This is a genomic window from Saccharibacillus endophyticus (assembly GCF_013185185.1).
In the GTDB taxonomy this organism is placed as follows: domain Bacteria; phylum Bacillota; class Bacilli; order Paenibacillales; family Paenibacillaceae; genus Saccharibacillus; species Saccharibacillus endophyticus.
Genome location: NZ_JAAZWE010000009.1, coordinates 1 through 57,671 on the forward strand (window position 1 = coordinate 1; position 57,671 = coordinate 57,671).

Annotated in this window: 38 protein-coding genes (1 of these 38 running past the window's edge); 5 read left to right on the forward strand and 33 right to left on the reverse strand. The window is 50.2% G+C overall.

Annotated elements, in window-relative coordinates; all coding sequences use genetic code 11:
- Positions 1–561: 561 nt before the first annotated feature.
- The 8 genes from ligA to galU form a co-directional block, all read right to left on the reverse strand.
- Entirely contained in the window at positions 562–2,574 is a 2,013-nt protein-coding gene (gene ligA / locus HRQ63_RS23690) for an NAD-dependent DNA ligase LigA (protein ID WP_172247627.1), read from the reverse strand.
- 46 nt (positions 2,575–2,620) lie between these two features.
- Entirely contained in the window at positions 2,621–4,987 is a 2,367-nt protein-coding gene (gene pcrA / locus HRQ63_RS23695) for a DNA helicase PcrA (protein WP_188525560.1), read from the reverse strand.
- 516 nt (positions 4,988–5,503) lie between these two features.
- The gene (gene pcrB, locus HRQ63_RS23700) at positions 5,504–6,199 is read right to left on the reverse strand and encodes a heptaprenylglyceryl phosphate synthase (RefSeq protein WP_172247628.1); all 696 of its coding nucleotides are present in this window, start codon (positions 6,197–6,199) and stop codon (positions 5,504–5,506) included.
- 697 nt (positions 6,200–6,896) lie between these two features.
- The gene (locus HRQ63_RS23705) at positions 6,897–8,162 is read right to left on the reverse strand and encodes an ArnT family glycosyltransferase (protein WP_172247629.1); all 1,266 of its coding nucleotides are present in this window, start codon (positions 8,160–8,162) and stop codon (positions 6,897–6,899) included.
- Position 8,163: 1 nt separating this feature from the next.
- The gene (locus tag HRQ63_RS23710) at positions 8,164–8,640 is read right to left on the reverse strand and encodes a GtrA family protein (protein WP_172247630.1); all 477 of its coding nucleotides are present in this window, start codon (positions 8,638–8,640) and stop codon (positions 8,164–8,166) included.
- A complete protein-coding gene (locus HRQ63_RS23715; protein ID WP_172247631.1) occupies positions 8,624–9,016 on the reverse strand; it encodes a DUF2304 domain-containing protein in 393 nt (130 codons plus the stop codon). The genes HRQ63_RS23710 and HRQ63_RS23715 overlap by 17 nt, the downstream gene beginning before the upstream one ends.
- Entirely contained in the window at positions 9,013–9,729 is a 717-nt protein-coding gene (locus HRQ63_RS23720) for a glycosyltransferase family 2 protein (RefSeq protein ID WP_172247632.1), read from the reverse strand. Before HRQ63_RS23720 ends, HRQ63_RS23715 begins: the two co-directional genes overlap by 4 nt.
- Before the next feature lie 84 nt (positions 9,730–9,813).
- Entirely contained in the window at positions 9,814–10,710 is an 897-nt protein-coding gene (gene galU / locus HRQ63_RS23725) for a UTP--glucose-1-phosphate uridylyltransferase GalU (protein WP_172247633.1), read from the reverse strand.
- A gap of 284 nt (positions 10,711–10,994) precedes the next feature.
- Here galU and mraY point away from each other — a divergent pair, with 284 nt between their 5' ends.
- Positions 10,995–11,948 (forward strand): phospho-N-acetylmuramoyl-pentapeptide-transferase, encoded by a 954-nt coding sequence (mraY, locus tag HRQ63_RS23730; RefSeq protein WP_172247634.1) that lies wholly within the window; start codon positions 10,995–10,997, stop codon positions 11,946–11,948.
- A 267-nt stretch (positions 11,949–12,215) separates the two neighbouring features.
- Here mraY and HRQ63_RS23735 read toward each other — a convergent pair whose 3' ends face one another.
- The 9 genes from HRQ63_RS23735 to HRQ63_RS23775 all read right to left on the reverse strand — a co-directional run bounded on the left by HRQ63_RS23735 (position 12,216) and on the right by HRQ63_RS23775 (position 24,196).
- Positions 12,216–13,622, reverse strand: a complete 1,407-nt coding sequence (locus HRQ63_RS23735) for an undecaprenyl-phosphate glucose phosphotransferase (protein WP_172247635.1) — start codon at positions 13,620–13,622, stop codon at positions 12,216–12,218.
- The gene (locus tag HRQ63_RS23740) at positions 13,595–14,548 is read right to left on the reverse strand and encodes a glycosyltransferase family 2 protein (protein ID WP_172247636.1); all 954 of its coding nucleotides are present in this window, start codon (positions 14,546–14,548) and stop codon (positions 13,595–13,597) included. The genes HRQ63_RS23735 and HRQ63_RS23740 overlap by 28 nt, the downstream gene beginning before the upstream one ends.
- Positions 14,549–14,728: 180 nt before the next feature.
- Positions 14,729–17,677, reverse strand: coding sequence for an S-layer homology domain-containing protein (locus tag HRQ63_RS23745; protein WP_172247637.1), 2,949 nt, complete (start codon positions 17,675–17,677; stop codon positions 14,729–14,731).
- A 204-nt stretch (positions 17,678–17,881) separates the two neighbouring features.
- Positions 17,882–18,808 carry a glycosyltransferase family 2 protein gene (locus HRQ63_RS23750; protein ID WP_172247638.1) on the reverse strand — a complete coding sequence of 309 codons (927 nt, stop codon included), beginning with the start codon at positions 18,806–18,808 and terminating at the stop codon, positions 17,882–17,884.
- Between the two features lie 9 nt (positions 18,809–18,817).
- Entirely contained in the window at positions 18,818–19,663 is an 846-nt protein-coding gene (rfbD, locus tag HRQ63_RS23755) for a dTDP-4-dehydrorhamnose reductase (RefSeq protein ID WP_172247639.1), read from the reverse strand.
- A complete protein-coding gene (rfbB, locus tag HRQ63_RS23760; protein WP_172247640.1) occupies positions 19,663–20,682 on the reverse strand; it encodes a dTDP-glucose 4,6-dehydratase in 1,020 nt (339 codons plus the stop codon). The genes rfbD and rfbB overlap by 1 nt, the downstream gene beginning before the upstream one ends.
- A 55-nt stretch (positions 20,683–20,737) precedes the next feature.
- Complete coding sequence (gene rfbC, locus HRQ63_RS23765) at positions 20,738–21,286, reverse strand: dTDP-4-dehydrorhamnose 3,5-epimerase (RefSeq protein ID WP_172247641.1); 549 nt, start codon at positions 21,284–21,286, stop codon at positions 20,738–20,740.
- An 18-nt stretch (positions 21,287–21,304) separates the two neighbouring features.
- On the reverse strand, positions 21,305–22,048 hold the full coding sequence (locus tag HRQ63_RS23770) for a sugar phosphate nucleotidyltransferase (RefSeq protein ID WP_172247642.1): 744 nt from the start codon (positions 22,046–22,048) through the stop codon (positions 21,305–21,307).
- A gap of 24 nt (positions 22,049–22,072) precedes the next feature.
- On the reverse strand, positions 22,073–24,196 hold the full coding sequence (locus tag HRQ63_RS23775) for an LTA synthase family protein (RefSeq protein WP_172247643.1): 2,124 nt from the start codon (positions 24,194–24,196) through the stop codon (positions 22,073–22,075).
- Positions 24,197–24,434: 238 nt separating this feature from the next.
- On the opposite strand from HRQ63_RS23775, the gene HRQ63_RS23780 reads away from it, so the two are divergent.
- Complete coding sequence (locus tag HRQ63_RS23780; protein WP_172247644.1) at positions 24,435–27,665, forward strand: glycosyltransferase; 3,231 nt, start codon at positions 24,435–24,437, stop codon at positions 27,663–27,665.
- A gap of 218 nt (positions 27,666–27,883) precedes the next feature.
- On the opposite strand, the gene HRQ63_RS23785 is transcribed toward HRQ63_RS23780, so the two are convergent.
- Genes HRQ63_RS23785 through HRQ63_RS23800 form a run of 4 tightly spaced genes read right to left on the reverse strand, consistent with a single transcriptional unit; the run spans position 27,884 to position 31,543 of the window.
- On the reverse strand, positions 27,884–28,984 hold the full coding sequence (locus HRQ63_RS23785; protein ID WP_172247645.1) for a glycosyltransferase: 1,101 nt from the start codon (positions 28,982–28,984) through the stop codon (positions 27,884–27,886).
- Positions 28,985–29,038: 54 nt separating this feature from the next.
- Positions 29,039–29,767 carry an ABC transporter ATP-binding protein gene (locus HRQ63_RS23790; RefSeq protein WP_229714339.1) on the reverse strand — a complete coding sequence of 243 codons (729 nt, stop codon included), beginning with the start codon at positions 29,765–29,767 and terminating at the stop codon, positions 29,039–29,041.
- A 14-nt stretch (positions 29,768–29,781) separates the two neighbouring features.
- Positions 29,782–30,555 carry an ABC transporter permease gene (locus tag HRQ63_RS23795; protein ID WP_229714338.1) on the reverse strand — a complete coding sequence of 258 codons (774 nt, stop codon included), beginning with the start codon at positions 30,553–30,555 and terminating at the stop codon, positions 29,782–29,784.
- A gap of 37 nt (positions 30,556–30,592) precedes the next feature.
- Positions 30,593–31,543 carry a class I SAM-dependent methyltransferase gene (locus tag HRQ63_RS23800; protein WP_172247646.1) on the reverse strand — a complete coding sequence of 317 codons (951 nt, stop codon included), beginning with the start codon at positions 31,541–31,543 and terminating at the stop codon, positions 30,593–30,595.
- 141 nt (positions 31,544–31,684) lie between these two features.
- Between HRQ63_RS23800 and HRQ63_RS23805 the strand changes: the two genes are divergently transcribed.
- Positions 31,685–34,210 carry an O-antigen ligase family protein gene (locus HRQ63_RS23805; protein WP_172247647.1) on the forward strand — a complete coding sequence of 842 codons (2,526 nt, stop codon included), beginning with the start codon at positions 31,685–31,687 and terminating at the stop codon, positions 34,208–34,210.
- Between the two features lie 64 nt (positions 34,211–34,274).
- Here the strand turns inward: HRQ63_RS23805 and HRQ63_RS23810 are convergent, their stop codons facing one another.
- The 6 genes from HRQ63_RS23810 to uvrB form a co-directional block, all read right to left on the reverse strand.
- Positions 34,275–36,788, reverse strand: coding sequence for a U32 family peptidase (locus tag HRQ63_RS23810; protein ID WP_172247648.1), 2,514 nt, complete (start codon positions 36,786–36,788; stop codon positions 34,275–34,277).
- A 222-nt stretch (positions 36,789–37,010) separates the two neighbouring features.
- Positions 37,011–38,642, reverse strand: a complete 1,632-nt coding sequence (locus HRQ63_RS23815; RefSeq protein WP_172247649.1) for a PA2928 family protein — start codon at positions 38,640–38,642, stop codon at positions 37,011–37,013.
- A 202-nt stretch (positions 38,643–38,844) separates the two neighbouring features.
- Positions 38,845–40,737 (reverse strand): stalk domain-containing protein, encoded by a 1,893-nt coding sequence (locus HRQ63_RS23820; RefSeq protein ID WP_172247650.1) that lies wholly within the window; start codon positions 40,735–40,737, stop codon positions 38,845–38,847.
- Between the two features lie 49 nt (positions 40,738–40,786).
- Entirely contained in the window at positions 40,787–41,836 is a 1,050-nt protein-coding gene (locus tag HRQ63_RS23825; RefSeq protein WP_172247651.1) for a S1C family serine protease, read from the reverse strand.
- A 284-nt stretch (positions 41,837–42,120) separates the two neighbouring features.
- Positions 42,121–44,997, reverse strand: coding sequence for an excinuclease ABC subunit UvrA (gene uvrA, locus HRQ63_RS23830; protein ID WP_172247652.1), 2,877 nt, complete (start codon positions 44,995–44,997; stop codon positions 42,121–42,123).
- A gap of 568 nt (positions 44,998–45,565) precedes the next feature.
- Positions 45,566–47,557 (reverse strand): excinuclease ABC subunit UvrB, encoded by a 1,992-nt coding sequence (gene uvrB / locus HRQ63_RS23835; RefSeq protein ID WP_172247653.1) that lies wholly within the window; start codon positions 47,555–47,557, stop codon positions 45,566–45,568.
- 517 nt (positions 47,558–48,074) lie between these two features.
- Here uvrB and HRQ63_RS23840 point away from each other — a divergent pair.
- Positions 48,075–48,851, forward strand: a complete 777-nt coding sequence (locus HRQ63_RS23840; protein ID WP_172247654.1) for a flagellar motor protein — start codon at positions 48,075–48,077, stop codon at positions 48,849–48,851.
- A complete protein-coding gene (locus HRQ63_RS23845) occupies positions 48,851–49,672 on the forward strand; it encodes an OmpA/MotB family protein (RefSeq protein WP_172247655.1) in 822 nt (273 codons plus the stop codon). Before HRQ63_RS23840 ends, HRQ63_RS23845 begins: the two co-directional genes overlap by 1 nt.
- 180 nt (positions 49,673–49,852) lie before the next feature.
- Here HRQ63_RS23845 and HRQ63_RS23850 read toward each other — a convergent pair whose 3' ends face one another.
- The 6 genes from HRQ63_RS23850 to ftsE form a co-directional block, all read right to left on the reverse strand.
- A complete protein-coding gene (locus HRQ63_RS23850; protein WP_172247656.1) occupies positions 49,853–51,682 on the reverse strand; it encodes a methyl-accepting chemotaxis protein in 1,830 nt (609 codons plus the stop codon).
- A 323-nt stretch (positions 51,683–52,005) separates the two neighbouring features.
- Positions 52,006–53,379, reverse strand: a complete 1,374-nt coding sequence (locus tag HRQ63_RS23855) for a PDZ domain-containing protein (RefSeq protein ID WP_172247657.1) — start codon at positions 53,377–53,379, stop codon at positions 52,006–52,008.
- 73 nt (positions 53,380–53,452) lie between these two features.
- Positions 53,453–54,904: a S41 family peptidase gene (locus HRQ63_RS23860; RefSeq protein ID WP_172247658.1), complete on the reverse strand. Its 1,452-nt coding sequence runs from the start codon at positions 54,902–54,904 to the stop codon at positions 53,453–53,455.
- Between the two features lie 154 nt (positions 54,905–55,058).
- Positions 55,059–56,444, reverse strand: coding sequence for a M23 family metallopeptidase (locus tag HRQ63_RS23865; RefSeq protein ID WP_172247659.1), 1,386 nt, complete (start codon positions 56,442–56,444; stop codon positions 55,059–55,061).
- 52 nt (positions 56,445–56,496) lie between these two features.
- The gene (gene ftsX / locus HRQ63_RS23870; RefSeq protein WP_172247660.1) at positions 56,497–57,405 is read right to left on the reverse strand and encodes a permease-like cell division protein FtsX; all 909 of its coding nucleotides are present in this window, start codon (positions 57,403–57,405) and stop codon (positions 56,497–56,499) included.
- A protein-coding gene (gene ftsE / locus HRQ63_RS23875; RefSeq protein ID WP_172247661.1) for a cell division ATP-binding protein FtsE crosses the window boundary here: on the reverse strand, positions 57,395–57,671 show its end. The gene runs 410 nt beyond the window's last position; only the last 277 of its 687 coding nucleotides appear in the window; its start codon lies beyond the right edge, outside the window; it ends in the stop codon at positions 57,395–57,397. Before ftsE ends, ftsX begins: the two co-directional genes overlap by 11 nt.

A 57,671-nucleotide genomic window follows, 5' to 3' on the forward strand; every position in this document is an offset into this window, starting at 1 on the left:
CGCCAGCGTTCGTCCTGAGCCAGGATCAAACTCTCCATTAAAGTTGCGAGCATTCGCAACCGCGACTTCAATGCCGCCCCCCCTAAGGGCAAAGGCGATTGAACCAAGCGATTACTTGTCTCGCTTTAAAAGAAAGCACCATGTGCTCGTTTAAAACGTTGGTGATTCTCGATTGCTCAAGAATCTATATTCTCACGATGATCTTCATCATCGCGACTCACTCACTGTTCAGTTTTCAAAGAACTTGCGGTCGGCAACTTGTTTGCCGAACGTTTTATATCTTATCATTTGTCGTTTTCTTTGTCAACATCTATTTTTCAGATTTCATAACCTGATGTTTTTCGATGTTGAATGTCTGTCAGAAGCGACAAGAAATATCTTATCATTTACATAGTCATAAAGCAAGGCTTTTCTTCAGTTATTTTAAAAGAAAGAAAAAAGCCGGTTGCCCGGCTCTATTCTTGGATCAACCTGTCTCCAGATGTCGAATGACGCTTGCCCAAACTTGGACATAGAAAAGATTAGCTTGCTCGCATTTCAGGCTTCTGTCGCCGAATAAATCTAGCTGTTCAACAAACGAATCAGTTCATCCTCATCCTCAATGACTTCGATGCCTAATTCCCGAGCCTTGGTCAGCTTGCTGCCTGCTTTCTCTCCGGCGATGACAATGTCCGTTTTCTTCGATACGCTGCCCGTCACTTTAGCGCCGAGCGCCTCCAGCCTCTCGGCGGCCTCGTCACGCGTAAGCTGATGCAGCGTTCCCGTCAACACAACCGTTTTGCCGCTGAAATAAGAATCTTGTTTGACCGCCACCGGTTCTGCGGGAACAGTCGGCTGCACGCCGAGCTGACGCATCTTCTCGACGCCTGCACGCATGAACGGATCATTGAAGAAGTTCACGATGCTTTCCGCAACGATTCCGCCTACATCGGGAAGCTCGACCAATTCCTCCGCTGTGGCATTCATTACCTTGTCCAGATCCCGGTAATGTTCAGCCAACATTTTGGTCGTCGATTTGCCTGTGTTCGGAATCCCCAAAGCAAACAAGAATGAAGCCAAATCGCGCGTTTTGCTTTGCTCCAGCGCTTCGAGCAGATTGCTGGCTTTGCGTTCGCCGAACCGTTCGAGCTTAACCAACGATTCTTGTTCAAGTTCATACAGCTCGGCAGGTTCACGCAGATTGAGTTCGTCATAGAGCTGGGTGGCCGTTTTGATGCTGAACGTCTCGATGTCCATCGCGTCGCGCGAAGCGAAATGCGTAATGCGTCCGATTGCCTGCGGTTTGCAGGACAGCCGATTGTCGCAGAACAAATGGGCGCCGCGCTGCACGAGAGGGAAATCGCAAGCGGGACATTTTTCCGGATAGATGATTTCTTCGCCGTCGTTCTCCTCCGTTACCTTGCCCAGAATCTCCGGAATCACATCGTTCGAACGACGAATGAAAACGCGGCTGCCGAGCGCAAACTTCAGGTTTTTCCGCTCGATGTCGCCTACGTTGTTGAGCGTGCAGTTTTTGACGGTGACGCCTGCCAGCTCCACGGCTTCCAATCTCGCGATCGGCGTGATCTTGCCCGTGCGGCCGACTTCCCACGAAACGGACTCCAACACGGTCGTCGTTTCTTCCGCCTCGAATTTGTAGGCAACGGCCCAACGCGGGAATTTGCCGGTATAACCGAGCGCGGAGCGCGTTCGCATATCGACGATCTTCACAACGGCCCCGTCAATCAGGTAATCCAGCTCGCCGCGCCTTTTTTCGATATCGTGCAGCTGCTCCATCACGTCCTCGAACTTGTCGAAGTACGACACGTACGGATTCACCTTGAATTGATTCTCGCGCAAAAAGTCCATCATCTCCATATGGCTGGAAAACGTTTTGGCGTCGCTGTATCCGATATTATAGAAGAAAGCGTTGAGTTTGCGGCTGGCCGTCACTTTCGGATTCAGGTTGCGCAAAGCGCCGGCGGCGCCGTTCCGGGCGTTTTTCAACGGTTCGAGCGCGGTCTTGTTATAACTCTCCAACGCGGACAGGTTCATGATGCCCTCGCCCTGAACTTCGATGGTGCCGTCTTTATAAGGAATGGACAAGGGAACGGAACGTATCGTTTTGATCTGTTCCAAAATGCCTTCGCCCACCGTTCCGTTGCCGCGCGTGGCCGCCTGCACCAGTTTGCCGTCCGTGTAGGTAAGGTTCAACGTCAATCCGTCAAACTTGAGTTCCAGCGCGTATTGCAGCTCAGGAAGCGGATCTTCGGGGTTCTTCGTATTGTAATCGGTCCAAAGCTTCAACGCACGGGCGCTCCAAGTGTTCAGTTCTTCTTCGTTTTGCGCTTTGTCGAGGCTCCAAAGCGGAGCCAGATGGCGATGCGGCAGGAACCCTTTCAACAGTTCGCCGCCGACTCGCAGCGTAGGGGAATCCGGCAAAACAAATCCGCTCTCCTGCTCAAGCTTGACCAACCGATCATAAAGCACGTCGTATTCTTTGTCGCTGACGATCGGCTGATCCAACGTGTAGTAATGGTAGCTGTAGCGGTTGAGCTGCTCGACCAACTCTTCCATCTCGTGCATGGCGTCCATCGTTTTCCCCATCCTTTTCAACTTGGATTTTGATTGGCGCTTTTTTCTACTCGACCTTCGTGATCGGCGCAAAGCCGGCCAGCAGTCGTTTGATCCCTACGGGAGCTTTGAACGCGATGTTCAGCTCGGTGTCGTTCCCGCTGCCTTTGATCGCCACGATGGTGCCTTCGCCCCACTTGCCGTGCGCGACTTTATCGCCGACTTGGAAATCGCCGGTACTGTTCGTGCTGCGGGCAGCGCCTGCGGGTTTTCCGCCTGCCGGCGTTACGGTCACGCCCGACGAACGAGGCGCAACGGCCGGGCGGCCCATTCCCGTCGGCGAAGAGCTTGCGCCCGGACGGCTCGTTCGGCCGCCGCCGAAACCGCCCGAAGACGAAGATCCTCCGAAACTCCGGCCTCCGCCGCGCGAATTGCCGTATCCTTTGTCCGGATCGCCGCCGCGGCGGTAACGGTCCGGGTTGGTGCCGGTGTCTTCAAGCAGCTCCGCGGGAATCTCTTGCAGGAAACGCGAAGGCGGGTTGGCGGTCGTGCGACCGAACAACGTCCGCATCTGCGCGCAGGAAAGGTACAGCTGCTTTTCCGCGCGGGTGATCCCCACGTAAGCGAGGCGGCGTTCTTCTTCCAACTCGTCGTTATCCATAAAAGCACGGCTGTGCGGGAAAACGCCTTCCTCCATGCCGATGATGAACACGACCGGGAACTCCAGGCCTTTGGCGCTGTGCATGGTCATGAGGATCACGGCGTCGTCGGCGACTTCTTCCTTTTTATCGCCCATGGAATCGATGTCCGCGATCAGCGCAAGGTCGGTCAGGAACGTCACCAGCGACTTGTCTTCGGTGCGCGCTTCGAACTCCAGCGTAACGGACAGGAACTCGTCGATGTTTTCCACGCGGGCTTTGGATTCGAGCGTGTTTTCCTTTTGCATCTCGATCCGGTATTGGCTCAACTCCAAGATTTTCTCGGTCAGCTCGGTCACGGACAGGTAATCGACCATCCGATGCAGCGACACGATCATATCGTAAAACTCGACCAGCGCGTTGCGCGTGCGTCCGGCGAAGCCGAGATCGTCGACTACTTCGAGAATCTTGAACATGGACACGCCGCGTTCCGCCGCTGCCGCCGCAAGCTTGGCCACGCTCGTGTCGCCGATTCCGCGCTTCGGTACGTTAATCACGCGCACCAGGCTGATATCGTCGTCCGGGTTGGACAGCAGTTTGAGATACGCGAGCAGGTCTTTGATTTCTTTGCGGTCGTAGAACTTGATGCCGCCGACGATCTGGTACGGAATATCCGATTTGATCAGCACTTCCTCGATCACCCGGGACTGGGCGTTCGTGCGGTAGAGGATGGCGTGTTCTTTATAGTTCATTTTTTTCTTGATGTTTTTATGGATCTCGCCGGTTACGAAATACGCTTCGTCATGCTCGGTGCTGCCGCGGAACACGCGAATGGTGGCGCCGCCTTCTTGGTCGGTCCACAGGTTTTTCGGTTTGCGTCCCGTATTGCGCCCGATCACGCTGTTGGCCGCGTTCAGGATGTTCGCCGTGGAGCGGTAGTTTTGTTCGAGCAGGATCGTTTCGGCTTCAGGGTAATCTTTTTCAAAGTTCAGGATGTTCGTGATATCGGCGCCGCGCCAACGGTAGATCGATTGGTCGCTGTCGCCCACGACGCAGATCTGATGGTGCTTGTCGGCCAGCATGCGGCACAGCATGTACTGCGCGCGGTTGGTATCCTGGTATTCGTCGACATGGATATAGCGGAATTTTTTCTGGTAAAAGTCGAGCACCTCGGGCACTTCGTCGAACAACTCGATCGTTTTCATGATGAGATCGTCGAAATCGAGCGAGTTGTTGCTGCGCAGGCGCTTTTGGTACATGACGTAGACTTTGGCCGCGATGGATTCCATGAAGTCGCCGCCGGCTTTTTGCTCGTACATCTTCGGCGTGATCAGTTCGTTTTTCGCCGCGCTGATCAGGGCTTGAACGGCTTTCGGCTCGAATTTCTTCGTGTCGAGGTTCAAGTCCTTCATGCAGTTGCGGATAACGGACAGTTGATCGCCGGAGTCGAGGATCGAGAAGCTGGACGAAAAACCGATCCGTTCGATGTCGCGGCGCAGGATGCGCACGCACATGGAGTGGAACGTGGAGACCCAGATTTCTTTGCCTTCCGGGCCGACGAGCGCGGAGACCCGTTCTTGCATCTCGCGCGCGGCTTTGTTGGTAAAGGTAATCGCAAGAATGCCCCACGGCGCGGTTTTTTTGGCTTGGATCAGGTGAGCGATACGGTGCGTGAGCACGCGGGTCTTGCCGCTGCCCGCGCCGGCCATAATGAGCAGCGGGCCTTCGGTTTTGAGCGCGGCTTTGCGCTGCTGCGGGTTGAGGCGGGATATGGATTCGTCAAGGTTGAAAGACATGATGAGTGGTAGCTCCTTTCGGATGCGCTTGGGTGACGCTGCGGGAGGCAGGGGCCTTGCGATCGCTGTTGCCTTTCATTTTCCTGATTGGAATTTGTCTAAGGGGGAAAATGAAAAGCAAAGGCGACCGCTAACCACGTATATTGTCTCGCTCAACCGTAACGTTTACCGTCTCGGCAATTCGTTCACGCTTTAAGAACGAATCGCGGACGAAATTTGTATCGGCGTGAGACCATATACTTCGTTTCTTCAGGCTCCCTGCCTCCCTCCGCTCCTGCGCGCATGGTGTTTGTTAGAGAAAAAGGCATAAGGAATGCGCTCGTTGGCGCATTCCGGGAAAGTGTTGTAGGGATGGACTTCTACGAAGGAAGTCCGAGTGATGGGCCGGAGGCGAACGCTGGTTGCGTTCTGTCCGGCCAAGGGCGGCTGGATGCGTTAACCCTGTATTTAGGGGTCGCATGTCCATAAGTTATGCACATAAGCGATGATCGATCACATCTTAATACCCAGTCATGCTTAATCGGCGTCGCGGACGCCGCGGACCGTGTCGAGGGCGGCGGGAAGGTCGTCGTAGACGATATTGCCGACCACTACGACGTCGGCTGCGCCTGCGGCGGCATGGGCGGTCTCATAGTCGCGGACGCCGCCGCCGTAGAAGACGGTCGCCTCGTCGGTGACGCGGCGGACTTCGCGGACGAGATCAAGGTCGCCGTACGTACCGCTGTATTCGACGTAGACGATCGGAAGACGCATCAGCTTATCCGCCATGCGGGCGCAAGCTGCTGCTCCGCCAGCGTCGATATCGGAATCGGCACCGGTCAAACGGGCGACGGTCGAGTCCGGATTGAGCACGATATAGCCTTCGGCAGCGACCCTATCCCACGGGATGATCTCGCCGTAGCTTTCAAGGCCCGAGCGATGATGTCCGGTGATCCATTCGGATCGATCGGTATTCAGGACCATCGGGATCAGGTAGAGATCGAATCCGGGCACGACTGAATCCAGCGTCGAAACTTCCTGCGCGCACGGCAGCTCGTAGCGTCGAATGCGAGACATCAAATCTACGGTATTCTCATAGGTTACACCACTCGAACCTCCGACCAGAATCGCGTCGCTGCCCGACAAACATACGGCTTCCAACTCCTCGTCGGACAATTCCCGATCCGGATCAAGCTTGAACACGTGTCTCCACGTTTTGAATACGTGACTCACTTTGACTCCTCCATCCGCCTTGTTCGCCTGCTGAAGCGTTGACCGATTCGAAACCGAAATTGCGGCCGGTACCTTGTCGACGCTAAAAGTAAGATTACGCCCGCCTGAGATTTCGTACCTAACCCGTGTACGAAGTCTCCAACCGAAACGCACCGAAAGCGTGTGAGCTTCAGACAAACGTAATCTTCCGATTAAGAGTTGACAAGGTACTAGGGAGAGTCGAACGTATTGCCTTTTTCGGCTTTGAGCAGGCTGTTCCAACATAAGTCTATGCTACGCATAAGGCGGTGTCAATTTTTTGTTCGCATGTAATACGAACGCGGCGGAATAGCCTTATTTCGATGTGTTTCGGATGTGATACGAACAGGAACGTTTGCTGCAATTCGGGCCTGCTTCGCATTACAGACGAACATGGTGAAATGGATCTGTTTCGACACGTCCTAACAGCGCTGACATTAAAGAAACTGATCCAACCGAATAAAAGCCGCTCCTGAAAGGAGCAGCTAATGTGTCGCAAAGTCCTCAAGCTGATAAAAATCAAAAGGCGAAGAGAAATTCAGTGAAGAGCGAAAGCGGAGGGGAAAATTCAGTTCAAAACGCCTTTGAACTCGGAAAGTTTCCTTAATTAAATCCAATTCCACTTTCCGAGTGAGACAGCGTTCTGAACGAATTTCTCCCGCAGCGCATTACCGCCCTTTTACGAATAGGGTCTTTCCGCTTTTCGTGCCCGAAGCCGATCAAACAACCCGATCAGCACCGGCGACATGAACAGCACGAACAAAAACATATTCGGATACCCGTATCTCGGAATCGCGATGAACGGCACATAGATCAGCGTAAAGTACGAAAGTACGGCAAGCGGAGCATACGCGCCGATCCATTTCCTTTTCAAAGACAGCCAAATGCCGTAAAGCCCTATCAGCACGTACGCTGCATGAACCGGGAAGTAATGCGCCCACGTCATGCCGAAAATCGGACGTTCCCAATAAGCGATGCCGTACAAACCGCCGAATTTCCCGAACGTATAAAACGCCGCGTATTTCAAAGGCTCGTGCATAAAGCCGTAGGCGATCATTCTCCCCGCGGCTTGCGCAAGATCATCGTCGGAGCCTTTCATGACGTCGCCGCCGTACTCCGGATACTTTTCGTAGAAACCGTCCGGAACTTGGCCGAAAGCGGTCGAACCCAAAATCAAAGGACTGCCCGCGGCTTCCGTGAACGGAATGAATCGGCCGAACGCTTCGTAATTCCGTATCCACCACGGAGACATGAGCAGCGCGAAAACGCCGAGAATCACGACGGTATAAGACAGCATTTTTTTAAAGGAATAACGGCGCGCCAGCCAAAAAAGCCCGGGTACGAGCGGCAGCAGAGCAGCGTGCGGTTTGAAGTAACATAATGCCGTCCAGAATACCGCGAACATCGCCCACCCTCCGACGCCGGGTTTATCGAGCGCTCGCATCAGGCAGCAAACGGTCAACATGAGGCAAAGACGGAACGCCGACTCGGTCAAAATCGAAGCGGAGATGAAATAGTCGGGCAGGTATAACGCAAGCAGCACCGCCGCCGTCATTGAGATTCGAGTATTTTGGAAAACGCGGCGCGCCAGGATGAACATCAAATAGACGCCGAACGCCTGAAATGCTCCTTGCAAAATACGCAGCAGCGCGATCCCGCCTTCGTCGCCCGCGAGCCATTTGACGCCTGCCAATAGCAGAGGAAACACGGGCATGATGAATGTCGACGGTTCGCCGCCGGTATTGTAGGACAGCACGCCGGTTTCCAGCAGGACGTCGGCGGTCTGCACGTATTTGACGTCGTCGTCGTTCATTTTTTCATAGGAGCCGAGCAGCAGACGGTCTCCGTACCCGAGCGATATGGCGCAGCTGGCGAGAAAAACGAATAAACAGAGCAGGAGCAGCCGCGCGCGCGTTTGACGGGTTTCTTTTTTTAACGAAAACAAATTATCGATCCTCCCGCTTCGGCGTTCGGAACGCCCAGGCTTTGTTTAGAATGAAGTTGTGAATCGGAACGAGCACGATGGAGGCGATCTGTCCGTAGCCGTACCACCAGCCGAATACGCGGTCGAACAGAAACAGGATCAGCAGGTTCAACAGAAGTCCCGCGCAAGAAACGACCGCGTATTTGACCAAGGCCGACGCGGAGCGTTCGCTTTTTCGGAAAGTCCAACGCGAATTCGCCATATAAGAGAACAGAAGCGAAAAGATGAAACCCAGCGTCGAACCGACCAACGGATCGCCGTGACCTTTTTCCACATAGATGAACAAAGTTCCGGTCTGGAGCAATGTTCCGACGACGCCGATGACGCCGTATTTGAGAAAATCGACCAGGTTGTTCCGGATGATCGGGGGAAAAAGATTCAACAGCCGATCGTAAAAAGAGCTTTTTTGCAACGTTCGTTCTTTATCGCGAATCGTCATCCGAACCTCCTTCCGCCTGCTTCATCCGCCGTTCCATTTCCGTGATCTTATGCTGCATCAGTCCCATTTCCTGCGTCAGCGTCCGAAGCTTGCGGGAATGGTTGGATAACGAGACGGTCAGGCTGTACAGCGTAAGGAATATGGCCGATACGGCGAGCAGGAATACCGCATTGACCGGAACCTCGATCCCCATGACGCGCGCAATGAAAAAAAAGATTTGCGGAAAGATCGACACGATCACGCCGGCTGCGCTGAAAAAGATCCATACCAACGCGTATTTGAGTTCCAATTTGTACCGGCGCGTACGGTTGATGAACACGAAAAGCACGACAAGGCTGAAGGCGATCAGCAGCAGCTGCAGTTTGAGCGTGATCATGAATGCCTCACCCCGGTTCCGCGCAACGCGTCGATAAGGATGGCCAGCGACACTTTTACCATATAATACACGGAGCGCAAATGGTGAATCGACGAATGGCCGCCGATACGCTCGGACATTTGCACCGGAACCTCGACGACTCTTCCGCCGGAACGCAGCACATGCACGATCGATTCCGGTTCCGGATAATCGGTCGGATATTGGGCGGCGAACATATGCATGATCCGTCGATTGACCGCGCGAAAGCCCGAAGTCGGATCGGTGACGGTCTGACCGGTAATCAAGCGGATCAAGCGACTGAAGTAACGAATGCCGGCGCGACGTAAAACGGTTGATTGGAAGCCCTGCTTTTCGATGTAGCGCGAGCCGATGACCAAATCAGCCGCATTGGCCAGCAGCGGAGCAATCAGCGCCGGGACGAACTCCGCGCGATGTTGGCCGTCTCCGTCAAATTGAATCGCGATGTCATAGCCGTTGGCATACGCGTACTTATACCCCGTCTGCACGGCGCCTCCGATTCCGAGATTGCAGGGCAGCGTGACGATATTCGCGCCGACGCTCGCGCATACTTCCGCCGTATCGTCGGTCGATCCGTCGTTCACGACAAGCGCTTCAAGTCCCTGCTCTCGCAGGGAAAGGAGCAAGGGGCCGATATTGTCACGTTCGTTGAACGCGGGGATAATCAATAATACTTTGGGATTGGACGGCACCATGGCGTTCTCCTTTTCTGACAAAACGTCGGCTTACCTGAACAGATCAAAACCCGGCCGACGGCCGGGCTTGATGTTGTCGTTATTTTAGCGCTTTTCTTCGGTTTCGGCCAGCGCCTTCTTCATGTACTGGATCAGCGGCTCGCGCATTTCGTCGTTTTGCAGCGCGTAGTGGATGGTCGTCTCGATAAAGCCGATCTTGACCCCTACGTCGTGACGCTGCCCTTCGAAGTTGTAGGCGAGCACGTCCTGCGTTTGGCCGAGCGTCGCGATCGCGTCGGTCAATTGGATCTCGCCGCCCGCTCCGGTCGGTTGATTCTCCAAAATCTCGAAAATCTCCGGCGTCAGGATATATCGGCCCATGATCGCGAGATTGGACGGCGCGTCTTCCTGCTTCGGCTTTTCGACGAGACCGTTGGCTTTGAACGTGCGCTCTTCGCCTTCGATGGCTTCGCTGTCCACGATCCCGTAGCGGAATACGTCTTCCCACGGCACTTCCTGCACGCCTACGACGGAAGCTTGGTGCTTGTCGAATACGTCGAGCATCTGCTTCAGACACGGCGTATCGGATTCGACGATGTCGTCGCCGAGCAGAACGGCGAAAGGTTCGTCACCGATAAACTTGCGTGCGCACCAGATCGCGTGACCGAGCCCTTTCGGTTCTTTTTGACGGATGTAGTGGATGTCGGCCATGTTAGAGGCGTTGCGGACTTCTTCGAGCATCTCCCACTTTTCGTTCTCCTCCAGGTTGTGCTCCAGTTCAAAAGAAGTATCGAAGTGATCTTCGATCGCGCGTTTTTCTTTACCCGTTACGATGATGATATCTTCGATCCCGGACTTTACGGCTTCCTCGACAATGTATTGAATGGTCGGTTTATCGACGATCGGCAGCATTTCTTTCGGCATCGCCTTGGTGGCAGGCAGAAAACGCGTGCCGAGACCGGCAGCCGGAATGATTGCTTTGCGGATTTTTTTTGTACTCATGGGAATGGTTCCTCCTAAATAGAATGGTTTCGAGTATGTAGGTTAACGTTAACCCTCCGCGTCCGCCATGCCGCTTCTGTTGGAAACGAAAGCTGCTCCGTGAGCCTGCTTGGTATGTTCTCATTTTATCTCGTCGAAGCAGAAAAAGCCAAATTCTCTCGGACTTCTCTTGTGGCGGACGTGCAAATTGCTTAAAATAAGGGAGTTACATAACCTTTACGTCTATTATTAACCGATATAGCCGCTTCAAAATCCGAAATGCCGATTGGAGAATATGGAAACCCATGAACTTTTACACGTTGATTGCCGCTGCTCTTTCGTTTGTCCTTGTCGCTTTGTTCGCGCCGGTGTGGATTCGCACGCTGCGACGCATCGGTTGGCTGCAGCCGATCCGCAAGGAACTGCCGCCCGACCACCAAGCCAAAAAAGGCACGCCTCTCATGGCGGGCATGGTGTTCATGATCGGGGTGCTCGTCGCGCTAATCGCTCAACCCACGCCGCTGATGTGGCTGATGGCCGTTACGTTTGTCCTGTTCGGAATCGTGGGCTTCAGCGACGACTTTAAAAAAGCCGCCTTTCAGGACCCGCAGGGGATTTCGGGCAAAGCCAAGTTGGTCATGCAGTTCGCGTTCACGATTACGGTGCTGCTGATCGCGATGAACAGCTTCGGCGTCGATCCGACGATCGCGTTCCCTGGAGGGTTCGTTTGGGTGCTTCCGTCGGCGGTGTATTTTATCATCATGCTGCTATTTATCGTCGGTTCCGCCAACGCGATCAACTTTACGGACGGACTTGACGGACTGCTAATTATCGTGGCGATTCCGACTTACTTGTTCTTCTTCGTGATCTCGGACGAGCCGGCGATCAAATTGTTCTCGCTGGTGATGGTGGGCGCGCTGCTCGGGTTGTTCTTGTACAACAAGTATCCGGCCAAAGCGTTTATGGGCGATACGGGGTCGCTGGCGATCGGCGGTTCGTTATCGCTGATGGCCGTGATCGAGAAAGTCGAGATTCTGGTGCCGCTGCTGTTCATCATTTACTTCGCGGAGCAGTTCTCGGTTATCATTCAGGTCGCTTATTACAAGCGGACGAAAAAGCGGATCTTCCGCATGACGCCGATTCATTATCACTACAGCTTGAAGTACGGATGGAACGAAAGAAAGATCGTGGCGGTGTTCGGGAACGTGTCGTGGATCGGGGCGTTCTTGAGTTGGTTAATTTGGTATCTGTGGATGTGAAAAAACGGCTGTCTCGCTTGTGGGATGGCCGTTGGTCGGGGAAAGTCCTATTCGCACAAACCTCAAAAGCAGAGGGAGAAATTCGTTCAAAACGCTGTCTCACTCCAAAAGCGGCTGGACGAGAATTCTAGGAAGAGGCTTTTGGAGTTCAAAGGCGTTTTAAACTGAATTTCTCCCTCCGCTATCGCCTTGTTTTGAATAAGGGCTTTCTCGACGTCAAACGGCCGTCTCCATAAGAGACGGCCGTTTTTGTGTGTTTATGTTTAGTTAATAGGCGTTTTTATCAGTAAACATTTTGTAGATGGTGATGAACACTAGACGGACGTCGAAAAGGAAAGTCCAGTTTTCGATGTAGAACAGGTCGTATTCGATGCGTTTCTCGATGGAGGTGTCTCCGCGGAGGCCGGCGCATTGGGCATAGCCGGTGATGCCGGGAAGAACGTGGTGCTTGAGCATGTAGTTCGGCACCTGGTCACGGAACAGTTCGACGTAATGCGGGCGTTCCGGTCTTGGGCCGACGACGCTCATCTGGCCGAGCAGAACGTTGAAGAACTGCGGAAGTTCATCCAGGCTGGTGCGGCGGATGAAGGTTCCGAACTTAGTGCGTCTCGGGTCGTTTTTCGTCGTCCAGCCGGTATCCTCGTCTTCGGCGACTTGGGCGCGCATGGAGCGGAATTTGTACATATTGAAATGACGACGATTAAAGCCGACCCGCTCCTGTTTGAAGATGATCGGCCCTGGCGAAGTCATTTTCACGCCGATGGCTACTGCTAACAGGATAGGCAAAGTCACGATAAGCGCAAGCATCGCAAACACGATATCGAACAGTCTTTTGAAAAAACGGTTAGCGGCTAGATCCAATGGGACTTCGCGCACATTGATCAGCGGCATGCCTGCAAAATTGTCGAATACGGGACGAGTCGGCAAGAAGTCGTAGTAGTCGGGAACGATCATCGTATGTACGCCAGCCTGCTCGCAAATTTCCATCAGCTTCGGGTATTTATCCGACTCTCCGTAAGGCAGTGCCAAAATAACCTCGTCGATGATTCGGAACCGATCAAGCGTTGCACGTAAGTCGCCTAATCGGCCCAAAACTTCCGGATACTCTGTTTCTCCTTTTTTCCAACTCAATTCATCATCCAGAAACCCGACAACTTCGTAACCAAGCTCCGGATAATGCTGCATATTCAGATGAAACCGTCGACCGAGCGCCCCTGCGCCTACAATGAGCATAAATTGCTTGTTGTAGCCTTTTCTACGAAGCGCACGGAGGATTTGCTTGACTCCGTAACGGTATAACACCAGCAAGATGACGCTAAGCGCCATGTAAAGGAACAGATAAGAACGCGAGATATTAATTTCTTTGGCAAAGTACATCGCGCCCAGCAACAAGAAGAATCCGATGATATGCGTTTGTACGACTCGTATAAAATCGTCCGCAAAGCGTTTGCGTCGCTTAGGCGAATACAGGCCGCTAATAAGTCCGGTTAGCAGCGCGATTGCGCCGTATACCAAACTCCACACCAAATAATACTTGATCGGAATCGGATAAACGAACCCGAACAAGCCGCTTTCGAAACGTAGCCACCAGGCAAGTAGGAAAGAGGCTTGAATGACCGCCAGGTCGGCAACCATATAAACCTGGGTTAGAAATTGCTGATTTTTGCGGAGCATGCTTCACCTCGAACCGGCAGTGCCGGACTTTCTCCTCCGCTGGTCGGAGGATCCTGCGTGTCCTTGACCGGACGTAGCCTATTACGGATAAGGGTCATCGTAAACTTGACGCCGATTCCCGTGTAGATGAACCCGTTTACCGGCCAAGCGTACTTCTCCCGGTAATGCTTGCGGTAGAATACGACCATTGCGCGGTGGAACTCGTAAAGCAACTTAACCGGACGACGTTTGCTGCTCGCGCCTTTGTAATGCAGGATGAACGTCCGCGGATAATAACGGATCGCCCACCCTGCCTGCTTGATGCGGTAGCACCAGTCTAGATCTTCGCCGTACATGAAAAAGTTCTCGTCCAGCATGCCGACTTCTCGGATCGCTTCCGCACGCACCAGCATGAACGCGCCTACGAGGCAGTCGACAGGATGCTCTTCATCCGGATCAAGGTAGCTGAGTTGGTATTGGTTGTATTTCGGCTTGTCCGGGAACATTTTGGAGAAACCAAACATATAGTAGAAGGAAGCCGACGGCGTCGGCAGTCCGCGTTTGCAGGTCTTGTCCAGTGTTCCGTCAGCCAGCAGCACTTTGCAGCCCGAAGCACCCACTTGTGGATTTTCGTCCATGTAGGCAACCATTGTTTCAAGTGTATCCGGTTGAATAACGGTGTCGGAGTTCAGCAATAGCACATAACGCCCTTTTGAGATTCGCATGCCTTGATTGTTGGCTTTAGCGAAGCCGACGTTGTCGTGATTGGCGATCATAATCACCGAAGGGAAGGCGTTAGAAAGAACCTCTACCGAATTATCGGATGAGTTATTGTCGATCAAAATAATTTCGTAGGTGTACCGGGTTTGCGAATTAAACACCGAGTGAATACAGTCCATCGTCAGCTGGCACGTATTATAGTTAAGAATCAGTATACTTACGTCCATGATTTAAGTACGCTCCTGACAATATTGATAGTAGAAAAACAGATCATGCATGACAGAAAAAGATCTCTGCATTCCTCTTTACAGAGTAACACAGAGATTGATGGAATGGAACTTTGGATTCTGTTTAGGAAGGACTTGGGATCGTTGAGAATTAAACTTCTAACGATCAACCTTCATTTTTTAAAACAGCAGTTCCAACAGTTTGTTGCGCGCCTGAATTTGCAGCAGAGCCTCGCCCGAGTCGAGGGCTACGACAGCTTCGTTGTAAGCATCTCGTAATGCCGTATAGTCGGGATCTGCTTCCAGAACCGCAGCGCTCCGCTCAACGGCCCGCTCCAGCAGGTCATGTACGTTCGGAATCGCAATCCAAATATCGCGGACAAGACTTTCGCCGTTCAGGCTGAGCTCTACCGTTACTTTGTATTCGACCGATTGCGTGCCCAAGTTATAATCCGTGAATACGATGTTGTTGTTCACTTTTCCGATATATACGTCACCGGTGACCGTATAAACATCGCCGACGACAGTGTACACCTCATCCGTTACGCCGCGCTCTTCGATTTTTTTGATGTTCACGGCTACGTCTTGGCGAATCGACGTTCCGTTCATCGTCAACGGGATGTCATCGCCCAATTTAACATATGTGGCATCCGTTACGCTGAGCAGTTTCGCGCTTTCTTCGATCAAGATCGATTCGTAATCGGGTCTCGTTTGATCATACAGCGGTTGCGGAGAATGATTGGCGAACTCGTTTTTCTCCGCGAAGGTGATTTCGCCGTTATTGATCGTCATGTCGAACACATACCAGTAGATCTCGCTGCTGTCTCCGGTCGGAATCGTATAGCTTGTAGTCGGAACCGATTCGTCGCCTACGTAGACCTCGACTTTGGCGCCGGAGTTTTTCAACGTACTCGTGCCGTCTCCGTTACCGGAGAAGTTATGCACGTAGAATTGATAAGTTCCGTTGATCTTTTGGCGGATGGTTGTCGTTTCCGGTCCGTACGAGCTAGTGTCGTCGTGATCCAGATCCGCAACCAGTTCACCTTGGTCGTAAGCTTGCTTTTCTCCATACCAAGTATGGAAGCCGTATCCGTCGCCTACGGGACCCAACAGATGGGAATCCTCGTCGCGCGGACGCTCGCCCCAAGTCAGCACGATCCGGATCTCGTCGCTGGCCGGAACTTTGATTGCCGTGTGGTTTTCAGAACGGTTGTACGAATCGCTGATTCCTACGGCTACGATCGTACCCGGAATAAATCCAGGTTTCGAAGTGACGCCCGTGTAAATGCCCACCGGCACGTATGCGACATAACGCCCCGCAGCATCGGTCAGAACCGAAGCCGCAATCGCGCCGCTCGTGCTGCCGGTACCGCGGCGGAAGTCGATACGCATTCCTTCGACCGGCTGATTATCCACATCGGTAATGATGCCGGAGAAGCCTTCGATGCGCGCCGCACCGGTTAGAGTCGTCGTGAATTTGACGGTTCCGGCTGCCGGCGAAACGTTTACTTTCAGTTCTTTCCCGTAAAAATCGTCCAGAGAAAGAGGCTTGAAAGAAAGCGTATTGGAAGCTCCGTCGAAAGCGACATCTTCCAGTGAATACGTGACGCCCGTGACCGTAGCGTTCACTGACAAATCTTCCAGCGTCAGACCGTTCACGGCGTTTGCGAAACGCAGAGCCGCGCTTCCGTTCGTGACGTCCAGACGGTCGGAGACCGGAGTCGTCGGAGCCGGCACGGAAGAAGATCCGCCGGCGCCGCTTCCGCCCGTCGAAACGGCGCTGCTGACCGAAGGAGCAAGGACGCCGTTCGCTACCGTCATTTGCTGCGGGTTATTTTGGAACGTAACGCCGGATGCATTGACCTGCGCGTTGGCGATCGTGCCCGTTCCTGTTACATTGGCAGCCGCGTTAAGAATAAGCTGCGCGATGCGCGCCGCCGTGCTGACGTTCAGGTTCGTTCCTGCTGCTCCTTCTTCGATCGTTACTTCGCCGACCGATCCGGAAGACAGGTTAACGTTGAGCGAAGCTGCCGAGATCTCCAATGTTTCGAATTGACCGGCCATACGTACGGTAGACCCAGCCGGAATCAGATTCGACAAGATTACGTCGGCAAAACCCGAACCTGTTCCATTCTCCTGCAGGTAAGCGCCCGATTGAAGCGTGATTTGCGAAACCGAACTGTTTCCTTCGGTCACGATTCGCACGCTGCCGTCGCGTTTGTCGACCAGAACGGTAACGAGGACGGAATCGACGACGTGAATGCTGTTCGGTCCGCCTCCTTCAATCTTGGTGGTTCCTTTTACGGTTACGTTATCCAACGTCACGTCCCCGTTCGCGATTTCTTTGCCTAGCAGCAAATCGCCTTCGATTACGGTATTGCGTAAAGTGACGCCGGCTTGAGTAACCTGAACCGAACCTTGAACCGTATCGGTGCCTTTTTCCGGTCCGTACGTTCCGGCTTCGTTATACGTGACCGCAGGAGCTGTAGGATTCACCTTGGCCGCACGATCCAATACCGTTACGACTTCGGCGCGGGTGGCTGCAGCCGTAGGCTTGAAGGTTCCGGCGCTTCCGGTCATGAGACCGGATTTGGCGACTGCTCCGATTGCGCCTTTGCTCCAGGCAGGACTGTTTGCGGTATCGGAGAAATTGGCCGAGTCAGCGGCCGGCTCCATCTTCGTCAAAGAAGCCAATACGACGGCGAGTTCCTGACGCGAAACCTCTCCAGTAGGACGGAATTTTCCGTTACCGTCCCCTTGCATATAGCCGGCAGCACTCGCTTTGGCTACATCCGCAAAGTACCAAGAGTCAGTCGGCACGTCCGTATAGGAAATGTCGGATGCCGACGTAAAGCCAGACGAGCGGTTGATCAACGCCGCCAGTTCGGCCCGGCTGACGCGATCGTTCGGATGCAGTTCCCCGTCTGCATAGCCGTTTATGTACCCTTTGTCTTTCCAATTTTGCATAACCTGCTGCGCCCAGTGACCTTGAATTCCGGCAGTCTTCTTCGTTGCGGCATCGGTATGCTGCGTTGAAGCGCTTGCCGCGAAAGCTCCCGTGCCCGTAGGGATCATGAGTGCCGCTCCCAGAAGCACTCCGATCGCTTTTCGAGCTAATGTTTTACTCATTTCTTTTCCCACCTCTGTTTTTAATAACCCCGCCTAATTAGGTCGATGTCCCCTAACACTTCTTCCCTATCCATATATTAGGCCTTAGTCCTCTTTATATTAACATACCCAGCAAGCATTTTGGGACAACTTGGATGAGTCTATAGTCTCAATTTTCCTATTTTAAACATAAAAATAACCATCCAGGAACGGATGGTTAAAATTTTAAATATATTTAATCAAGATGAGGAAGCGGAATAAAAGATTTTCTATGCGGGATTGGCGGTACAGTTTGGAACGCCGCAAGTAGTTCAGCCGCTGCCTGAAGCGATCACGCGGAGCAATAAACCATTCAAGCTGCTGAAGCTTATCCTTGTCGTGCAGCTCCGAGGCGTAAAGGCGGTGAAACTCGCGTGCCTGCTCAACCAACTTATGTGATCCGCGGTGCTTGCGAAAGCTGGCCCATTTCTTCTTCAGCTTGCCCAGCTTCGACGTCTCGCCTCCGACCGCGTTATTGCCGTGTTGGCGGTAAAGGATCGAAGGTTCAGGATCGTACAGGACTTCGCCGAAAGCAGAAACGCAGAGGTAGAACCACCAATCGTGCATCAGAACGCGGTTGGTGTCGGGCATATGGCTGCGTACAAGTTGTAAAGCGGAGCGGTTGAAGGTGACGGTGGCGCCGACGGCAATGTTTTGAACCAGAGCATTGTAAAAAGAAGGAGCTTTAAGCGGCTTTTCCGGCCAGATGCCCAACGGATTTAAATCGGCATCGACAAGCTGGGTAGAAGTAAAAACCATCGCCGGGACGTCTTTTTCCACTTCCGATAACCGATCGATAGCGCGTTCCATTTTTTCGGGCAGCCATACGTCGTCCTGATCGCAAAAACAAAAGTAGTCCGATTCTTCGTCAGCCTGTCCGATTAATTCAAAAAAGCTGGGGATCACGCCAACGTTAAGCGCCTTTTCCGAAAACATGCGATCCGCAAACTTGGCTTGCCAGGCTTCGATGATCGGCCATGTCCGATCGGAAGAACCGTCGTCACGCAAGCGGATCGTCCAGTTTGCTTGCGTTTGTGAAGAGAGGCTATTCAGTTGTTCCGTTATGTACCTTTCCCCATTGTAAGAGGAAAGCAAGACTTGAATTTTGTTCACGATCCACCCTCACTGCTTTACCTCCGCCAAGAAGCGTCGCAATCCGTCCCGCCAGTGCGGAAGATCTTGAAGATCGTTAGCACGAATCGCGGTATGATCCATGACCGAGTACGCGGGACGCTTAGCCGGACGGGGAAATTGCTCGGTCGTCACCGGCAGAACGTTCACCTGCAAACCGGCGGTCTGAAAGATTGCTTGCGCGAACTCATGCCAAGAGCAATGTCCGGAATTCGAAGCGTGGTAAATGCCGTATTTTTCCGTTTGGATCAATTGTAGCAGAAAACGCGCCAGATCCACAGTATACGTCGGCGAGCCGATCTGGTCATGCACGACGCTTAGGCTGTCTTTTTCCGCGCCCAGTTTCAGCATCGTTTTGACGAAATTGCTGCCGTATTGTCCGTAAACCCATGAAGTTCTAACAATGAAATATTTAGAGCTTAGCGTTTGCGTCAGCACTTCTCCTGCTCGTTTGCTTTCCCCGTAAACGGTTTGCGGAGAAGTATTGTCGTATTCGCGGTAAGGACGATCAGCCTGACCGTCGAACACATAGTCAGTGCTGATATAGACAAATTTGGCTCCGACGTTTTCCGCAGCGACGGCGATGTTGCGCGTACCGGATGTGTTGATACAATATGCACCGTCTACGTCTTCTTCAGCCGCATCGACAGCAGTATAAGCCGCGCAGTGAATAATCGCTTCGGGCCGGTATTCACCGATGACCTTCTCGCACTGCTGCTGATCAGCGATGTCCAACTCCGAACGGCCGCAGCCTTTGACTTCATGGCCGGATTCATTTAAAAGCATAACGACGTCTCGACCCAATTGTCCGGATGCGCCGGTAACAAGTACTTTCATTAGGCTTGTTCCAATCTGCTTCCGTACTGCTTGGCGTAATACTGCTCATACTCACCGGATTGGATACGAGTCCACCATTCTTTGTTGGACAGATACCAAGAAATCGTCTCGCGGATGCCGGTTTCGAAGTTGTGCTTCGGCTTCCAGCCGAGTTCGTTCGTGATTTTCGTCGGGTCGATCCCGTAGCGGCGGTCGTGGCCCGGGCGATCCTGTACGTAAGTAATCAGCGATTCCGGCTTGCCGAGCTGCTCCAGGATCGTACGGATGATATGCAGGTTCGTCCGCTCGTTGTTGCCGCCGATGTTGTAAACTTCGCCGTTTACGCCTTTGTGAATGACCAGATCGATCGCGCTGCAGTGGTCTTCCACGTACAGCCAGTCGCGAATGTTCAGTCCGTCGCCATATACTGGCAGAGGCTGGTCGTTCAGCGCCTTCGAAATGATAAGCGGGATCAGTTTTTCCGGGAATTGATACGGGCCGTAATTGTTGGAGCAACGCGTGATATTGACCGGGAGACCGAACGTCTCGTTGTAAGCGCGAACCAGCAGATCGCCTCCGGCTTTGGATGCGGAATACGGGCTGTTCGGCGTCAACGGCGTTTCTTCCGTGAAGAGGCCGGTTTCGCCGAGAGTACCGTAGACTTCGTCCGTGGAAACTTGAACAAACTTCGTGATGCTGTGCTTTTTGGCCGCGTCGAGCAGAACTTGCGTGCCGAGAACGTTTGTTTTGACGAAAACGTCCGGTTCGAGAATACTGCGGTCCACGTGCGATTCGGCAGCGAAATTGACGACGATATCGACACCTTGGCCGATCAACTCATCCATTTTGGCGGCGTCGCAGATATCGGCTTTGACGAAAGTATGCTTGGGGTTTTGTTCGATCGCTTTGAGATTTTCGAGATTCCCTGCATAAGTCAGAGCGTCCACGTTAATGATTTCGTAATCGGGGTGCTGCTGAAGCATATACAGGACGAAGTTGCTGCCGATGAAGCCGGCTCCGCCGGTGACAAGTAGTTTCATAAGTAATTTGCCTCCTATTTTCGTATAAAAAGCTCTCCTTAGGGAGAGCTTGTAGTTATTCAAAGTTCAGTTCTGCGTCTTGAAGAAGCGGATGCTTTTGATCTTTTTCAGACAAGATCGGATTGGAAGTCGGCCAGTCTATGCCGAGTGCTGGGTCGTTCCAAAGGATACCGTGATCGTGTTCGGGTGAATAATACTCGTCGACTTTGTACATAACTTGGGTGTTGGGAACCAGTGTGCAGAAGCCGTGCGCGAACCCTTTCGGTACAAGCAATTGACGATGATTGAATTCGCTTAAAATGAAGCCCTGCCATTGTCCGAAGGTCGGCGAGCTGCGGCGCACGTCGACGATGACGTCGTAAATCGCACCGGATACGACGCGAAGCAGCTTGGTTTGGGCTTTGGGATTGAGCTGGTAGTGCAGGCCGCGAAGTACGCCGGGCTGCGCGGACAAAGACTGATTGTCTTGAATAAAGTTATAATGAATGCCCGTTTCTTTCATCAGGGCTTCGTTGTAACTTTCCATGAAAAAACCGCGGTGGTCGCCGTGTACCACGGGTTCGATAAGTGCAGCTCCTTCAAGAGTTAGAGGAGTGACTTTCATAATCTGAACGCCTCCTTATTAAAGCTTAAGTTTGCCAAATTCTTCTCCGAAAACGATGCTTTGAGCCAGTTCGTTGGCGCGGGCTAACGAAGCGTGAGTGCCCGCGTCTGTCCACCAACCGGTAAGCACATCATAGGTCAATTGACCGTTCGCGATATAAGCGTTATTGACGTCGGTAATTTCCAGTTCGCCGCGTGCGGAAGGTTTCAGCGTTTTGACGATATCGAATACGCTGTGGTCGAACATATAAATCCCGGTTACAGCGTAACTGCTCTTCGGCTCCTGCGGCTTTTCTTCGATAGACACGATTTTGTCTCCGTCGATTTCCGGAACGCCAAAGCGTTTCGGATCGTGAACTTTCTGGATTAGAATTTTGGCTCCGAGCATTTGAGTACGAAAATTTTCTACGAAAGGAGTAATATCGTCTTCGAAAACATTGTCTCCAAGGATGACGACCATTTGATCTTCGCCAACGAAGTGCTCGGCTAGGTTGAGCGCTTGAGCAATGCCGCCGGCTTCGTCTTGGACTTTGTATGTAAAATTCACTCCCATATCTAAACCGCTACCTAAAAGGTTAACAACGTCACCCATATGGTCTTTACCAGTTACAATCAAAATATCTTCTATTCCTGCAGACTTCAATTTATAAACAGAATGAAAAATCATTGGGTATTTACCAACAGGCAATAAATGCTTATTAGTCACTTTGGTCAACGGATACAATCGCGAACCTGTTCCACCTGCAAGAATAATACCTTTCATATAATACCACTCCATTCTATTTTCTCATTCAATTATAACGGTAATAACATTTGACTCTGCTATAATCATATCCTTTGAGTCCAGCACCTTCAACTGAAGATGTAGCTCGCCCGGTTGCGAATATGCTTCATCCGAAAGGAGTAATGAAGCAGTATTTCCATCAATAGCAAAATTTTTAGCCACTTGATCATTAATAAAAACTTTAGCATTAGAATAAAAATTTTGTCCAGTAAAACTAAGTGCCGATTGACTATCGACGATATTAAACTTTTGACCATGTGCAATAATATTAGGATAAGTTGTATCAATAACCATTTTATCAGAACCTAAAAAATAGTTAGCAAATGGAATGTTAGCAATAGATTTTTCCGATAAATAATTTGCACCAAATAAGCGATCGTATTGAAGCATTTCATGTTTTTCAATCATTTTTGAGTCATTTGAAAATTGACTTTGAAATTGTTTAGCAGGTATTAAAGGTTGTTTATTTTGAAAAACATTCAATAATTCGAAATAATCACTTAATTCTAAATTGGTTCTCTTTAAAATAGAACCTCCTAAATAAAATGCATTCATATCTAAATCTATTTTTTCCATTCCGTAATTATTCCATATTACATAAGGAACACTATATGCTTTTAAATATTGTTTTAAGTCTGTTTTGTCAAAAGTATTTGAGTATTCACCAAAAAAATCAGCTTCTCCATATACTTCTGGAATTACAGGAAGATGGTCTCCAAAAAATGCAATTACCGTAGGAGTATCCTGCGCTTCATAATATTCCACTAAACTTTTTAATGCTTTATCAGCATTATTGATCCCAATTGAGTAACTTTCTAATTCCTCACTAGCTGTATTACTTAATCCTTCTGGGTCTATAAAATTATAATCTAAAGTGATTTCTCCATACTTCTTCACATCGTACATAGCATGATTTTCCATGGATACTGCGAAAATAAAAGATGGCTTATCATTTAAGTTTATTTGCTTTTTTATAGCATCGGTCAGTTCTTGGTCTGAAATAAAAACACCTGAGTAATCAGGATTATCAAAGAATTCTTTACTTACAAAATTATTAAAACCTAACTTTTCATATACCAAGTTTCGATTCCAAAACCAATTATCATAAGTATGGATTGCAGAAGCAATATACCCTTGTTTTCGTAATATACTTGCCAATGACTCTAGAGGTTGATTCACAAAATTCAAATAAGCTACACTGCCTTCTGGAAGAAAGTTCATTGAGTTTCCAGTCAGAAACTCAAATTCTGTATTAGCAGTTTTTCCTCCATGAACAGGAGATAAAAGCATACCTGAAGAGAACTTGGATTGTAACGAATGAAAGAAGGGAATGGGATCTTGCTTAAAATTTATCTCTGAAAGAGAAGTTGGATCCCAAAAAGCCTCACTCATTATCGCAATTATATTAGGTTGTACTTGTCCCTGATGGTGTTTAATAGAACTCGGTAAATCAACTCGAATATTTTTTATGGTTTCCTTACTATATCCTTTAGGAGGAGCAACTTTACTAAATTGAGTACTCATTACAATTGACAACAAAAAACCATTCTCCTCGTGGTTTTCTGCTTGATTCCAAAATTTGTTTTCTATTTTAAAAACTTGACCCAGATTTTCAGGTTGCATGCCAACTACCAATGACATAAGTAATAGTAATGAGAACATCGTCTTTTTGAAGCTGTTTTTTGCATAATTCAAATTTATTGTTTTAAACAAAAGGACCATCATAAGATTGATTGAGATCAAACCAAAAACATATTCTATTTTTATATATGTACTCCAATTGCTAAAAAGAATTGATTTTTCTTCTCCTAATAAAAGATCAGAAAATTGTAATGGTTCACCTAAAAAATTCTTTTTAACTAAATTAATTACAGAAAAAATAAATATGAGATTGAACAAAAGAAAAAATAGCAACTTAGCATTTTTTTTAGAGATAAACACTACAAAAAAAATTAAAATATATAACGCCCAGTTGACTACAAATTCTATTGGTCTCTGAATTAACCATATTAAAACATCTAAAGGATTGGATCGCGCTATGCTTTCACTCACAAAAATTGAAAGCAAAGAAATAAGTGGAATAAAATAATATACATTGATACTCAGATTCTTTTTTTCAAAATTCAATTTTAAAATCTCTCCTGACTTAAACAAATTAACTTATCGTTTTTACTATTTTTAAAAAGCGAACTGAAAGAAAAGTATTTCAAAATAGATTCTATGTTATACATTTTAGCAAAAGCTAAAATGAGTTTTAGTTAAAACCATTTTACAGTTATACAAACCAATTTGCTTTAGTTATTACTCCTGTTACAATAGCTAATGTATAATCCACAAAATATTTATTAAAGGGAGTAATGCTTTAATGGATGAAAACATAAATTTATGGGATTTGGTTTCTGAAAAATATGATATTGAGATAGACGAAGGAGAAAAAAAATTAGGCCATGAAATCTTGAACATCTTTAAAACATTCAACCTAGGCGATTGTGCAAAAAGTATTGAACTGGGTTGTGGGAGCGGCCACCTTTCTGCTTACTTAGCTCAGCATAACTTTGAAACATCGCTTTTTGATTTTAGTCCTGTTGCTCTCAAGAAGGCTAAAGCTTGCTATGCTAATCTCAATTTGGAAGGAACTTTTATAGAAGGCGATCTCCTTAACTTAAAGCCTGATTCACAAGAATACGATATTGTTTGGAATAGCGGCGTGATGGAGCATTTTACTGACGAACAATTACTAGACATACTTAAAGATCTTTTGATGTTTAATTCAAAATACTACGTATTTATTATGCCCAATGCGCATTCCTTGCCATATCTATTATTCCGTTATAACAAAATGCGAAAAAAAGAATGGATATGGGGCAACGAATATTTAAGAGATGATTACGACAAGTTTTTTGTACAAGCTGGATACGCGATTCATTCTACGCATTATTTAGGCATGAATGTGAGTGGTTTCCAAATTTCAGATGCCTTGCAAGATATACCTTTTCAATTTCCCTTTGAGGATCTTTCTGCATTAGAAATGATTTCATCAAAAGACAGCTATTTAATTGCTTATGTTTTAACAAAAAACATTAAATCTTTTACTACTAACGTTACGACCTTAAAAAAAACTGATGATCCTATTGGCTTCTCACATCGTTCTGTTGAATATAAGACTCGAATTTTCGACCTATACGCTGAAAAAGAGCATTTACAATTAACCAATCAAGATCTTAAAGTTATAATGGATCGCTTACAATGCGACTATGCGGAATCATTGAATAACGCCAATGAATTATTCAGTACCCTCCAAAAATCCCATGATTCCTTAAAGTCAGAATTCTTCAATGAGAAAAGAATTCTCAATCAAGAATTAGGTGAGCTAAAAGAAACTAATATTAGCTTAACATACAAGCTAAATCAAAAACCAGATTTTGATACGGAACAGGTAAATTCTCTACAAAAACAATTAGAAGAACTACATATCAAATTCGCTAAAGCGGAAGAAGAGAAAAACAGAGCGTATCAAGAAATTTCAAATATTAAAAACTCCAACCTTTGGAAATTTGCGCTTCGTTATTATAGAGTTCGCGATAAAGTCGTGCCAAAACGCTTTTTGATTAAAAAGTCCGTTGCCACTCAAACCGCTGCAAATCATCCGATTCAGCCAGCGGTAACCGCGGATACGAAACCTATTCCGCTTGTAGAGAAAAAACCTAAAGTAGATTTAAAAATCAATTCTTTTGACTATAAAAAACAAGATATTATTTTCTTATCCGTGATTGATTGGGATTTCAGATTCCAAAGACCTCAACATCTTTCTCAGAATCTAGCCAAACTAGGGCATCGAGTGTTTTACTTTAATGCAAATTTCCACTCTTCCAATGTGCACGTCAAACATCGTCAAGCCAACTTGGAAGAAGTTACCTTGTCCAATCATTTCGGTACACGCATTTATGATATCGACTACAGCACCAATATTATAAAAATGGCTAAAGACTTAAGTGCTATTTTGAATCCTTATCACATTCGAGACTGTACGGTGATCGTAGAATATCCAAATTGGGTTCCTATTGCCCATTATTTAAAAGAACATTTCGGGTTCAAAATTGTATTTGATTACATTGACGATTATAACGATTTTAAAGACACAGCCAGCGCTAACCTAATTAGTTATACAAAAGAATTATTCTCGATCAGCGACCTGGTTATTGCTACTTCTCAAGACTTGTATGAAAAAGCAAAACCTTTTGCAAAAAAAATCGAGATTATTCGAAATGGTACTGAATTTACCTTCTTCAATCAAGCTGCAAAATCCTCTAAGCAAAAAGAGAAAAAGATCGGCTATTATGGCGCTATCGCAGAATGGTTTGATACAGAAAAAATCGCGATTCTAGCAGAGAAATTACCGGATGTAGCCATCGAATTGATCGGGCATGTTAGCCATGAAGAATGTATGGAATTGAACAAGTACAAAAACGTAAACTTTTTAGGCGAAAAGAAGTACACCGACTTGCCGAAGTATTTAGAAGACTATGATGTTTGTTTGATCCCATTCAAATCAGACATTGAATTGATCAAAGCGACTAATCCTGTCAAATTTTATGAATACCTCAGTGCCGGAAAAAAAATCGTGGCGACTGAAATTCCTGAACTTGAAATATATCGAGATGAATATGTGTATTTAGCAAACTCCAATGAACAATTTTATGAATATGTGGCGGCATGCCTGAATCAAACGGATATTCTGAAAGATTCTGACGAACTGATGCAATTAGCTGAACAGAACGATTGGAATCAACGTTGTATCGAACTGGATCAATATCTTCAAAGCATGGCTCCAAAAGTTAGCGTTGTGCTGATTACGTACAACAACCTGGATTACACCAAAAAGTGCATAGATAGCATTTTCCAAAAAACTGCGTATCCTAATTATGAATTGGTCATCGTTGATAATGATTCACAAGACGATACGCCCGCTTACCTGTTGGACCTTCAGAAAAATATGTCTAATGTCAGAGTGATCTTGAATGACCAGAATCTGGGCTTTGCTGCGGGTAATAACGTAGGGATTCGTGCTTCGGAAGGCGAGTACATCATCTTGCTCAATAACGACACGATTGTGACTCGCGGATGGATTAGCGGCTTGATCAAGCATTTGAACAAAGATCATGTAGGCATGGTCGGCCCTGTAACGAACTCGATCGGGAATGAAGCTCAAATCCATGTAGACTACACTTCGATCGACGAGATGGATCGTTTTGCGATTGATTATACAACCCAGTATCAGAACCAAACTTATAGCCAAATTCCGGTACTTGCTATGTTCTGCGTAGCCTTCAAAGCAGAAATTATCAAAGAAGTCGGATATTTAGACGAAGACTATGAAGTTGGTATGTTTGAAGATGATGATTACTCTATGGCACTTAAAAAAGCAGGATATACAGTTGCATGTGCTGAAGATGTATTTATTCATCATTTCGGAAGTGTTTCTTTCAAAAAACTGCAAGATAAAAAATACAGAGAAATTTTTGATAAAAACAAGATTTACTTTGAAAAGAAATGGGATACCGTTTGGATGCCTCACAATTACCGCAAAGAATTATAAAAGCAAAAAACATATTACTCGTTTTTTATACATTTACTAAAAAGGTTGAAGTCACATTCATTCGAATGTGACTTCAACCTTTTTTTATGCGGAATGTAAATTTATATAGCTGTGTAATGACTCCCAAAATTCATATACATGAAACAAGCCTTAATTACAGTTTTATCGTAAATCAAAAAATTAATCTTTCAATAGTCTTGGTTGATTACTAAATGAGTTTATAAATGAATTTCATTTATTTTTTTTTGCATAAAGAGTGCTCTTTCTGTCCAAGTGTTTTCAGATACAAAAGAAATCCGTTTCTCTGCTTCTTGCAAGTTGTCTTCTTTCAAAGCTTTAATAAGCTGCTCAGAGAATTCCGTAAAGCTGGTTGCTGTATAAATATAATCAGAGAATCGTTCCAGACCTTCGTAATATACGCTTACAACAGGCTTACCTCCAGCCAAATATTCATAAATTTTAACCGGGTCTACAGATTCGATTAAATCGTTTTTTTTGAAAGGCATAATGCAAACGTCAAATTCCTTTAAATAAATAGGCAACACTTCAAAATTCACTTTGCCTAGAAATTTCACGTTTGGAAACGAGCTGAATCGCTTGACTATGCCGGCTACTTCTATTGGACCAATCATTTGAAATTCCAAGTCGGAAAATTCAGTAGACAATTTTTCTAATAATTCAAAATCAAACCAATAAGAAATAGTGCCAAAATAACCAACGATAGTTCTAGCGCCTGACTTTGGCGATCTGGCTTGCATGAAATGCGAACTATCTGCGGCGTTTGGAACAAAATGTACCTTTTCGAAAGTCGCATAGGACACAATTCGCTGATACAACAACTGGCTGCTGGTAAAAATATAGTCGGCTACTTGCGCTAAACGTTGTTCTTGGAATTCAATTTCCGTTCTTTTTTCTGGATCGTCGTGAAAACCTGCATGATAATCCATACAGTCGTATACAATCTTTCCTTTATACGATGAAGGGATTGTATCTACATATTTAGGATGCGTGACCCATATCATTTCATATTCTTTTTGAGCCAGCAAATCAGTAATAATTTTTTTGACAATACGAATATTAAGATGATCGATTTTTTTGAAACGACCAAATGGTTGTACCCATATCCTTTTTAAATGTAACCGATCATGCTTATTATTTTCAGCTTTAGTTTTATTTTTTTGTTCAAGTAGCCATTTCAATGTGCTTTTCTCATAAATATAATCTACTTCGTAGTTTTTGCTCAGTTCGTTCGCGATATGTTGAGGACGCTGCATAATATAGTCCCAATCAATCAAAGAAAGATACAATATAGATTTCATTACAACTCCTCATTTTCTCTTTCTGTATACACGTTCGCTTTTAGAAATCTTCATTCAAACCATATAACGATCACAGATCTGGTGGACGTCACCGTATTCCAAAACATGACCTTTTTCAATATATACTGCTTTATTACAAATCTCTTTAACCTGTTCCATGCTATGCGAGACAAATAGAATAGTAGTTCCGCCTTGAATCATTTCGTGTATTCGGATTTCGCACTTTTCTTGAAACTTGTAATCACCTACCGATAAGATTTCATCAATAATCAAAATATCCGGCTGTGTCACTGTAGAAATAGAAAAGCCAAGTCGTGCCAACATTCCAGACGAAAAGTTTTTTATAGGCACATCAACGAAATCATGAAGTTCTGAGAAATCAATGATTTTATCAAAATGGCTCACCATGTCGGCTTTAGAATACCCTAAAACGGCTCCATTCAGAAAAATATTTTCCCGTGCTGTTAAATCAATATCAAATCCAGCTCCAAGTTCGATCATGGGCGCAATCGTTCCTACTGTTTTTATTGAACCAGTAGTTGGTTTTAAAACTCCGGCAATTAATTTGAGTAACGTACTTTTTCCGGACCCGTTCATGCCTAACAAAGCCAAAGAATCGCCTTTTTCAACTTTGAACGAAATATCTTGCAATGCAATAAAAGGTTCAACATTCATCTGTTTCTTAAACATTTTAATCATATACTCTTTAATACTATCTACTCTCTCTTTGTAGAGATTAAATTGCATAGATACGTGATCGATTTCTACAATAACTTCGCTCACAACTAAGTTCCTTTCTATATGTGCAGGATGAATTTGTCTTGATTTTTATAAAAAACGTAAGCTCCAATTCCTAGCATGACTAAGCTATATGCTAGACAAACCAGATTTAGGCTTAATGTAGGGACCTGATTATACATAACCACTTCTCTGAATAAATTAATAAAAGATGTCAGCGGATTAAATTCGACGATACTTCGTATGCCTTCAGGGAGTATGTCCAGAGGATAGAATACAGGCGTAAAATACATCCAAGCGGTAAGAAGAACCCCATACAGATGCATAATATCACGGAAGAAGACACTCAAAGCCGATAAGAGTAAGGATACGCCAAGTGTGAATAAACAAATGTATAATAGAGGTAACGGTGCAAACAAAATTGTCCATGTGATTTGACTTTGTGTAAAAATCATTACCAAAAGTAAAGCAACAAAGGATGCAAACAAGTTCACAAGACTAGAAAAAACTTTTGATAGCGGGAATAAATATTTAGGTACATACACTTTTTTGATTAAACTTCCGTTACTCAAAATTGAGGTCAATGCCATATTGGAAGCTTCACTAAAAAAATTGAAAATCAATTGTCCACAAAGCAAATATACTGGGAAATTATCGATAGAAAACCTGAAAATATTTGAAAAAATTAAAGTTAATACAATCATCATCAACAGTGGATTCAAAAGAGTCCATAATACGCCTAGAAACGAGCGACGGTATTTAATTTTGATGTCGCGCATCACTAATTCATTAAGCAAAAATTTATATTTCAACGTCGTTTTAAAATGACCCAATTACAATTCTCCTTTGAAAAACATCTTCAATATACATTTATTCTTCTTGTAAACTTTCTAGCTTACTTTTGTAGTAGTATACGGTTTTGTCTCTTTTCAAAATTTCTTCTTTGCTTGTATTAACCCAATCTAGTAAGGCAGCATTTTCCGTTTTGTAGTATTGAATTTCTGATTGTAACGCAGCTACTGACTCATCTCTTTTAGATATTTCTTGTTTGGATGCTTCAAGCCAAGAAAGATAATTTTCTTTTTCTTTAAAAAAAGCCTCTATTATTTCGTCTCTATGTTTGATTTCGCTTTTCAATTTTTGGATCAAAAGTGTTGTTGATTCAGAAGAATCAATGCCATAACTGTCTATTTGCTTAAGATTAAATTCTTTCAGTAGCTTCGATTTTGAACTTCCATATACTATTAAAATTTGTTGTCCTGGCCAAAATGTCGGATCTGATTCAATTATTTTAAAATAAACTAATACAAAACCATTATTTTCGATAGGAAAGCTTTCGTAGTCAAAAGTGAAAAAATGTTCTTTAATTCTTTCTGTTTCCATAAAAGGAACCATAACGATCAAAAAATCTTTTGTATGTTCCATGATTTGATCAAGCCATTCGTAGGGGTTCTCAAAATGTTCTAAGGTATTAGAAGTAAATATAATATTGTATTTTAAATTATAATCAAGTAAAGAACCTTTATAAAAGTCATATTGCGGGTAATTGGATTCGGCTTTCTCAACAGCACTTTCGGAATAGTCTAACCCTTGCAAAGTCATTTCTGGAAAATGATCGGATAAACACTTTACACCGTCTCCCTCAGCGCATCCCCAATCAAGCATAGAAAAATCTTTCTGCTTTCTGAGAGAAGTGATAAATTCACGAGGTAAATTTTTTAAAGCTAAGTTTGTAAAATAACTTGTTTGTTTTCTCCCGCCTCTAAGTTCCCAATCTTTTTCAAATAAATCATTCCAATAATCAAGACTGTTCATTTCCATTATATAACCTCCTTATTTTTCATTTTCAAATCTGAAAAGGGGCTTAGTACGTTCTAATATTGCTTATGCTCTGCTAAATATCTATTTTTTCAAATTCTATGATAAAATACTTCAGTACCCTCAAGTAAAGGAGATATTACATTGACTAACCAAGTATACGGTAATATGTACAACGAGTCGAGCAAAAAGGAACGAATATCCATTGAACGAATGAATAGCGGAACTACTTTGATCTGGACTCTTGTATCAGCCCTCATTATATTCTTAATCTGGGCGCCTTTCCAGCAAGGATTGTTTAACGGGCAGCGTATCGAGTTCGAACGGCCGATTTACTGGGCCGTCATCGGCACCTCCGCCCTGCTGCTGCTATGTGTAGCCGCGTTTATCAAGCACATGCGAATCACGGACCGTCGGGAGATCACCGCTATAGGAGTATGGCTGCTGCCTCTTACATATATACTCTCGTTGATCCCTGCAGTTTCGCACTTTATGGCAATGGACATGATTTTAATTATGTGCGCCAACGCCGCTTTCTTTACGATCGGCGTATTTTTGCTTCAACATCGTTCGGCCAACCGCGTGATGCGTGCCGCATTGCTTTGGACCACTTATGTCATTGTCATCTATGGCTTTATCAACTGGTTCGGCCAGCGAATGTTCGCGGGAAGCCTCGTCGGCTGGTTCACGCATATCGTCAGCAACGGCGTATATACCGATGCTGTAATGACCGACTCGAACGGTCTGCGTCTGACTTCGGTGTTCCAGTACGCGAATACCTATGCCGCCTTCTTGATGGCGATGCTGTTCGCCGTTCTGTTTACGGCAAGCCGTTCGTTGAAACTGTACGATCGTTTGATTCACGGCTTTATGCTTGTACCGATCGTCCTGTCTATCGCCTTGACGCTGTCGCGCGGCGGACTTGTGATGCTGCCGGTCGTCTTTATCGTACTGCTGCTGTTCCTGAAGCCTGCACAGCAGTTGATTTGGATCATCAACCTGGTCATCGCTACGGCGATTTCGTTGGCGGTGCTTCAGCCGATTACCGATCTCGGCTTGAGCTTGAATCAGGTGTATGACGGCGGAGATGCTTTCAAAGGCTGGGCGCTGCTGATCGGAGCATCCGCGATTAACGCTGCTCTCATTTGGCTGACAGGCCGTTACCTGCAACCATTGTTCGAGCGCAAGTTCGAACAATGGTCCGCAAAGCGTACGGCGAGCTTGTGGCTGCCGCTGGGAGGCATCGTTGTCGTCGCCGTACTGGCCTTCCTGCTCATCGGAACCGGACTTCGCAATGCTTTGCCGGAAAACGTGCGCGTGCGCGTCGAGAATATCAACTTCCAACAGCATAGCGTACTGGAACGGATCACGTTCTACAAAGACGCCATGAAATTGGTCGCCGACTACCCGGTACTGGGCGGCGGCGGCGGCGCTTGGGCTGTTTTATACGAGAAGTACCAGAACAACCCGTACATCAGTAACCAAACGCACAATTACTTCTTGCAGTACCTGGACGAAACCGGCATAGTAGGCATCGTGGTGCTTCTATCTTTCCTGATCTATGTCTTTTACTTGTATATTCGCAGTTACTTCAGAAGCCAAGACGAAGAGAAAAAGAACGCTAATTTCTTCTACTTCCTGATCGCGTTCTCGATTCTGATGCACAGCATGCTGGACTTCAATATGAGCTATGTGTATGTCAGCCTGATCGTGTTCTTTGCGCTCGGAGGCATGGCCGCCGCTATCGAAGCCAAGCCGCTGTTCAGAAAGAAAGAGGCTGAGGCTTCGAAAAAAACAGTAACCGACAGTTCGGGTTCGGGCGTACCGACGCTTTACGGCATCGCGGCCGGCGTCATCGCTATCGTGCTTCTGGTCGTATCGGGACGTTATATCGCTTCGGTCAGCGCAAGCCAGGAAGCGACGGTTCTGATGCAGAGTACGGAGCAAAAAAGCTACGAGCAGGTCAGAGAACCGCTGGATCGGGCTCTCGCGGTACGTCCGACTTATCCGACTACGGTAGCCCAGCTAGCGGTCGTACTGCAAAGCGTGTATAACAGCACGCAGGACACGCACTATCTGGACGAGGCCGAAGCGCTGCTGAAAGACGTTTATTCGAAAGAAGCCAACAGCAAAGATATCATCAACCAATTGGCTTCTGTTTATAACTTGAAAGCCGATCAAAAAAGCAGCTTCATGCTCTTCTCCGAAGGACTGGATCGCTTCACTTGGGATATGGATTGGTATAACCAAGTGATAACGCAGGCCGCGAATCTTAGCTACCAGTCGTTCGGCCAAGGAGACGCGGAAGGCAGAGAGTTTTATGCCAAAGAAGGCCTTGCCGCTTACGATAAGCTGCTTGCAGGAGTCGAACATTTGAAAACACTGCCGGAAGGCCAGCTTCAAGGACGCGAATTCTATGCTTCGCCGCAAATGACGATCAATGCGGCCAAACTTCATTACTTCCTGAACGAGCCTGACCAGGCGGTCTCGATGCTCAAGGGCATGTTGACGGAAGATTACACGAACGGCGATAATCTCGAAGCTGCCCGTTGGTACTTGATCGCTTTGAAAAAAACCGGCCAAGAAGATGCTGCCGTTTACGATGCATTAATCGCGGCGGATCCGGCATCCAAAGAACAAATCGACGCTTTCTCTTCGATCCAATTCTAAATTTCGGCTTACAAAAAAGGCGCTTCGCATATTCTGCGAAGCGCCTTTTCCTTATTCGAACGTCTTACTTCACCAACTGCCCCCGCGTAACCCCCAACTGATTCGTCGCTTTCAGCTTGCGCCAAACTTCCGAACCGCTGATCTTGCCGCTCAATGCACGCGTGTACAGATCGATAACCTCCAACACCTGCTCCGGCGTCTCTTCGAGGAACTCGACGCGATAGCTCGGCACGCCCGAATCGAGGAACTCGTTCAGGTATTCCGCGCCGGACTGCTCGATCGCGTTGTATACCGTATTCCGGCAGCCTTCGTCGACGCGGACCGGGTGGGACATGCCGATACGGTCGCGCAGCGACGCGCGCTGTTCTTCGCACGGGCGGCCGCAGTTCGTGAAGTCGGTGCCTTCGCTCATGAACGTGCAGTATACGCAGTGCTCGGTATGGAACATCGGCAGATGCTGATGAATCACGATCTCCATCTTGTCCGTCTGCGAGCGTCCGAGCAGATCGACCATCTGTTGGATGTTCAGGTCGTACGACGGCGTCACGCGGTCAAGACCGGCTTCCAGGAACAGGTCGACGGCTTTGTGGTTCGCCACGTTGAGCGAGAAATCGCCGATCAGCTCCGGATGGTTCTTGTCCGGGTTCTCCATCCGGTGGCGCAGGTAATAATACAGAGCGCCCGTATTGCGTACCAGCACCGCATCCGGCTCCAAACGCAGGATGTTCGCATGGTAGCCGTTTTCGTTCGGCATATGGATACGCGGCGTCGCCAACGCGATCTTTTTGCCGGCTGCCCGCACGGCCGCGACGGCCGCCGGGAACTGCTTGATAAACTCGAAGTCCGCATAGATCATCTCGACGCCGGCTTCAAGAGCAGCTTCCACCTGCGGCAGGCTGCGGCACAACGCCGTGATGCGGGCTTCCGAACGCTCGATCGGCTTCGCCGTATGCGACGAGTCGCCGTACACTTCGATATCGCGATGCACGTATACCGGAGGCTTCGGACGCTCGCCGGCCAATTCGTCGACCGCGCGGCGGCGCATGGCGTTCAGCTCGCGCATCGGCACGATGACGTCGCCGTGCAGCTGCACGTCCAGCTCTTCCAGCTGATACACGGTACCGCCCAGGCGGCCGAACTGCTCTTCCAGGATCTCGTAGCCCAATGGACGCTTCTTGGCAATCTCCAGCTCCATCTCGGACTCCACGCGAACTGTAGTCCCTTTGTCCACGTCCGTCCAGATCGAAACCAGAGGTTGACCCGGATTGCCCATGACTTTGACCGTCAACGGGAATACGCGGTACGGCTTCTCGGTTTCGAACGTTTGACGCAATCTGCGATCCAGCGCCGGGTCATTCGTTTTCCAAATGCGGTCCCCGACGTGCAAACGACGCAGATCGACGTCGTTGCGTCCCGGCACGATGTCGATGACCCAGCCTTGACCGGCTTCGCCTTCAAGCTTCACGCCTTTGCGGCGCACGTCATAGACGCGTCCGCCTTCTTCTTTCTTCGTCGGATCTCCCGCGTCGAACACGATGCCGTCGCCGCGCTTGAGCGGAGCTTCGATGCGGCAGACGACGCCGTCGCGCAGAATCTGCTCGACCCGTCCCAGATAAACGCCGCGGCTTTTCGGGAAAGTGCCTTCGACCAGCTGCTTGTTGTTCGTCCCGTCCAAGAATCCGTGCGTCAGACCGCGCGAGAAGCTTTGCTGCAGCTCGCGAACCTCTTCTTCCGAAGGCTTCGAATCGTCGCCGTCGAAGTAACGGTTGATCGCTGCATTATACTTGCTGACCACGTTCGCGACGTACTCCGGCGTTTTCAGACGACCTTCGATTTTGAAAGAAGTCACGCCTGCCTGGATCAGCTCCGGCATGATATCGATCGCGGCCAAGTCTTTCGGCGACAGCAGGTACGCGATATCGCCCATCGGTTTGTGTTCGCCGTCGACCATCAGGTCGTACGGAAGGCGGCAAGCCTGCGCGCATTCGCCGCGGTTGGCCGAACGCCCGCCCCACATCTCCGACGTCAGGCATTGACCTGAGTACGATACGCACAGCGCGCCGTGCACGAATACTTCCATCGGCAGCTTGGCTTGCTCGCCGATCTTTTGGATTTGCTTGAGATTGTTTTCACGCCCCAATACGACCCGTTCCATGTTAAAAGGCTTGGTGAACTCGACCGCTTCCGGCGACGTGATCGTCATCTGCGTCGAACCGTGGATCGGGAAGTCCGGCGAAATCTCGCGAATCATTTTAACCAGACCCAAATCCTGCACGATGACCGCATCCACGCCGGCAGCTACGCAAGCATCGATCAGTCCGCGCGCATCCTCAAGTTCGTTTTCGAAAACCAAAATGTTGAAAGTCAGAAATCCTTTTACCCCGTAGCTATGCAAAAAGCCCATGATCTCAGGCAGTTCGTCCATCCGGAAGTTGTTCGCGCGCGCGCGCGCATTGAACTTTTCAACGCCAAAAAAGACCGCGTCCGCACCGTTGGCTACGGCTGCACGCATGCAATCCCAGTCACCGGCAGGTGCCAATAGCTCGACGTCGCGTCTTGTAATTTGTTGTGTACTCATTTATCGTTATCCTCCCGCGCACTGCTTGAAGAAACGTTCCTCTCAAGCAAGCCGCATGTACTCATCTCATATCATATCGTCATAACCTACGTTACATCTTAATTTTTAACTAGTCTATTGTAGCAGAGTCGCGTGGGCATTGACAGAGTTTTAGCGTACAAGCGAACAAAAAAAGAGACGCGAGCCGGATGACCCGCACGTCTCTTTTGAAATCAAGCAAAATTAGAACTCCAACTTCCGATCATATCTAAAGTCATATCCCCAACCGCTTCCGTCCTTCAAGGATAAGCTGAACGCGTACGAATTCCTGTCTTCTCCCCTGCCTGTCAATGTCATGCGCTCTCCGGACGGGCTGTAACTTTCGATATCCTTCAAATGCGTGTTGGCCGTCCAAAGCACCTGAGCCTTGTCAATGTCCACGGCGCTGATCAGGAGGTCGGCATCACTGGCCAGGCTGGAATAGTGAGCGACCAGGAATACTTCGCCTTTGCCGGACGCATCCGCGTAATGAAAAGGCGGTACCGGCGTTCCTCCGTTTTGGATCATCAAGGAATACGCAATATGGTCATACAGCGTCTTTTGATCCCGGTAGCTCTTATTGGCGGCATCATATTGATCGCGCTGCGCGTAATAGCTTTCTATCCGTCGATCTTCTTCCGCTTTGTAAGCTTCGTACTCCTCGACAGTCATCCGCGAAGGCCAATCGACGCTCTCCGGGAAGTCCGGCATTCGAGGTTCTTTCTCTATCGACGAATAGTCCGGAAAACCGGACAGCATATACGGATCGTCGGAATCCGCGGTTTCCCGGTTCAAATCGCTAAGAAAGGCTCCGCGCAAAAAGACTTGATCGATCAGCGGCTTCAGATCCTTGACCGCGACCTCTCCGCCTGCCAGCAGCGAACCTGTATAAATACGTCTTCGCATATCTTCGGCTTCGGACGAAGCATTGGGCGAATCCTCCTGGGCAAACGTCCCTTCGCGGAGCTGCTCCGCCGTTTCTTCATTCGCGAAAATATAATAGTTCCCGTCGCCTTTTCCCGATTGAACGATAGATAAACGATCCGAGATATAAACCGTGTCCGAGTCGTCTTCCTTGAAATAATCGGACAACTTGGCACTGGAGACTCCGCCTTCAAGCGTGTCCGGGTCAACCCTGTACAAGCCGCCGTCCAGCCCTTGGAACACGATCTGCTTGCGCTTTTCATCCCAACGGTAGCTTTTCGACTCTTCCGGGAAACGTCCTTCCAGTTCCGTGTTGGACGACTCCATCTTGCGGGCATCGGCCAACTTGGCTCCGTCCGTTTTGTTCAACACAAGCGGACCCGAGCCGTCGAATACCACGATGCGTTCTTCCGTTTGTCCCATCAGGTAAGGAGCGTAAGCGCGGCCGATGCCTGTTTTCCAGATCGTCTCGCCTGTCTTTTCGTTCATCGCGTATACATAAGATTTGCTTGATCCCGACGTTACCCCTCTGTCCATGGAACTCGCGATAAACTTGTCAATGAGCAGAACGGATGTCTGTACCCCTTCGCGTTCATAGGAGAGCGTGCGCGGAGAGATTTCTGCACGGTCCGAACTGCCGAGCGTCAGCGTCAGAATCAAAAACAGAATAACGGGAAAAGCAAGAAACGCCAGACTGCCCACAAACCATTTGAATAACGTTTTTAAAAACGGAGTGCGGGGTGCTTCATCCCGAATATCCCGCGGCTGTGCAATATAGCGTACGATGCGTCGAATCAGCGTAAACAGCGAGAGGGCAAGCAATATGTAAATAACCGTAAGAAATACATTGTGCCAGATCGAGTCGTTGTATCGAAACGCAAACAAAATCTTTTCCAAAAACGTAGCATCCATACCAAAAAAATCTCCTTTCGATATTGCATTTTTCTATCCTTTGCTTACTACGACAAGTAAATCGAAATCGTTTCATCGGGATTTCCGTAAAAAAAAACGACTGGCCGCGGAAATATCGGGCCAATCGTTCCACTTGTACGCGTTCTTTCCTGCTGCCGAACCTTTACCGACCTTTGCTTATTACTCTGCATGATTTCGTAGTTTATTTGGCGGGGAGAAACCGGAAAGATTGAAGCGTACGCTCGATCCCGTTCAACTGCTCGGGCGTCGCTGTTCCCCGATCCAGTTGATAATGAATCCAATAGGTCTTGTCTTGATGGCGGAAGTAGATATCCTCGGCCTGATACAAGTTGCCGTTCGTTTCCGTACCTGCATACGTAATCCGAATGGCCGGAACTCCCGCAATCGTTGTGCGTTTCGGCGTTTCGTAAGTCAGAGTCGGATCATCAAGCTTCAACTCGGTATAATTGCGTACAGCTTGAGCCGCCGAAGCTTCCAAGCCGGTATCGACATTGCTCACGCGGAAAGATCCGCCCGGAATGAAATAACGCATATCCAGTTGTGCGCCGTCCGAAGCCTGCGTGGTCCAATAAGCCGGAGCGGTAAACAGGAAATCCGGCGTGCTTTGCGTCACGTCCAGCTTTTTGTCTTTGAGATAAGAAATTTGTCCAAGCTTCCCGAAGCGCGACGGTACGGCATCGAAGTCAATTTCGATCGAATCGACGATCTTAAGAAACGTCTGCTTATTGTAAGCACCTTCCGGAGCCGAATAACGCAGTACATAGAAGTAGCCTTCGCTCTCCAGCACAAGCCAGTTCCAATAGAAGTCGCCTCCGCCCAGATCATAAACCAAACTTTCGATGATCGCGTCCTGACCCGAAGCTTGCACCGATTCGGTCGTCATCGGCTTTGCGGCTTCCGGGAGGAAAACTTCATTCGTTCGCGCCTGTACGAAGTCATGCCATTTCGCCAGGCTTGCCGCGCCGGAACTTTCCACGCTAACGGCATGCAGCGACAGGGAAGATCCGTCCTTCGACGAATACTCCAACTGTCCGCTGCCTGTCGGAGTCCAGGTTGCCGGCACCTTCAACGTCACGCCATAGTCGGGCGAAGAAGCGGACACATAGCCTGCCTTCACGTTCGACAGATCTTCCGTTTGCATGCCCTGCGTATTAAAGGAAGGACGGAACGAATCCAAGAAATCCGTCCATTGGTCAAACTCGCGATAATCTTCGATCAGCGAGTCTCCCATATAAAGCGAATAGACATGCCCTCCATCATAATAACGGCGGGATTCCCAATAGATGCCGTCAATATCGCGCGCAATGACCTGCGCATAAGGAATCGCTGCATTCGGGAAGGTCTGCCGATCCACAAGCGTCTCTCCCGCGCTCAGCGATTCTTGTTCCAACTGTCCCAGCATATCCGTTACAGACACGTTCGCGTCTTCTTCCCACACATGAATTTGCAGCATGTAGGAACCGTCCAGATCGCCGATCATCGCGGAAAACTCGTCGTCTCCCGGCTGCGCCACCGTATCTGCCGGATAGTCGATCGACCAGTTCGCGTAGCTGCTGCCTACCCGCGCCGTTGCAGGGGCTTCCGCTTCATTTTCGGAAGGTTGCCCGGGAACGCCCGTATCCGACATCAGCGTTACGACAACCGTCCCGGAAGAAAATTTCACTTTGGCTTCCAGCATATCCGTCACCGGACGCATAGGGACCATCAGAGTTCCGTTTTTCATCACCGGTGCTGCCGCAAGAGCAGTCTTCTTCCCGTTAACCCAAGCCGTTTTGCTTCCGATTTTAAACGTAACCGTATGCGAGCCTTGCGATAACCGCACCGTGTCGTCACCTTCCAAACGGCTGCTCGTACCGAATGCCCGCTGGAATACGCCGAGCGGCACCATGGTCATTCCGTTTTGCATATAAGGCTTTTCAATACTCTGCTTCTCGCCGTTGATAAGCGCCGACGTGCTGCCGATCCGCACTTGCAGCGTCAGCGTCGTCTGCCCTGCCGCGAGCGCGGGCACAGCCGTCCCGATCGCAAGCAACAGCACGAACAAAAGCGCTATGCCTCTTTTCGCCAGTCTCACTCGTCTTCCTCCTTTTTCGCTAAGCCTTATCGGCCGACCATGCCCGGATCTACTCGCTTGTCAAAACGACTTTGCGCTCTACGATATCGCCCCCGGATTGCATCAATACGCGTACGGTCTGTCCGGGCGAGTAGGTCTTCATCAGCTCGTTCAGATCGACAAGCGCCGTAATGCGATGCCCGGCCACGCTGTATAAAACATCGCCTTCCTTGATTCCGGCCGCAACCGCTTCATCGGACAGTACTTCACTGACCGTCAACGGATCATCCGAAGGCAGGCCGACCGTAGCAGAGAAGCTTTCTTCGAGACCCAATCCCAGACCTGCACGAATCACTTCGCCTTGTTCGAACAGTTGGTTGACGATGTATTGCACCGTTCCGGCCGGGATGGTAAAGCCTGTATTGTCAATATCGACGGCTGCGAATTTCATCGAGTTGATCCCGACGATTTCGCCGCGCATATTGACCAGAGGGCCGCCGCTGTTTCCCGGATTGATGGTTGCGTCGGTCTGAATCAGTCGATACTCCGCACCCGCCGCACGATTGAGGCCGCTGATAATGCCGAGCGTGGCCGAGTTTCGCAGCGACAACGATACAGGCGTTCCGATCGCGATCACCTGCTCGCCTACCAATGTGTTTTCGCCGGAAGAGACAAAGGTGACCGGCTTAAAACCTGTCACATTAATGCGGATCAATGCAATATCGCTGACCGGATCACTGTAAACTTCACGAACTTTATAGGATTTCCCTTCCGATGTGACGACCTGGATATTCTCCATCTCGTCCACGACATGGGCATTCGTTACGATCCAGCCGTTCGAACGGATAATGACGCCCGAACCGTGCGCCAATTCATATTCGCCCTCGCTGCTCTCGTAGTCGCTCCATTCCTCAGCGTACTCGGAAGGAACTTCACCGATGATCCCGACTACCGAAGGAGACACCTGAGCAATAATTTGAGGCACTGTCTTCGAGGAAATCGTTCCCGACGATTTGGCGGATGCCGCGCTCGCTTCTGCTTGCGGCAAAAAGCCGAAGCCGCCGATTCCGATCGCTCCTGACAGCAGCAGACATGCCGCTTTTGTTCCCGTTTTTCTCATACCGTCGACAACCCTCTTTCTTCGCATGTCCGGAAGCCCGGCGCAATCCATCCAACCTTACCACATCCGGCAAGCAAGCCGCCAGGGAAAAACGACTCGCAGTCGCTTGACCTACACTAAATCCATTTTATTCCATCGCGTTCAAAAAAAGAAGCCCTTCTTATTGTCCGTGTAAAGAGGCTTTTCCGATTCCGCCGGGACAGATGCAAGATACGCGTTGTATGTAAAAAAAGCGGCCGCCAGGCAAAGCGGCCGCTGTTATTCGAATGGATTCTTATTACCTGTTAATCGCCCGAAGGCTGATGATTGGATTCAAGTTCCGCGCGCGTGCGTTGCGTATCCCGTTCCAGTACCGGAGCCAGATAATGACCGGTATACGATCCTTTGACTTTGGCCACTTCTTCCGGCGTGCCGGTTGCTACGACGTCACCGCCGCCGCTTCCGCCTTCCGGTCCCATATCGATCAGATAATCCGCCGTTTTGATCACGTCCAGATTATGCTCGATCACCAATACCGTATCTCCGGATTCGACCAGACGATGCAATACGCTCAGCAGACGGTCGATATCGTCGACATGCAGGCCCGTTGTCGGCTCGTCGAGAATATAGATCGTTTTGCCCGTGCTGCGACGGTGCAGCTCGGATGCCAACTTCACGCGCTGCGCTTCGCCGCCCGACAGCGTCGTTGCGGGTTGTCCCATTTTCACGTAGCCGAGACCCACGTCCAGCAGCGTTTGCAGTTTGCGGCTGATCTTCGGCACGTTTTGGAAAAACTCGACCGCGTCTTCGATCGTCATCTCCAGCACGTCGGCGATGTTTTTGTTTTTATATTTGACTTCCAGCGTTTCGCGATTATATCGCTTGCCTTTGCAGACCTCGCACGGCACGTAAATGTCGGGCAGGAAGTGCATTTCGATCTTGATAATGCCGTCGCCTTTGCAGGCTTCGCAGCGGCCGCCTTTCGTATTGAAGCTGAAGCGCCCTTTTTGGTACCCGCGTACCTTTGCCTCATTCGTGGTTGCGAACAAATCACGGATGTTATCGAAAACGCCGGTGTACGTCGCCGGGTTCGAGCGCGGAGTACGGCCGATCGGCGATTGGTCGACGTCGACCACTTTGTCGACATGCTCCAGGCCGCGGATTTCTTTGTGCTTGCCCGGCTTCACGCGAGCGCGGTTCAGGTCGCGCGCCAGCGCTTTATGCAGCACGCCGTTGACGAGCGACGATTTGCCGGAGCCGGATACGCCCGTTACCGCGGAGAACAATCCGATCGGAATTTTGACGTTCACGTTGTTCAGGTTGTTTTCTTTCGCGCCGCGAATCTCCAACCAACGCTCGCCCGGTTGGCGGCGTTCGAGCGGAACCTGGATAAAGCGGCGGCCGCTCAAATATTGTCCGGTCAGCGAATCCGGATTATCCATGACTTCCTGCGGCGTGCCTTCGGCGATGACCTGACCGCCGTGCACGCCGGCGCCCGGGCCGATATCGATGATATAGTCGCAGGCCATCATTGTATCTTCGTCGTGTTCGACCACGATCAGCGTGTTGCCCAAGTCCCGCATATGCAGCAGCGTCTTGATCAAACGATCGTTGTCGCGCTGGTGCAGACCGATACTCGGCTCGTCCAGAATGTACAGCACGCCCATCAGGCTGGAGCCGATTTGCGTCGCCAAACGAATCCGCTGCGCTTCGCCGCCCGACAGCGTTCCGGCCGCGCGGCTGAGCGTCAGGTACGTCAGGCCGACGTTTTCGAGGAAACCGAGACGACTGCATACTTCTTTCAGGATCAGGTTCGCGATCGAACGTTCTTTTTCGGACAGCTCAAGCGCGTTGAAGAATTCGGTCGCTTTCGAGATCGACAAATCCGTCACGTGCGAGATATTGACTCCGCCTACCGTTACGGCCAGAATTTCGCGCTTCAGGCGCTGCCCTTTGCAGGTACCGCAAGGCTTGGTGCCCATAAAACCTTCGATATACTCGCGCATGCTGTCCGAAGACGTATCGCGGTAGCGGCGCTCCAGGTTCGGAATGATGCCCTCGAACGCGACCGTGACTTCCTTGCTGCGGCCGAAGTCGCCTTCATAACGGAATTTGATCTTTTGACCGTCGGTTCCGTACAGGATTTTGTTTTTATGGTCGTTCGTCAGTTCCGATACCGGAACGTTCGTCGGAATCCCGTAGTGCTCGCACATCGCGGCCAGGAACTGCGGATAGTAATTGGACAAACCGCCGCTCCACGCCGTGAACGCGCCGTCTTCGATCGATTTGCGCTCATCCGGCACCAGCAGCTCGGGATCGACGACCATTTTGACGCCAAGACCGTCACAGTCCGGGCAGGCGCCGAACGGGCTGTTGAACGAGAACATGCGCGGCGCAAGTTCTTCCATGCTGAATCCGCAGATCGGGCAGGCGAAGTTCGAGCTGAAACGCAGCTCTTCCTGACCGATGATATCGACCAACAGCTGACCGCCGGACAACTTCAGCGCCGTCTCGATCGAATCGGCCAAGCGGGTCTGCACGTCGTCTTTGATGACGATCCGGTCGACGACGACCTCGATCGTGTGCTTTTTGTTTTTCTCCAGCTCGATGCTTTCCGACAAATCGCGCAGCTCGCCGTCGACGCGCACGCGGACGAAGCCCTGCTTGGACACTTCGGTGAACAGGCTTTTATGCTCGCCCTTTTTGCCGGAAATGACCGGAGCCAGAATTTGCAGTCGCGTCTTCTCCGGGAACTGCATGATCCGGTCTACCATCTGCTCGACGGTCTGCGAAGTAATTTCGACGCCGTGATCCGGACAGTGCGGCTTGCCGATCCGCGCGAACAGCAAACGCAGGTAGTCGTAAATCTCCGTAACCGTACCTACCGTCGAACGCGGGTTGCGGCTGGTCGTCTTCTGGTCGATCGAGATGGCCGGGGACAATCCGTCGATCGAGTCGACGTCCGGCTTTTCCATCTGGCCGAGGAACTGACGCGCGTACGCCGACAACGATTCGACATAACGGCGCTGTCCTTCGGCGTAGATCGTATCGAACGCAAGCGAGGACTTACCCGAGCCGCTAAGGCCCGTCAGGACGACGAAACGATCCCGAGGGATCGTCACGTCAATGTTTTTCAAGTTGTGTGCTCTGGCACCTTTGATCACGATATTTTCGCTTGCCACCGGCCTCAACCTCCACATCTATTTGTTGGTGTTCGACTTATTTGATTTCGAAAAAACTTCTGCGGCGAGGATCGTTGAGCGTGTACGTTGGGAGACGCTGCGGGTCCGGTAGGTTCCTTACGATCGCGTGTTGAATTCGGATTTTTCGATTAACCTTTTATAAGGTGAAAATCCGAATTCAAAGGCGAGCGCTCCGCTTCTTCAGGAACCCACCTCCCCCTCCGCTCCTGCCCGCCGTCCGCCCACGATCGCCGCAGATCTTTTCTTTTAGGGAAGTCGTTTTTGGGTCGTTCGTTTTGTAGAGCTTTTGTTTTTTGTTTTGATCTTTTTATTATAAAAATCACCTGACCGAGCGTAAGCAATGGTCCGGTTGTCGAAGAAGGTCCTTTTCGCCGCGCAGCGGCGGGCGGAGGGAGGGATTGAGTGAAAGACGCCTTTGAACTCGGAAAACTTCCTTATTTAAATTCAATCCAGTTTTCCGGGTGAGACAGCGTCTTGAACCAATCCCTCCCGCAGCCCTCCCCGCCACCAGCGAACAGGAACTTCTCCGACAGCATGCCCTAGACCATTACTCGGCGCGAAGCTCAAGCAGCGCGTCGCGCAGTTCGGCCGCCCGCTCGAAGTTGAGATTTTTGGCCGCTTCCTTCATTTCTTTCTCGATTCGAACCGCCATCTTCTCGCGTTCCTTCTTCGTCATTTTGCCTTCGGCGCCCGACAAGAAGTCGGAGCTTGCGTCGGCGGCCTTCGTGGCTTCGATTACGTCGCGAACCTTTTTCTTGATCGTCTGCGGCGTGATGCCGTGCTGCTCGTTGTACGCGATCTGGATCTCGCGGCGGCGTTCGGTTTCCTTCATCGCTTTGTCCATGGAGTCGGTGATCTTGTCCGCGTAAAGAATGACTCGGCCTTCGGAGTTCCGCGCGGCGCGGCCGATAGTCTGGATCAGCGAGCGCTCGGAACGCAGGAAGCCTTCTTTGTCCGCGTCCAGAATGGTCACGAGCGAGACTTCCGGCAGGTCGAGCCCTTCCCGCAGCAAGTTGATGCCGACCAGGACGTGGAAGACGCCAAGGCGCAGGTCGCGCAGGATGGCGATCCGTTCCAAGGTCTTGATATCCGAGTGCAGATAGCGGACCTTGATGCCGACTTCCTTTAGATAATCGGTCAAATCTTCGGACATCTTCTTGGTCAATGTCGTAACCAAGACGCGCTCGTCCTTTTCGATCCGATCCCGGATCTCGCCGATCAGGTCATCGATCTGGCCTTCCGTCTTGCGGACGTCGATGATCGGATCAAGCAGGCCGGTCGGACGGATGATCTGCTCGACCATCGTGCTGCAATGCTCCATCTCGTAAGGTCCCGGCGTTGCCGATACGTAGATAAGCTGATTGGCTTTGTCTTCGAACTCCTCGAACTTCAGCGGACGGTTGTCCAAAGCCGAAGGAAGGCGGAACCCGTAATCGACGAGAACGTTTTTGCGCGCCTGGTCGCCGTTGTACATAGCCCGGATCTGCGGCAGCGTCACGTGCGATTCGTCAATGACGATAAGCAGGTCGTCCGGGAAGTAGTCCATCAGCGTGTACGGCGTAGCGCCGCGTTCGCGGAAGGTCAACGGTCCGGAATAGTTCTCTATGCCGGAGCAGAAGCCGACTTCCTTCATCATCTCGATATCGTAGCGCGTGCGCTGCTCCAACCGCTGCGCTTCAAGCAATTTGCCCTGCTCCTTGAATACCGCAAGACGTTCTTCCAACTCCCGCTCGATGTTCGTGATGGCAATCCGCATCTTCTCTTCTCTCGTGACAAAGTGGGAAGCCGGGAAGATCGCGATATGGTCGCGTTCGCCCGTAATTTCGCCGGTCAACACGTTGATCTCGCTGATCCGCTCGATCTCGTCGCCGAACAACTCGATGCGCACGGCATGCTCTTCTCGCGAAGCCGGGAAGATCTCGACCACGTCGCCGCGCACGCGGAACGTACCGCGAACGAAGTTGATATCGTTGCGTTGGTATTGAATGTCGACCAGACGGGACAAAATATCCTGACGCGACTTCTCCATGCCTACGCGCAGCGAAAGCAGCAGATTTCCGTATTCTTCCGGCGAACCGAGGCCGTAAATGCAGGACACGCTCGCCACGATTACCACGTCGCGGCGTTCGAACAGCGAACTTGTCGCGGAGTGGCGCAGCCGATCGATTTCTTCATTGATACTGGAGTCCTTTTCGATGTACGTGTCCGAAGAAGGAACGTACGCTTCCGGCTGGAAATAATCATAGTAGCTGACGAAGTAATCGACGGAGTTGTTCGGCAGAAACTCTTTGAACTCGCTTGCCAGCTGTGCCGCAAGTGTTTTGTTATGGGCAATGACGAGCGTCGGACGATTAAGCTTCGAAATCGTCTGCGCGATCGTGAACGTCTTCCCCGTGCCTGTCGCGCCGAGCAGCGTCTGATGCTTTTTGCCTGCTTGTACGCCTTCAACCAACTGTTCGATCGCCTTTGGCTGGTCACCTTGAGGCGAAAATTCCGAGACAATCTCGAACGCCTTGTTACTGATTACAATATCGCTCATTGGCCCTATTTCACCCTCATCGTTTGAAGTGATAGTATTTGTAGCAGAGAATACGAAAAAAACCGACGTATCGCTTTCGTTTGACACGCCGTCGGGATGCTTTATATTGTACATAACCACTTTTTCGCGCGGAGAACGAAGCATCAAAAACGTCACCGTACTCCAAAGTCGCGAAAATGCCTATTCCGCGGGCTTTTTTCGGCCCTTTTGGGGACTCGCAAAAAAAACGGCAATGCTTTTACGAGGCGAATAACACCTTGGACCAAAGCCTGCCGATACGCAAAACCGAGGCGGGGTCATCGTTTTACGCGAAGGACGATACCTCTGAATTTTGAGGAAAACAACGCCTTAAATTGACGAAAAGGATTCACTCTTCGCCCGTTCAAACCTTCCGCAATAAGAATGCGTGTTCCCGTTAAGTATACTCTTTTTCTTTATACGATGCAATTATTTATGAAAATGTACAAGACCCTTTCAACCCTTATTTTAAGCTTTTGCCGCAGAGAGGAACGAACGCATGGATATCACTACGATTATCGGAATCATTGTCGGTTTTGCCGCGCTGATCGGAGGTTTTTTGTGGGAGGGCGGACAAGCCGGCGGCTTGCTGCAAGGCGCTGCCGCATTGATCGTATTCGGCGGAACGGCAGCTGCCGTCGCGATCAGTTTTCCGTGGAAACGGCTTCGCACCCTGCCCGAAGCGCTGAAATTAGCGTTCGCTCCGCAGCCGACGAACGCCGGGCAGCTGATCGACGATCTGGCGGATATGGCTTATACCGCGCGCCGCTCGGGCATGCTCGCCTTAGAGAAAACGGCAGAAAGCCACGAGAATCCTTTTATGCGCGAAGGCCTCGGCCTGATCGTCGACGGAGGTGATCAACCGCTCATTCGACGGATTCTTGAACTGGAGATCGATAAGAGGCAGGAACGATTCGACGGGTACGCCAAAATGTTCGAGTCCGCGGGCGGTTACGCGCCTACGATGGGGATTATCGGAACGGTGATGGGGCTGATCCGCGTACTCGGCAGCTTGGCGGAGCCGGCCAATCTCGGCTCTTCCATCGCAGTCGCCTTTATCGCTACCCTGTACGGGGTGGCCAGCGCCAACTTGATTTTCCTGCCGATCGCATCCAAAATCCGCGCACGCGGAGAAGAGGAGGTCCAAGTGATGGAAATGATGCTGGAAGGCTTGCTTGCCGTTCAGAACGCGGAAAACCCGAACCTGGTCCGCAAAAAACTGGCGACCTATCTGGATGACTATCAGGATGAAAAACCGGTTGGGGCGGGTCTGTGATGAGCAGACGCCGCCGCGCAAAAAAGGAAGGCCCTTCCCATCAGCAGGAACGTTGGCTGATTACGTACGCCGATTTGCTGACGCTGCTGCTGATCTTTTTTGTCATCATGTACGGAGTGAGTTCGGTCGATTCGGAAAAATATGCCGCCGTCTCTTCCTCCCTGCAAACGACGTTTCAAGCCGGAAACAATATCCTGGACGGCGGTCCGAAGATCACGGGGGAGAACGGACAGCAGCTTCCCGGCAGCGAAGGCGACGACGAAGGACAAGCGGCAGAAGACCCGAACGAACCGGCGCAGGAAGAACCGACCGAACGCGAACTGCAATTCCGGGAACAAGAACGGCAGCTCGCGAGCTTCCTGCAAACGATCAACTCGTATATTGCGGACAACGGTCTGGAGGATCAGATCTTCGTCGCCGACAAACCACAGGGGATCTCGATCACGCTCAGCGACCGCTTCCTGTTCGATGTCGGCCGGGCCGATCTGAAAAGCGGCGCATCCGGCATTTTGGATCGGTTATCCAGTCTGTTCGGCACGGTTGACGCGACGATCAGCATCGAGGGCCATACGGATAACCAGCCGATTACGGGCGGACGTTATGCCGACAACTGGGAGCTGTCCGGCGACCGGGCCTTATCCGTGCTTCGTTACTTTATCGACGTGCGCGGCCTTGATGCTTCCCAGTTCCAATATGCCGGTTATGCGGACACGCGTCCGGTAGGCGACAACTCGACGGCCCAAGGCCGCCAACAGAACCGGCGCGTCGAGATCACGGTGCTGCGGCAGCTGCAATCGGATGCGGTTGGATCGACACCCTGAACGGATAATGGATCTGACCGACGTATAGCTAAAAAATCCTGCGGGAGATCATGAGATCTTCTCGCAGGATTTTTCGATTGAGCAGAGCATTTTCGACCTCGTTCAGCGCGCTAGTACCATGACTGCTTAAGAGGCTAGGTTACGTCCCTCGCAAACCTTAAATTGAATGCGGTCAAGGTATTAGGCCACCGTGTTCAAATTCTGTTCGTCTTTGCTTTCTTCGGATGACGCATGGGCGGTTTCGTTCTCGATCGTTTCCGATTCGGAAGTCTTTACGGGAGTCTCGGCCTCCGCTTCGTCTGTGCTCTCCAAGGTAAAACGAGTCAACGTCTCTTGAAGTTCTTCCGCCAACCGGGACAGGAAACGCGCGGAGCCTTGGACTTCTTCCATCGTGGACAACTGCTCTTCGCCAGCGGCGCTGACTTCTTCGATTCCGGCCGCGCCTTCTTGGGCAATAGAGCTTACATCCCGCATCGCGTCGGCAATTTGCGACGTCTGCGTCATCAGAAGATTGATCAGTTCGCCCGATTCGCCCGTCTCTTGACGAACTTCGGCAACGGAACTGCGGATGCGACCAAACACCTCGGAAATTTCGCGGCCGCTCTCGACCCCAAGCTTGGCGCGATCGGCGCCTTCATTCAGCGAACGAACAGCTGCTTCCGATTCCTCCTGAATAGCTGTAATGATCTCGCTGATGGTGCGCGTCGAATCCGCTGCGCTTTCGGCAAGTTTGCGGATCTCTTGAGCCACGACCGCGAAGCCTCTGCCGGCTTCTCCGGCCCGCGCCGCTTCGATCGAAGCATTCAACGACAACAGATTGGTTTGCCGGGCAACCTGATCGATTAATACCGCGGCGGCCCCGATCTCTTCCGAGCGTTGACGCAAGCCGGTGACGACCTCAAGCGCGTGCGCAACGCTGCGATCGATCTCGCTCATCCGCCCGATTGTCTTTCTCACTTCCTCGCTACCCAGTTCTGCCGCCGTATTGGCCGCTTCGACCGACTCCGCAATCTCTTCGCCGTTTTTGCCGAGGCGACGCATATTGCCCTCCATTTCGTCAACGAAGCCGCTTACGCCGCCGATCGTCTTCGCTTGCGTTTCGAAGCCGGACGATAACTCGGAGGAAGACGTCGCGATATGGCCGGCGGCTCCTGTCGTCTGTTCAGCGCTCGCAGCCAGTTGCTCCGAAGAAGCGGACAAGGTTACCGCACTTTCGTCGATGCGTCGAATCAGATCGCGCAGTCCGTCAATCATGCGATTAAAAGACCGGGTAACCTGTCCGATCTCATCGCGATACAGATAAGTTCCCTGCACGCTCAAATCCCCGTTCTCGGCGCGCTGCATCATCTTCTGCATTTCGCGCAGCGGAGAGGAAACCAAGCGAGAGATCAACAATCCTCCGCCTACAATCAACAAAATCCCGACTCCGATACAGATAATAATCAAAATCGTAGACGTTTTCGCCAATTCCAGCGAGGAAGCATTATTGCTTTGCGCTTCGCGCAGCAATTGAGAGCTTAGCTTATTCACGACCAGATTGACCTGCTCGCGAATCGGTTGCAATTCCTCTTGGAACATGGCGTACGCCTGTTCACCTTCGTTGCGCGTCGCCAAATCGACAATGCGCGAACGAACGTTAAAGTAATCCGGCGTTAACGTATTGTATTCATTATAGAGCGCCTTGGCGGCCGGGCTCAGGGCGATCTGTTCCAGTTCCGAATATGCCATCGCGTTACGAGCCGTACGGTCGCTGACGCTCAAAGATAAGTTCTGGGTCGCCGTGTAGTCCGAATTGAGCATCATTTCCATCACATAGGCTTCAATCGCGCTATTATTGGAACTCACCTGCCCGATCGCATTCAGCGATCTCAAATTGTTCTGATACATATTCTCCGACGTCTGCGCCATCTGCTTCATCGTCGAATATCCGGTATAACCCACCGCCAACAGCATGACTCCGGACAGCAGAGTCAGCAATAAAATCTTCGTTTTGACTTTGAAGTTTCTCATGGGGTTCATCGCCTCCTCAACTAGTCTTAAAGTCTCATTCCTGTTTAGGTTTCTTCATTCTATCAGCTTCTCGTAAAATCTGTGCATGAATTTTATGAATAAAGGTCCTATTTTTATGACATTTTTTAAAGAGAGCGTATACATAAAGAAAATACCGACATAGGCCGAAAGGATCATGTCAGGTTCGGAAAGGTTGGGCATTGAACGCATAATAAGGACGGCTCCATCAGCCGTTACACAGCTGTCGGAACCGTCCTTTAAAATCATTAAAATCGACCGATTCGTCTATTGGGGCGTGTACGCAAACTTAACGACGTGCATCTTTAGCTGCCTTTTCGCCCTGTGATGTCAACATCAGGTTCACTCATGGATTCGCTCTTATCTAACGGTATACCCGGCAATAAGACTGGCTGGCTCTCGATCTCGGAGCTTTCCGAAATACGTTTTTGTTCAGGATGCACGCTCCACAAGCCCGGCAAGGACAGAGGGTGTGCAGGCTTTTCGGATACCGAAGTATCGTCCGGCGCGAAAATGAATCCAAGCTGATGGTGATCGCCATCGTAGATGGGACGCTGCAAGAACTTGCTCTCCCCGCCGCGATTCTGCACTTCCAGTTTACAGAAGGCCGAGTTCATGCGTAGCGATTCGTGCATTTGCTGCGTGGTAGCAACCAGGCTGCCATTCACCTTCAGCAACGTCTCACCCGGCAAAATCCCCATGTCCTCGGCAGGACTTCCCGGTTGGACAGCCAAAATTCGAAGCCCTCGGCCGGAATGGGCATACATCGCGGATTGGCCGTCCTCTTCGCGCAGGCTATCCCGAATCAGCGCTTCACGCAGGGCAACACCCGCAATCCCGACGACTACCGTCATCGGCGACCAGAATACGGCACCCAGCGCCAGTACCAATAATACGGCTCCGAACATCAGCCCGCGACGCGCAGCATGCGCTGCTTTTTGCTCCGGCAGCAGCGTCCAGGTCACTTCCGGCATGCCGATCATGACCGGCAGCGCCAACAGCATATATCCGGTTGCTTCCGGAATCCCAAGGCCCGCGAGAAGAGGCGGATTCCATGGCAATGAGATCGGACCGTTTTCGGAAGGAACGAGCAGCAAGGTCGGTACTAACCAGAGCATGCGCAATACGTAAGCCCCGACCGGACGTCCCCTTTTCCCCGGTATGTACGTCGGCAAAGCAAAGTCTTTTCCTTGCCAGGCAATCAGGCCGCTTTCCGCTAAATGCAGCAGCGCCGCAAGCACCAATAGCGCCGCGATATTCAACTCGTCGATCGCTCCGAATATCGTGCCGAAAATGCCTGTATCAGGCAGACCGGAAATGTAGCTCAGCACTAACTGCAAAAGGCCAAGAACGCCTACCGCGTAAATAAAGTTGGCAAAGCGAATACGGAAGACCAGCAGCACGAGCGCAGTCACCCATACCACTGCCGCCCCGACAGGCGTCATTGTAAATCCGATGCCTGCCATCACTAACGAAACCGCTACGCCTGCACATAATCCGCCAAGCAGCGCCCGCATGGCAGGCATACCATACCCATGCAGCCGGATATGAAAAAGTTTCCGTTCCAAAATCCCCTGACGGCGATAATACAAGAGCAGGATCAACAGTCCCGCCCAATAAAAAGGCTGAATCACAAGTTCCAGCAGTCCCGACAGGATGATTTCCACATATTCGTTCATCGGTGTCTCCTTTTCGTCCCGCTAAATAAAAAGAGAAGGCTCGCGCCTTCTCTCATTGGTTCAAAACGCTATGTCAGGAGTTCGACGCCGGAGCAAGCGTTTCCTGCTTGAGTTCCTGGATCGCTTTATTCAACTGCGTATCATTGGCCGGATCGGCGATTTGTTCAAGAATAGCCGCTTCCAATGCAAGAGCCGTCTTTTCGTCCACAAATCCGCTTACCGTCAGCTTTTTCGCTTTTTGAAAAGCTTGAACTTGTTTTTTGGTCTCTGCATCGAAGTAACCGTCTTTACGCTTCGTATCATAACCCAGTCCGCTCAACATGATCTGTGCGCTTTTGACGTTATCATTGTTCATGTTGTACTTCAGCGTCTGTTCTTTATCGATCGGCGCTACCGTAAAGTAATCCGGCTGGCTGATCTTCTCGTCCGGCTTGATGCCTTTTTCATGAATCCATTCGGCATCCGGCGTCAGCCATTTGGCGATCGTGATTTTGAGGAGCGTGCCGTCGCCGAGGCGATCCGGAATGCTCGTTTGCACGGTGCCTTTACCGAAAGAGTTTTCGCCCAGAAGCTTCGCTCCTGCGGATTCTTTCAGCGCGCCTGCCATAATCTCGGATGCGCTGGCGCTGCCGCCGTTGATGAGCACGGTAACCGGATAAGCTTTCTCAGCAGCTAAGCCCGAAGAACGAACCGTCTGACGCGTGCCGCTGCGCTGTTCTTCCTGTACGATAATGCTGCCTTTCGGCACGAACTCTTCCGCCATATCCACGACGACATTGAGCAGGCCGCCCGGGTTGCTGCGCAGGTCGATAACCAGGCCTTTCATCTTCTGTTTCTCCAGCTTGGCCAATTCTTCCTTGAAACGGTCACCCGTATTGGCGGAGAATTGAGTCACTTCGATAACGCCGATTCCGCAGTCTTCCATATGGGCATTGACCGTCTCCAACTTGATGTCGTCACGAGTCAGCTCGAACTTGATCGGATCGGTGGTGCCTTCGCGCTTCACCATGATCGTGACTTTGCTGCCTTTCGGACCGCGAATCTTGGACACGGCCGTTTGCAGATCAAGACCTGCCAACGATTCGTCGTCTACGGAAAGCAGAACGTCTTTAGCCTGAATGCCTGCTTTTTCCGCCGGCGAACCCTTGATCGGGGAAACGACCGTTACTTGTTCGTTCTTCAGTTCGACTTCCGCGCCGATGCCCGTAAACGAACCTTCGATCGATTCGTTGAATTCGCTCGCTTGTTCGGCTGCCATATAGGAGGAATAAGGGTCGTCCAACGCGCCTACGATCCCGTTGATCGCGCCTGTCACGAGCTTCTCGTGATCGACTTCTTTATAATAGCCGTCTTCGATCAGTTTGACCGCCGTATTCAGCTTGTTCATCTCATCCTGGCTGAGCCCCGTGCTTGCGCTCGCCCCGCTGCTCGCGAAGATCGGATAATTCGTCAAGGCCAGCACCGCTCCCCCTCCGATGATCATGGCCAAGATGACCAACAGAATCGCTGTCCGTTTTTTTACCATGGTGCAAGCCTCCTTGGAAGTATCCTCAAACTATCTTCAAATGGTGATATCGTTTTCCCTATTGTGGCCGAAGCTTCCGTCAAACGCAAGACCCGCCCGTAAACGTACCGGGCGGGAAGCAAATGAGGTCGAGCCTAGCCTTGTATAACCGGATTTACCAGCCCAGATAAGGAACCGGGTTGACGGGTTCGCCGTTGATGCGTACTTCAAAGTGCAAGTGAGGTCCCGTCGAGTTTCCTGTTGAACCGACTTCGGCGATTTTTTGTCCGCGCGATACGGTTTGTCCCGACGAGACGGCAATGCCTCCGTCGCGGATATGGCCGTACAGCGTCCAAACTCCGTTACCGTGGTCGATCACGACCGTGTTGCCGTAACCGTTCCACCATTGGGCAACCGTCACGACGCCGCCTTCCGCGGCATGAATATCCGTGCCTTGCGGTGCTGCCATATCGACGCCCGTATGCTTTTTGACTTTGCCGGTAATCGGGTGTACGCGAGTGCCGAATCCCGAAGACATGCGGTAGCTATCGACCGGCGTCAGCATCGAACCGCTATTGGAAGACGTCGATCCGGAGTCGGGAGACGAATCGGGCGAGGACGAATCTCCGCTGTTGTACGAGTAGTCGCTGGTTGCAGGCGCTTGGACCGCCGCCGCTGCGCGAGCCGCTTCGGCTTCGGCAATCCGCTGCTCTTCCGCTTTTTTCGCGGCTGCCGCTTGACGAGCTTTCTCTTGAGCGACGCGCAGCGCTTCTTCGGCCGCTGCGCGGCGCTGAGCTTCCTCGATTTCGCGCTTCTCGCGTTCCAGATCGGAACGCTTTGTCGCGAATTCGATCAGCATCGCATCTTGCTCTTCGCTGATTTCGCCGGCTTCTTCGATATCGACTTCATATTGGGCGATCAGCTTGCGCTTCTCTTGTTCTTTCGCATCGAGATCTTTTTTGTGCGATTCGACTTGAGCCAACAGCGTCTTCTGCTTGGCATGTTGGGTTTCCAAATCGGCTTGCTTCTCGATCACGATCTCCTGGTCGCGCTTTTGCTCGTCCAAAACGTTGTTGTCTTGTCCGATGATGCGCTTGATCGAATCGGCGCGGCTCAGGAAGTCGCTGAAATCGGCCGAAGCCATCAACACGTCCAGATAGGAAACGGAACCGTCCGTGTACATCAGTCGAACTCGCGTGTCGAGAAATCCTTCGCGCTCGGCAATACGCTTTTTCGCTTGTTCCAGCTCCTGCTGCGTTTTCTCAAGCTCCGCTTCCGTGTCCGCAAGTTCTACCGTTACCTGCGTCAGCTTGCTGCCGACCGCTTCGATGTTCGCGAGAACCTGCTCCAGGTATTCCGTCGTTTTGTTTTTGCTGCGCTCGGCTTTTTGCTTATCGGCATCCGCCGCGTTCTTCTGGGCCTGTGCGTCCTGCTCTTTTTGCTGCAGCTCTTCAAGCTGACGATCGATTTTGTCAGTCGCGCCCGCAGCGTAGAGATTGGCGGGCTGGACGATCACTGCGGCCAACAAAACGCCGGCCAATACCGAAGCTGTTTTTTTCAAAGCGGATTCCCCATCCTTTATTTCGGATTATTGTCGGACCTTTATTTCGACGTTAGACTTTCAAGAATTTACGAATAGAAATGGTGCTTCCCCAAGCTCCGATCAAGAAGCCGAGTCCAAGGATCAAAATGCTGAACCAGAGCCAGACATCGCTTAGCGGAATAAGCGTGAACAACGCCGAAGTCCAACCCGATGCGGCCAATTCGACTCTGAAGTAAACGTAAAGCAGGATGCCCAGCGTGATTGCGGAACCCGTCATGCCGATCAGCACGCCTTCGATGAAGAACGGCCAGCGGATAAAGCGGTTCGTTGCCCCCACGAGCTTCATGATCGCAATCTCCCTGCGGCGGGCGATAATCGTGATTTTAATCGTATTGGCGATCAGGAACATCGCCATGACGCCGAGCGCCAGTACCAGCACCACCCCGACTAAGCGAACGGTCTGGGTCCATTGGAACAGCCGTTCAGCCGTCCCTTTGCCATAATCGACTTCGTAAATGGGCCCGTCCGGATCGGCGCCGTTCAGCGCCGAAATCTTGTCGGCTACGAACGGCACCGTCGTGGCTTCGATCACCTGTACTTTGAACATATCGGGCAGAGGATTCGTACCCGTCTCCTCGTATCCTTTAACCATCGCGTCGCCCAATGTCTCGCGCATCGCCTCAAGACCTTCTTCTTTCGAAACGAAGCTGACTTCCTGAACTTCCGGCATGCTGCGAATTTCTTGTTCCACCGTATCGCGACCTGCCTGATCGATCTCCAGATTCAGGTATACGCTGATCTCGATCTGCTTGTCGACCTCGTCTGCCGCCCGATCCAGATTCAGAACCAGCAGCAGGGCGACTCCGAGCAGCGAAAGCGACACGACAATGGACAACATCGAAGCGATCGACATCCAGCCGTTGCGGAATACGTTTTTCGTGCCCTCGCGAAAGTGCCGCAGAAGGGTGTTAAAATTCATAACCGTATTCTCCCCTCAACTGGTCGCGAACGACTTGTCCGTCTTCGATCGCGAGCACGCGCTTGCGCATCGTATTCACGATCTCTTTATTGTGCGTAGCCATGACGATCGTCGTTCCGCGGAAGTTGATCTCGTCCAGCAGCTGCATGATGCCCCAGGACGTCTCCGGATCAAGGTTGCCGGTCGGCTCGTCCGCCACGATCACCGACGGATTGTTCACGATCGCCCGCGCGATGGCAACCCGCTGCTGCTCGCCGCCCGACAGA

Bases quoted from the DNA above. Each gene is read 5' to 3' on its own strand.
- HRQ63_RS23845 (WP_172247655.1), top strand. From the start codon at position 48,851: ATGAGCAGACGCCGCCGCGCAAAAAAGGAAGGCCCTTCCCATCAGCAG.
- HRQ63_RS23810 (WP_172247648.1), bottom strand. From the start codon at position 36,788: ATGAGTACACAACAAATTACAAGACGCGACGTCGAGCTATTGGCACCT.
- HRQ63_RS23800 (WP_172247646.1), bottom strand. From the start codon at position 31,543: ATGGAAATGAACAGTCTTGATTATTGGAATGATTTATTTGAAAAAGAT.
- rfbB (WP_172247640.1), bottom strand. From the start codon at position 20,682: ATGAAACTACTTGTCACCGGCGGAGCCGGCTTCATCGGCAGCAACTTC.
- rfbC (WP_172247641.1), bottom strand. From the start codon at position 21,286: ATGAAAGTCACTCCTCTAACTCTTGAAGGAGCTGCACTTATCGAACCC.
- HRQ63_RS23720 (WP_172247632.1), bottom strand. From the start codon at position 9,729: ATGGTGCCGTCCAATCCCAAAGTATTATTGATTATCCCCGCGTTCAAC.
- HRQ63_RS23850 (WP_172247656.1), bottom strand. From the start codon at position 51,682: ATGAGAAACTTCAAAGTCAAAACGAAGATTTTATTGCTGACTCTGCTG.
- HRQ63_RS23815 (WP_172247649.1), bottom strand. From the start codon at position 38,642: ATGGATGCTACGTTTTTGGAAAAGATTTTGTTTGCGTTTCGATACAAC.
- pcrA (WP_188525560.1), bottom strand. From the start codon at position 4,987: ATGTCTTTCAACCTTGACGAATCCATATCCCGCCTCAACCCGCAGCAG.
- ftsX (WP_172247660.1), bottom strand. From the start codon at position 57,405: ATGAATTTTAACACCCTTCTGCGGCACTTTCGCGAGGGCACGAAAAAC.
- HRQ63_RS23855 (WP_172247657.1), bottom strand. From the start codon at position 53,379: ATGAACGAATATGTGGAAATCATCCTGTCGGGACTGCTGGAACTTGTG.
- HRQ63_RS23745 (WP_172247637.1), bottom strand. From the start codon at position 17,677: ATGAGTAAAACATTAGCTCGAAAAGCGATCGGAGTGCTTCTGGGAGCG.
- uvrB (WP_172247653.1), bottom strand. From the start codon at position 47,557: ATGAGCGATATTGTAATCAGTAACAAGGCGTTCGAGATTGTCTCGGAA.
- HRQ63_RS23785 (WP_172247645.1), bottom strand. From the start codon at position 28,984: ATGAAATCTATATTGTATCTTTCTTTGATTGATTGGGACTATATTATG.
- galU (WP_172247633.1), bottom strand. From the start codon at position 10,710: ATGAGTACAAAAAAAATCCGCAAAGCAATCATTCCGGCTGCCGGTCTC.
- HRQ63_RS23860 (WP_172247658.1), bottom strand. From the start codon at position 54,904: ATGGTAAAAAAACGGACAGCGATTCTGTTGGTCATCTTGGCCATGATC.
- rfbD (WP_172247639.1), bottom strand. From the start codon at position 19,663: ATGAAAGTACTTGTTACCGGCGCATCCGGACAATTGGGTCGAGACGTC.
- HRQ63_RS23770 (WP_172247642.1), bottom strand. From the start codon at position 22,048: ATGAAAGGTATTATTCTTGCAGGTGGAACAGGTTCGCGATTGTATCCG.
- HRQ63_RS23825 (WP_172247651.1), bottom strand. From the start codon at position 41,836: ATGAGAAAAACGGGAACAAAAGCGGCATGTCTGCTGCTGTCAGGAGCG.
- HRQ63_RS23715 (WP_172247631.1), bottom strand. From the start codon at position 9,016: ATGATCACGCTCAAACTGCAGCTGCTGCTGATCGCCTTCAGCCTTGTC.
- HRQ63_RS23735 (WP_172247635.1), bottom strand. From the start codon at position 13,622: ATGCTCCGCAAAAATCAGCAATTTCTAACCCAGGTTTATATGGTTGCC.
- HRQ63_RS23740 (WP_172247636.1), bottom strand. From the start codon at position 14,548: ATGGACGTAAGTATACTGATTCTTAACTATAATACGTGCCAGCTGACG.
- HRQ63_RS23840 (WP_172247654.1), top strand. From the start codon at position 48,075: ATGGATATCACTACGATTATCGGAATCATTGTCGGTTTTGCCGCGCTG.
- HRQ63_RS23710 (WP_172247630.1), bottom strand. From the start codon at position 8,640: ATGACGATTCGCGATAAAGAACGAACGTTGCAAAAAAGCTCTTTTTAC.
- ligA (WP_172247627.1), bottom strand. From the start codon at position 2,574: ATGGACGCCATGCACGAGATGGAAGAGTTGGTCGAGCAGCTCAACCGC.
- HRQ63_RS23780 (WP_172247644.1), top strand. From the start codon at position 24,435: ATGGATGAAAACATAAATTTATGGGATTTGGTTTCTGAAAAATATGAT.
- mraY (WP_172247634.1), top strand. From the start codon at position 10,995: ATGAACTTTTACACGTTGATTGCCGCTGCTCTTTCGTTTGTCCTTGTC.